The sequence below is a fragment of the Mariniflexile sp. genome, assembly GCF_052728615.1.
On record NZ_JBFVFE010000002.1, the window covers coordinates 57,672 to 115,342 of the forward strand.

57 protein-coding genes and 2 tRNA genes (2 of these 59 cut by a window edge) are annotated in these 57,671 nt (G+C 35.3%); 26 read left to right on the top strand and 33 right to left on the bottom strand.

Annotated elements, in window-relative coordinates:
• Both porZ and gdhA read right to left on the bottom strand, forming a co-directional pair.
• Window positions 1-58 carry the 5' end (the start) of a type IX secretion system anionic LPS delivery protein PorZ gene (porZ, locus tag ACU1LP_RS01460; RefSeq protein WP_445734317.1) on the bottom strand. The gene continues 2,291 nt to the left of window position 1, outside the view, so only the first 58 of its 2,349 coding nucleotides appear in the window; the start codon lies at window positions 56-58; its stop codon lies off the left edge, out of view.
• 123 nt (window positions 59-181) lie between these two features.
• The gene (gene gdhA, locus ACU1LP_RS01465; RefSeq protein WP_445735359.1) at window positions 182-1,525 is read right to left on the bottom strand and encodes an NADP-specific glutamate dehydrogenase; all 1,344 of its coding nucleotides are present in this window, start codon (window positions 1,523-1,525) and stop codon (window positions 182-184) included.
• A 280-nt stretch (window positions 1,526-1,805) separates the two neighbouring features.
• Between gdhA and ACU1LP_RS01470 the strand changes: the two genes are divergently transcribed.
• A complete protein-coding gene (locus ACU1LP_RS01470) occupies window positions 1,806-2,609 on the top strand; it encodes a THC0290_0291 family protein (protein WP_445735360.1) in 804 nt (267 codons plus the stop codon).
• Window positions 2,610-2,692: 83 nt separating this feature from the next.
• A complete protein-coding gene (locus tag ACU1LP_RS01475) occupies window positions 2,693-3,418 on the top strand; it encodes a DUF3298 and DUF4163 domain-containing protein (RefSeq protein WP_445735361.1) in 726 nt (241 codons plus the stop codon).
• On the opposite strand, the gene ACU1LP_RS01480 is transcribed toward ACU1LP_RS01475, so the two are convergent.
• Window positions 3,395-3,859, bottom strand: a complete 465-nt coding sequence (locus ACU1LP_RS01480; RefSeq protein WP_445735362.1) for a DinB family protein — start codon at window positions 3,857-3,859, stop codon at window positions 3,395-3,397. The genes ACU1LP_RS01475 and ACU1LP_RS01480 overlap by 24 nt on opposite strands.
• Before the next feature lie 253 nt (window positions 3,860-4,112).
• On the opposite strand from ACU1LP_RS01480, the gene ACU1LP_RS01485 reads away from it, so the two are divergent.
• Window positions 4,113-4,460: an arsenate reductase family protein gene (locus ACU1LP_RS01485; RefSeq protein ID WP_445735363.1), complete on the top strand. Its 348-nt coding sequence runs from the start codon at window positions 4,113-4,115 to the stop codon at window positions 4,458-4,460.
• 5 nt (window positions 4,461-4,465) lie between these two features.
• On the opposite strand, the gene ACU1LP_RS01490 is transcribed toward ACU1LP_RS01485, so the two are convergent.
• Together ACU1LP_RS01490 and ACU1LP_RS01495 are read right to left on the bottom strand one after the other, a co-directional pair.
• Window positions 4,466-4,537: transfer RNA gene (locus ACU1LP_RS01490), tRNA-Arg, on the bottom strand.
• A 192-nt stretch (window positions 4,538-4,729) separates the two neighbouring features.
• Window positions 4,730-5,164, bottom strand: coding sequence for a helix-turn-helix domain-containing protein (locus ACU1LP_RS01495; RefSeq protein ID WP_445735364.1), 435 nt, complete (start codon window positions 5,162-5,164; stop codon window positions 4,730-4,732).
• A gap of 105 nt (window positions 5,165-5,269) precedes the next feature.
• Between ACU1LP_RS01495 and ACU1LP_RS01500 the strand changes: the two genes are divergently transcribed.
• From ACU1LP_RS01500 to ACU1LP_RS01520, 5 genes are all read left to right on the top strand, one after another.
• Window positions 5,270-5,752: a hypothetical protein gene (locus ACU1LP_RS01500; RefSeq protein ID WP_445735365.1), complete on the top strand. Its 483-nt coding sequence runs from the start codon at window positions 5,270-5,272 to the stop codon at window positions 5,750-5,752.
• A gap of 80 nt (window positions 5,753-5,832) precedes the next feature.
• Window positions 5,833-7,260: a lipopolysaccharide biosynthesis protein gene (locus tag ACU1LP_RS01505; protein ID WP_445731005.1), complete on the top strand. Its 1,428-nt coding sequence runs from the start codon at window positions 5,833-5,835 to the stop codon at window positions 7,258-7,260.
• A gap of 49 nt (window positions 7,261-7,309) precedes the next feature.
• A complete protein-coding gene (gene dut, locus ACU1LP_RS01510; protein ID WP_445731006.1) occupies window positions 7,310-7,744 on the top strand; it encodes a dUTP diphosphatase in 435 nt (144 codons plus the stop codon).
• A gap of 101 nt (window positions 7,745-7,845) precedes the next feature.
• Window positions 7,846-8,187: a GIY-YIG nuclease family protein gene (locus ACU1LP_RS01515; protein WP_445731007.1), complete on the top strand. Its 342-nt coding sequence runs from the start codon at window positions 7,846-7,848 to the stop codon at window positions 8,185-8,187.
• A 208-nt stretch (window positions 8,188-8,395) separates the two neighbouring features.
• Window positions 8,396-9,415 carry a sugar phosphate nucleotidyltransferase gene (locus ACU1LP_RS01520; RefSeq protein WP_445735366.1) on the top strand — a complete coding sequence of 340 codons (1,020 nt, stop codon included), beginning with the start codon at window positions 8,396-8,398 and terminating at the stop codon, window positions 9,413-9,415.
• 195 nt (window positions 9,416-9,610) lie between these two features.
• On the opposite strand, the gene ACU1LP_RS01525 is transcribed toward ACU1LP_RS01520, so the two are convergent.
• From ACU1LP_RS01525 to ACU1LP_RS01540, 4 genes are all read right to left on the bottom strand, one after another.
• Window positions 9,611-10,846 (bottom strand): murein hydrolase activator EnvC family protein, encoded by a 1,236-nt coding sequence (locus tag ACU1LP_RS01525; RefSeq protein WP_445735367.1) that lies wholly within the window; start codon window positions 10,844-10,846, stop codon window positions 9,611-9,613.
• Window positions 10,846-11,613, bottom strand: a complete 768-nt coding sequence (locus tag ACU1LP_RS01530) for a DUF4292 domain-containing protein (RefSeq protein WP_445735368.1) — start codon at window positions 11,611-11,613, stop codon at window positions 10,846-10,848. The genes ACU1LP_RS01525 and ACU1LP_RS01530 overlap by 1 nt, the downstream gene beginning before the upstream one ends.
• A 32-nt stretch (window positions 11,614-11,645) precedes the next feature.
• Entirely contained in the window at window positions 11,646-11,942 is a 297-nt protein-coding gene (locus ACU1LP_RS01535; protein ID WP_445735369.1) for a GxxExxY protein, read from the bottom strand.
• A gap of 207 nt (window positions 11,943-12,149) precedes the next feature.
• Window positions 12,150-13,511: a tetratricopeptide repeat protein gene (locus ACU1LP_RS01540; protein WP_445735370.1), complete on the bottom strand. Its 1,362-nt coding sequence runs from the start codon at window positions 13,509-13,511 to the stop codon at window positions 12,150-12,152.
• Between the two features lie 227 nt (window positions 13,512-13,738).
• On the opposite strand from ACU1LP_RS01540, the gene ACU1LP_RS01545 reads away from it, so the two are divergent.
• From ACU1LP_RS01545 to nadD, 3 genes are all read left to right on the top strand, one after another.
• Window positions 13,739-14,596, top strand: coding sequence for a YicC/YloC family endoribonuclease (locus ACU1LP_RS01545; RefSeq protein ID WP_445731012.1), 858 nt, complete (start codon window positions 13,739-13,741; stop codon window positions 14,594-14,596).
• Between the two features lie 80 nt (window positions 14,597-14,676).
• Window positions 14,677-15,267, top strand: a complete 591-nt coding sequence (gene gmk / locus ACU1LP_RS01550; protein WP_445731013.1) for a guanylate kinase — start codon at window positions 14,677-14,679, stop codon at window positions 15,265-15,267.
• A gap of 10 nt (window positions 15,268-15,277) precedes the next feature.
• Window positions 15,278-15,871, top strand: coding sequence for a nicotinate (nicotinamide) nucleotide adenylyltransferase (gene nadD / locus ACU1LP_RS01555; protein WP_445731014.1), 594 nt, complete (start codon window positions 15,278-15,280; stop codon window positions 15,869-15,871).
• Between the two features lie 310 nt (window positions 15,872-16,181).
• Here nadD and ACU1LP_RS01560 read toward each other — a convergent pair whose 3' ends face one another.
• Window positions 16,182-16,691 (bottom strand): alpha-ketoglutarate decarboxylase, encoded by a 510-nt coding sequence (locus ACU1LP_RS01560; protein ID WP_445735371.1) that lies wholly within the window; start codon window positions 16,689-16,691, stop codon window positions 16,182-16,184.
• Between the two features lie 189 nt (window positions 16,692-16,880).
• On the opposite strand from ACU1LP_RS01560, the gene ACU1LP_RS01565 reads away from it, so the two are divergent.
• From ACU1LP_RS01565 to odhB, 3 genes are read left to right on the top strand one after another with little or no spacing between them, the layout of a single operon-like run.
• A complete protein-coding gene (locus tag ACU1LP_RS01565) occupies window positions 16,881-19,622 on the top strand; it encodes a 2-oxoglutarate dehydrogenase E1 component (protein WP_445735372.1) in 2,742 nt (913 codons plus the stop codon).
• A 21-nt stretch (window positions 19,623-19,643) separates the two neighbouring features.
• On the top strand, window positions 19,644-20,150 hold the full coding sequence (locus ACU1LP_RS01570) for an ORF6N domain-containing protein (protein ID WP_445731017.1): 507 nt from the start codon (window positions 19,644-19,646) through the stop codon (window positions 20,148-20,150).
• Window positions 20,151-20,159: 9 nt separating this feature from the next.
• Window positions 20,160-21,386, top strand: a complete 1,227-nt coding sequence (gene odhB / locus ACU1LP_RS01575; protein ID WP_445731018.1) for a 2-oxoglutarate dehydrogenase complex dihydrolipoyllysine-residue succinyltransferase — start codon at window positions 20,160-20,162, stop codon at window positions 21,384-21,386.
• A gap of 474 nt (window positions 21,387-21,860) precedes the next feature.
• Here the strand turns inward: odhB and ACU1LP_RS01580 are convergent, their stop codons facing one another.
• From ACU1LP_RS01580 to ACU1LP_RS01605, 6 genes are all read right to left on the bottom strand, one after another.
• Window positions 21,861-22,490, bottom strand: coding sequence for a response regulator (locus tag ACU1LP_RS01580; protein ID WP_445731019.1), 630 nt, complete (start codon window positions 22,488-22,490; stop codon window positions 21,861-21,863).
• A 49-nt stretch (window positions 22,491-22,539) separates the two neighbouring features.
• Window positions 22,540-22,983 carry a retropepsin-like aspartic protease gene (locus tag ACU1LP_RS01585; RefSeq protein ID WP_445734527.1) on the bottom strand — a complete coding sequence of 148 codons (444 nt, stop codon included), beginning with the start codon at window positions 22,981-22,983 and terminating at the stop codon, window positions 22,540-22,542.
• Window positions 22,952-25,540 carry a CHAT domain-containing protein gene (locus tag ACU1LP_RS01590; RefSeq protein WP_445735373.1) on the bottom strand — a complete coding sequence of 863 codons (2,589 nt, stop codon included), beginning with the start codon at window positions 25,538-25,540 and terminating at the stop codon, window positions 22,952-22,954. The genes ACU1LP_RS01585 and ACU1LP_RS01590 overlap by 32 nt, the downstream gene beginning before the upstream one ends.
• Before the next feature lie 65 nt (window positions 25,541-25,605).
• Window positions 25,606-27,561 (bottom strand): PKD domain-containing protein, encoded by a 1,956-nt coding sequence (locus ACU1LP_RS01595; protein ID WP_445735374.1) that lies wholly within the window; start codon window positions 27,559-27,561, stop codon window positions 25,606-25,608.
• Window positions 27,562-28,011: 450 nt separating this feature from the next.
• Window positions 28,012-28,983, bottom strand: a complete 972-nt coding sequence (locus tag ACU1LP_RS01600) for a hypothetical protein (protein ID WP_445735375.1) — start codon at window positions 28,981-28,983, stop codon at window positions 28,012-28,014.
• Window positions 28,984-29,062: 79 nt separating this feature from the next.
• Window positions 29,063-29,500 (bottom strand): hypothetical protein, encoded by a 438-nt coding sequence (locus ACU1LP_RS01605; RefSeq protein ID WP_445735376.1) that lies wholly within the window; start codon window positions 29,498-29,500, stop codon window positions 29,063-29,065.
• Window positions 29,501-29,636: 136 nt separating this feature from the next.
• Here ACU1LP_RS01605 and ACU1LP_RS01610 point away from each other — a divergent pair, with 136 nt between their 5' ends.
• The 10 genes from ACU1LP_RS01610 to ACU1LP_RS01655 all read left to right on the top strand — a co-directional run bounded on the left by ACU1LP_RS01610 (window position 29,637) and on the right by ACU1LP_RS01655 (window position 36,873).
• On the top strand, window positions 29,637-30,218 hold the full coding sequence (locus ACU1LP_RS01610; RefSeq protein WP_445735377.1) for an RNA polymerase sigma factor: 582 nt from the start codon (window positions 29,637-29,639) through the stop codon (window positions 30,216-30,218).
• Window positions 30,219-30,223: 5 nt separating this feature from the next.
• A complete protein-coding gene (locus tag ACU1LP_RS01615; RefSeq protein WP_445731026.1) occupies window positions 30,224-30,952 on the top strand; it encodes a tetratricopeptide repeat protein in 729 nt (242 codons plus the stop codon).
• Between the two features lie 646 nt (window positions 30,953-31,598).
• Window positions 31,599-32,366, top strand: coding sequence for a TatD family hydrolase (locus tag ACU1LP_RS01620; protein WP_445731037.1), 768 nt, complete (start codon window positions 31,599-31,601; stop codon window positions 32,364-32,366).
• A gap of 102 nt (window positions 32,367-32,468) precedes the next feature.
• Window positions 32,469-33,500, top strand: a complete 1,032-nt coding sequence (locus tag ACU1LP_RS01625) for an asparaginase (RefSeq protein ID WP_445731027.1) — start codon at window positions 32,469-32,471, stop codon at window positions 33,498-33,500.
• A gap of 76 nt (window positions 33,501-33,576) precedes the next feature.
• A tRNA-Ser gene (locus tag ACU1LP_RS01630) sits at window positions 33,577-33,664 on the top strand.
• Between the two features lie 78 nt (window positions 33,665-33,742).
• Window positions 33,743-34,522 carry a MotA/TolQ/ExbB proton channel family protein gene (locus ACU1LP_RS01635; protein ID WP_445731028.1) on the top strand — a complete coding sequence of 260 codons (780 nt, stop codon included), beginning with the start codon at window positions 33,743-33,745 and terminating at the stop codon, window positions 34,520-34,522.
• 21 nt (window positions 34,523-34,543) lie between these two features.
• The gene (locus tag ACU1LP_RS01640) at window positions 34,544-34,966 is read left to right on the top strand and encodes a hypothetical protein (RefSeq protein ID WP_445731029.1); all 423 of its coding nucleotides are present in this window, start codon (window positions 34,544-34,546) and stop codon (window positions 34,964-34,966) included.
• Window positions 34,967-34,969: 3 nt separating this feature from the next.
• Window positions 34,970-35,557, top strand: a complete 588-nt coding sequence (locus ACU1LP_RS01645; protein WP_445731030.1) for an ExbD/TolR family protein — start codon at window positions 34,970-34,972, stop codon at window positions 35,555-35,557.
• A 16-nt stretch (window positions 35,558-35,573) separates the two neighbouring features.
• The gene (locus ACU1LP_RS01650; protein ID WP_445731031.1) at window positions 35,574-36,050 is read left to right on the top strand and encodes an ExbD/TolR family protein; all 477 of its coding nucleotides are present in this window, start codon (window positions 35,574-35,576) and stop codon (window positions 36,048-36,050) included.
• Between the two features lie 130 nt (window positions 36,051-36,180).
• The gene (locus tag ACU1LP_RS01655) at window positions 36,181-36,873 is read left to right on the top strand and encodes a porin family protein (protein WP_445731032.1); all 693 of its coding nucleotides are present in this window, start codon (window positions 36,181-36,183) and stop codon (window positions 36,871-36,873) included.
• Between the two features lie 10 nt (window positions 36,874-36,883).
• On the opposite strand, the gene ACU1LP_RS01660 is transcribed toward ACU1LP_RS01655, so the two are convergent.
• From ACU1LP_RS01660 to polA, 15 genes are all read right to left on the bottom strand, one after another.
• Window positions 36,884-37,492: a hypothetical protein gene (locus ACU1LP_RS01660; RefSeq protein ID WP_445731033.1), complete on the bottom strand. Its 609-nt coding sequence runs from the start codon at window positions 37,490-37,492 to the stop codon at window positions 36,884-36,886.
• Window positions 37,492-38,952, bottom strand: coding sequence for an RNA polymerase factor sigma-54 (gene rpoN / locus ACU1LP_RS01665; RefSeq protein WP_445735378.1), 1,461 nt, complete (start codon window positions 38,950-38,952; stop codon window positions 37,492-37,494). The genes ACU1LP_RS01660 and rpoN overlap by 1 nt, the downstream gene beginning before the upstream one ends.
• A 265-nt stretch (window positions 38,953-39,217) precedes the next feature.
• The gene (gene asnS / locus ACU1LP_RS01670; RefSeq protein ID WP_445735379.1) at window positions 39,218-40,651 is read right to left on the bottom strand and encodes an asparagine--tRNA ligase; all 1,434 of its coding nucleotides are present in this window, start codon (window positions 40,649-40,651) and stop codon (window positions 39,218-39,220) included.
• Window positions 40,652-40,690: 39 nt separating this feature from the next.
• Window positions 40,691-43,087, bottom strand: coding sequence for an efflux RND transporter permease subunit (locus ACU1LP_RS01675; RefSeq protein WP_445735380.1), 2,397 nt, complete (start codon window positions 43,085-43,087; stop codon window positions 40,691-40,693).
• 47 nt (window positions 43,088-43,134) lie between these two features.
• Window positions 43,135-44,406 carry a hypothetical protein gene (locus ACU1LP_RS01680; RefSeq protein ID WP_445735381.1) on the bottom strand — a complete coding sequence of 424 codons (1,272 nt, stop codon included), beginning with the start codon at window positions 44,404-44,406 and terminating at the stop codon, window positions 43,135-43,137.
• 69 nt (window positions 44,407-44,475) lie between these two features.
• Window positions 44,476-45,033 (bottom strand): ribosome recycling factor, encoded by a 558-nt coding sequence (frr, locus tag ACU1LP_RS01685; RefSeq protein ID WP_445733264.1) that lies wholly within the window; start codon window positions 45,031-45,033, stop codon window positions 44,476-44,478.
• 48 nt (window positions 45,034-45,081) lie between these two features.
• Window positions 45,082-45,789 carry a UMP kinase gene (gene pyrH / locus ACU1LP_RS01690; RefSeq protein ID WP_445734944.1) on the bottom strand — a complete coding sequence of 236 codons (708 nt, stop codon included), beginning with the start codon at window positions 45,787-45,789 and terminating at the stop codon, window positions 45,082-45,084.
• A 151-nt stretch (window positions 45,790-45,940) separates the two neighbouring features.
• Window positions 45,941-46,246, bottom strand: coding sequence for a hypothetical protein (locus ACU1LP_RS01695; RefSeq protein WP_445734943.1), 306 nt, complete (start codon window positions 46,244-46,246; stop codon window positions 45,941-45,943).
• Complete coding sequence (locus ACU1LP_RS01700; RefSeq protein WP_445735382.1) at window positions 46,243-46,452, bottom strand: DUF4160 domain-containing protein; 210 nt, start codon at window positions 46,450-46,452, stop codon at window positions 46,243-46,245. Before ACU1LP_RS01700 ends, ACU1LP_RS01695 begins: the two co-directional genes overlap by 4 nt.
• Window positions 46,453-46,707: 255 nt before the next feature.
• Complete coding sequence (gene tsf / locus ACU1LP_RS01705; protein WP_445735383.1) at window positions 46,708-47,682, bottom strand: translation elongation factor Ts; 975 nt, start codon at window positions 47,680-47,682, stop codon at window positions 46,708-46,710.
• An 84-nt stretch (window positions 47,683-47,766) separates the two neighbouring features.
• On the bottom strand, window positions 47,767-48,546 hold the full coding sequence (gene rpsB, locus ACU1LP_RS01710; RefSeq protein WP_445735384.1) for a 30S ribosomal protein S2: 780 nt from the start codon (window positions 48,544-48,546) through the stop codon (window positions 47,767-47,769).
• 201 nt (window positions 48,547-48,747) lie between these two features.
• The gene (gene rpsI, locus ACU1LP_RS01715) at window positions 48,748-49,134 is read right to left on the bottom strand and encodes a 30S ribosomal protein S9 (protein ID WP_445733164.1); all 387 of its coding nucleotides are present in this window, start codon (window positions 49,132-49,134) and stop codon (window positions 48,748-48,750) included.
• Window positions 49,134-49,589, bottom strand: a complete 456-nt coding sequence (gene rplM / locus ACU1LP_RS01720) for a 50S ribosomal protein L13 (RefSeq protein WP_445733163.1) — start codon at window positions 49,587-49,589, stop codon at window positions 49,134-49,136. The genes rpsI and rplM overlap by 1 nt, the downstream gene beginning before the upstream one ends.
• Before the next feature lie 167 nt (window positions 49,590-49,756).
• The gene (locus tag ACU1LP_RS01725) at window positions 49,757-50,119 is read right to left on the bottom strand and encodes an iron chaperone (protein WP_445735385.1); all 363 of its coding nucleotides are present in this window, start codon (window positions 50,117-50,119) and stop codon (window positions 49,757-49,759) included.
• Between the two features lie 322 nt (window positions 50,120-50,441).
• Entirely contained in the window at window positions 50,442-53,303 is a 2,862-nt protein-coding gene (polA, locus tag ACU1LP_RS01730; RefSeq protein ID WP_445735386.1) for a DNA polymerase I, read from the bottom strand.
• A gap of 306 nt (window positions 53,304-53,609) precedes the next feature.
• Here polA and ACU1LP_RS01735 point away from each other — a divergent pair, with 306 nt between their 5' ends.
• Both ACU1LP_RS01735 and ACU1LP_RS01740 read left to right on the top strand, forming a co-directional pair.
• The gene (locus ACU1LP_RS01735; protein ID WP_445735387.1) at window positions 53,610-54,845 is read left to right on the top strand and encodes a metallophosphoesterase; all 1,236 of its coding nucleotides are present in this window, start codon (window positions 53,610-53,612) and stop codon (window positions 54,843-54,845) included.
• Window positions 54,846-54,975: 130 nt separating this feature from the next.
• Window positions 54,976-55,272: a thioredoxin family protein gene (locus ACU1LP_RS01740; RefSeq protein ID WP_445735388.1), complete on the top strand. Its 297-nt coding sequence runs from the start codon at window positions 54,976-54,978 to the stop codon at window positions 55,270-55,272.
• Between the two features lie 109 nt (window positions 55,273-55,381).
• Here the strand turns inward: ACU1LP_RS01740 and ACU1LP_RS01745 are convergent, their stop codons facing one another.
• Complete coding sequence (locus tag ACU1LP_RS01745; protein WP_445735389.1) at window positions 55,382-56,068, bottom strand: polysaccharide deacetylase family protein; 687 nt, start codon at window positions 56,066-56,068, stop codon at window positions 55,382-55,384.
• Between the two features lie 3 nt (window positions 56,069-56,071).
• On the bottom strand, window positions 56,072-57,671 hold the final stretch of the coding sequence (locus ACU1LP_RS01750; RefSeq protein ID WP_445735390.1) for a protein O-mannosyl-transferase family. Its footprint extends 1,922 nt past the window's final position; the window shows 1,600 of its 3,522 coding nt (coding positions 1,923-3,522); the start codon falls outside the window, past its right edge; it ends in the stop codon at window positions 56,072-56,074.

Genomic DNA, 57,671 nt, shown 5'->3' on the forward strand with positions numbered 1-57,671 from the left:
GGGCCAAGGGGAGCATTGGAAATAGGCAAGTTAAAATTATTACGGCTCTTTTATACATTCCTGTTCTTTGAAAATTCAAATATATTTATAACTAACGAGTTTTGCTTTAAAATAATATACTTTAAAGCAAAAAAGCTTCCCAATAAATTGAAAAGCTTTAAATATTTGTTTACTTATGTTTTTAAACGATGCCTTGTGCCATCATAGCATCGGCTACTTTTACAAACCCTGCAATGTTGGCGCCTTTTACATAATCTATGTATCCATCATCATTTTTCCCATATTTAATGCAAGAATCGTGGATGTTGGACATGATGTCTTTAAGTTTCAAATCCACCTCTTCTCTAGTCCAATTAAACCGCAATGAGTTTTGCGTCATCTCTAAACCGGAAGTTGCTACCCCCCCGGCATTGGAGGCTTTACCTGGAGCATATAAAATTTTTGCTTTTTGGAATGTATGGACCGCCTGTATGGTAGAGGGCATGTTTGCCCCTTCGCTTACGCAAGTACAACCATTTTTCAATAGCATTTTAGCATCGTTTTCATTAAGCTCGTTTTGTGTAGCACATGGTAAGGCTATATCGCATTTTACTTCCCACGGTGTTTTGTCTTTAACAAATTTGGCGTTTGGGTAGGTGTCAAGATACTCGCTGATGCGTGCTCTTTTTACATTTTTAAGGTTCATGATGAGGTCTAATTTTTCGGCATTTATACCCTCAGCATCATAAATATACCCCGATGAATCGGACATGGTCAATACTTTACCGCCTAATTGAATGGTTTTTTCAACCGCATATTGGGCAACGTTTCCAGAGCCCGATACCACCACCTGTTTGCCTTCAAAATCTTGCCCTCTTGTTTCTAGCATTTTTTGAGCGAAATATACCGTACCATATCCTGTAGCTTCGGGCCTAATCAATGAGCCTCCCCAAGACAATCCTTTACCTGTTAAAACACCTGTAAATTCATTTTTAAGTTTCTTGTACATTCCAAAAAGAAACCCAATTTCTCTAGCGCCCACTCCAATATCACCAGCAGGAATGTCGGTATTCGGACCAATATGTCTAAACAATTCGCTCATAAATACATGGCAAAAACGCATGATCTCCGCATCACTTTTACCTTTTGGGTCAAAATCGCTTCCTCCTTTTCCGCCACCCATTGGCAAAGTGGTCAAGCTATTTTTGAACACTTGCTCGAAGGCCAAAAATTTTAAAACACTCATATTAACGGTTGGGTGAAAACGCAATCCGCCCTTATAGGGGCCAATGGCCGAATTCATTTGAATTCTATAGCCTCTGTTTACCTGTATTTCCCCTTCATCATCTACCCAACAAACCCTAAACGTTATAACACGCTCTGGTTCTACCATTCTTAACAGAATGTTCTTGCCAAAATAAATGTCGTGTTCAACAATGTAAGGGATTACAGTTTCTGCAACCTCCTCTACTGCCTGTAAAAATTCGGGTTCATGCCCGTTTCGTTCTTTAACAAGGTCTAAAAAAGCTTTAACATAACTTTTCATAAGTTTCAATTTATTTTTAATAATTAAGTGAATTAGGTATAGATAATAGGATAGGGCTTATTTTCATAGCGATTAAATCAACATCAAAAAACGGCATCAAAATTATTAAATATACAATTTACGGGTACAAAGATACGTTATCTTTAAAAATATCATCATTTTTTTTTGGAATTCGCAATAAATAATTTTACAGTTATGTAGTAAATTTATAATTATTTGTAAGTTAATCCAGTTTTTATATATTTGTTGCTAATATGCCTCAAAAAAACAAAATCCTATTATGCTTAACTTTAAACGTTTAGCTTTTTTTATATGTTTGTTTGCGTTTTGCCAAACGGCATTCTCCCAACGAGGCTTTTCCCATGAAGTAGGCATTGTTGCCGGTCCGGTACAATTCAGGTCAGACTACGGAGTTAGCGAAAATGATCCCACAAATTTTGGTAATTCTGGCTATGGAATAGGCTTCGTCCATTATTTGAATTTCTCATACAAACGAAATTATAATTATATCCATCCCAACACCTATTTCGACGAGCACTTTAAAATACGCAACGAAATTTCTTTTAATAAAAGCAAACTGAACCATTTCGGCAGATGGGTTGACGCCTCAAAAACCTCAGAAGACGCAAAAAGGTTAAGAGGGCAGGAAGGTGAAGCAAATAATTTGGATTTAGGGACCGAACTGGAATTTTTCCCTCTTGAGATACATGATTTTGAAGCCTTCGGCCACAAATTTGCGCCCTTTGTAAGCTTAGGGGTTCATTACACGCTTTATAGCCCCAAGGTTAGTACCAGTTATGCCAATGCAGATCCCACAGCTATTGGAGATGTTACAAATGCAAGTAATTTTTATTCGGGTTGGAACCCAGGCTCTGTAAACGCCTCTCCAGGAAGCACATGGTCTCTAGTCAGTAGTGCTGGTGTAAGGTATAAATTAACTAGATTATCAGATATAATGCTGAATTTAAGATGGCAATACTATTTTGACGATTGGGTGGACGGACTTAACCACCAGTTGCCATCCAATAAAAATAACGATTGGCTCTTATGGCTTAACGTAGGGTATATTTATTATTTGGATTAAAATCATCCTACACAAAAATATCTTTTTTTATTCGGTGTTATCAAATGCAATAAATACCTTTAAGGAAGGTTAACAAATAACGCATGGTCCGCAATACACTATTTTTACTTTTAGGTTCTTTTTTCTTCATTTTCTCTTGTAATAAAGAAGCATCTAAAACAACATTTTCAGAAACGAGCATTACAACCGATAACAATAAGTTGGTGGAGGTTAATATCGTCAAAGCCAATGGCAATAGTTTGGCTTCAAACGAAATAAATTCTGAAATAAAAAAAATCGTCATGGCTGCTTTGCAAATTGGAGAGCCTGAAACCATGACTTCAAAGAGCATAGAAGAAAGCATCCGTGTATTTAACGACGAATACAATGCCTTTAATGCCGATTTCCCTGATACTACTGCGCCTTGGGAAGCCCAAATAGATGGGGAAATTATGTTTCAATCGCCCGAAATAATAAGCATTGCGATTACTTCTTACGTGAATACCGGAGGTGCCCATGGTATCACAAATATTTCTTTTTTGAATTTTAATGCCCTTACAGGAAAGCGTATCCTTAACAACAACCTGTTTACAGATGAAGCCGCTTTTAAGGAAGCCGCAAAACCTTATTTTAAAGCCGCCATTGAAGCAGATGACGTTCTTTTTGAACCCGATAATTTTCAATTGCCGGCCAATATAGGGTATAATGAAGAAGGCATTGTTTTAATTTACAACACCTATGAAATTGCACCTTATTCAACAGGCATTATAGATTTTACAATTCCAATTGATGAAGTGAGCTCGTATTTAGTTTTTGACGGCCCTAAGTAACGCCATCACATAACCCCAATGTATGCCTTCATGAAACAGTATAAATTCAAAAGCTTCATTAATATGGGTTAAGGTATTTCCTGTTGTGGAAACCGTGTAGGCATTATAATCTTTAAACACATCATTACTGTAATCCGCCTTCGTTTTTTCAATGGTAGTAAACAACAAATCCTTTATTTCATTTACTTCTTCTTGCGAAACAGCAGCTTCTGGTTTTGTGTCCTTTCGGTATTTTCCAACCAACCCATCACTTATCATCATGGGCAACCCAGATAATTTATAAGCCAATAATTGTTGCGTAACTACAATGTGGCCAATGTTCCAGATAATGTTGTTATTAAAACCTTTAGGGATCTTATTTAAATCTTCCAAAGAAGTGTTTTCAATAATTTTATGAAATGATTTCCGGGTGTTTGGTAAAACGTCTAATGTAAAATGCATACGGTTGTTTTTATAAATTTATATTTGCGTATTTTGGATATAAATATAAAGATTTCCTTCTTCAAGGAAATGAACTGATTTAAACTTTTTTCAATTGGCTGCAAAATGATATTTTTCACTCACTTTTTGTCTTTTTTTTTGCTCCGTAGCGATGCTATGCAGTTAAAAAAAGCCTTCAATTGATCAAAAAATATACATTTTTCGCTTCAATCAAAAAAGTTTAAACCAGTTCAATGAAAAAATGCCATCTATTATGAAAAAAGTGTACTATTTAAAAACATGTAGCACCTGTATTAGAATTTTAAAAGAATTGAATCTACCGTCCGATGTTGTTTTACAAGATATAAAGACCGAAGAAATAACGGTAAAACAACTTGAAGATATGAAAGAGTTGGCAGGCAGTTATGAGGCTCTTTTTAGTAAACGTTCGAAGCTTTACAAGGAAATGGATTTAAAAAACCAGAACATGGAAGAACGCGATTATAAACACTATATATTAGAACATTATACTTTTTTAAGCAGACCAGTAATTATGATTAACGGTGAAATATTTATCGGGAATTCTAAAAATACCGTTGAAGCTGTCAAAAAAGCATTGTAAAATTGTGACTCCACCAAGATTCGAACTTGGATCTAAAGTTTAGGAAACTTTTGTTCTATCCCTTGAACTATGGAGCCCTTAATTTAAAAAACCAGTTAAATATAATGGTTTTTTTAAACAACCGTTACACAAAATTTGATTTTACAGCTATAGTTTTATTGACAACATTCATTATTTGCAGAACGGTAAATTTTAAATACAATCACATAAAAAAGTCTTCATATAAATATAAAGACTTTCATAAATTTTAGTCAATACTTATTAAATCCTTATTCTAAAGTTTCTTTTTTAGAATCAATAAGATCTTTATATTCCGAAGGAAGACAACCAAAATGTTCTTTAAACGATTTTTTAAAATATTTGTAATCATTGAAACCAACATCCATAGCTACACTACTAAGTTTAGGATTGTTATTGTGTAAAATTATTTTCGCCGCATTTTTAAGCCTAACAGATCTAATAAACCCAGTAAGGGACATGCCTGTAAGTATTTTTATTTTTTTATAAAGAGAGGATTGGCTCATGTGAAACTCATCTATTAGGGAGTTTATCCCAAATTCGCTATTATGAATATTTGCTTCTACTAAAAGTATGGCGTCCTCAATAAATTTACCTTCTAAATTATATTCATCAGTAATCTGGATAGGGATTATCCAGTTTTCGGTCAAAGACAAAAAGACCGCAATGTTTAAAAAGCTATTCAAAATGAAATTATTGAAATATTATATACATCAACCCTCATATTAAAAGGATTTTTTTATGGCATTAATTTTGGGATGGCATCTTCATAAGATTCAAAAAATTTGAAGATGGAATTATTTAAAAGCATATTTTTCACAACGGCCCTGTTATTTGTCTTGGCAACATTTTCGCAATGTGCGGGAGGAAAACAATTTGACAATAAGTTGCCGTTTGAAGTAGGCGGTGTTTACTATCAACAATGGGTGTCTGGTGTTGAAGGTGGTGTTAAGGATATTGTTATTCCAATTACTTCAAATTCTAAAAAGATAAAACTGGACAGCGTTTATTTTCACAAGAAACAAGCAAAATTAGAGTATTTAAACAACGGTTTTTATGTTGGCCGGTTTGAATATGAAACCGATCAAAAAACAGACATTATCATGAGTAATGAACCTTATGCGGAATATGGCAACCAAGTTCCAAAGCTTCCTAAAAAGCCACGTTTTCAACTAAAAGAAGATGAGTGTTTGGTAAGTTATAAAGTAGGCAATAAAACAAAGTACTTTAAAATTTCCGGCATTATCAAAAAGGAATATTTAAATTATCCTTAACAAAACACAAAAGGTCACTAATTTATCTTTGTTTTGCATTGGCTAAAAACGTATTTTTAGCACCACTAAAATAAACCCTTTTGAGCGTTTTAAAAAAGTTTTTTAAAGACACCATTATTTATGGTTTAGCTACCGTTCTGCCGCGTTTGATGAACTTTATATTGGTTCCTCTTCATACGGGTAAATTAGAAACCTCTAGTTATTCAGATAACACCACTTTTTACGTTTATGCAGCTTTTTTTAATGTGTTATTGACTTATGGATTGGAAACCTCTTTTTTTAGATTTTTTAATAAATCTGAAGAGAAAAACAAAGTGTTTTCTACTACATTTATAAGTTTGGCAATAACTACCATTTTGTTTTTAGTTATAGTTATAATCTTTAGTGAGCAGCTTTCAGTTTGGTTGAACATATCTCCAAAATATTTTAACATACTTGTTGGCTTGTTGGTTTTAGACACACTTGTTGTGGCACCCTTTGCTTATTTAAGAGCTACAGGAAGGCCCATTAAGTTTGCCGCTATTAAGATTACCAATATTATAATCTATGTATTACTTAACTATTTTTTCCTGTGGGCAATTCCTAAATATAATATCGCTTTTTCAGGTTATAACGAGTCAGATTTAGTTCAGTATATATTTATAGCTAATTTAATAGCCAGTATCGTCACTTTTTTACTGCTGATCCCTTATTTCTTTAAAACGAAGTTAGAGTTCAGCGTATCTATTTTAAAAAAGCTTTTAAATTATGGCTGGCCTATTATGGTGGCAGGATTAGCTTATGTGATAAATGAAAATTTTGATAAATGGGTGCTTCCTTATTTATTAGGGAAAGACATAAATGGCGCTTACAGTGGTTGTTATAAAATAGCAATGTTCATGACAATCTTTATCCAAGCCTTTCGTTTAGGTGCAGAACCATTTTTCTTTTCACATTCAAAAGAAATAAATGCAAAACAAACCTATGCCTTAATTATGAAGTATTTTGTGATTATAGGCAGTTTTATGTTGGTTTTTATTAATTCTTACTTAGATATATTTAAAATTGCATTGGTTAAAGATGAAAGTTATTGGCAAGCCATTAACATAGTGCCAATAGTATTACTGGCTAATTTATGCTTAGGCATTTATTTTAATTTGGCAATATGGTACAAACTAACGGACAAAACCATATATGGTATGTATTTATCTATTGTTGGAGCTGTAATTACGATAGTTTTTAACCTAGTTTTGATTCCTGTAATTGGGTTTATGGCAGCGGCTTGGGCAACATTGGCTGCTTACGGAATCATGATGGTTTTATCGTATGTATTTGGCCAGAAATATTATAATGTTCCATACAATTTAAAGCAAATATCAGGATATTTGATACTGGCAATTATATTATCAGTCATTAGTTTGAATACAAATGCCAATTATTATATAAACACTTTTTTGGTTTTAGTATTTTTGGGATATGCAACAGTGTTAGAAAAAAATCAAATAAAAAAGCTTTTAAGCTTAAAATAACAATAATCATTAATAGGCGCTTCTCTTTTTGGGAAGACATAAGAAGGGAATGGAAATAAAAATCATCAATAAATCAGCACACGCTTTACCAAATTACGAAACAATAGCTTCGGCAGGAATGGATTTGCGTGCCAACTTATCAGAATCTCGAATTTTAAAACCTTTGGAGCGAAGTATCGTAGGTACTGGTTTATTTATAGAATTACCAATAGGTTACGAAGCACAGGTACGCCCACGCAGTGGTTTGGCGGCTAAAAAAGGTGTTACCGTTTTAAATGCACCAGGCACTATTGATGCAGATTATAGAGGTGAAATCGGTGTCATTCTTGTAAATCTTTCCAATGAAGATTTTGAAATTTTGAACGGTGAGCGCATTGCGCAATTGGTAATTGCCAAACACGAACGAGCCGAATGGATGGATGCCAATGAATTATCGGAAACTTCAAGAGGCGAAGGCGGGTTTGGGAGTACTGGGACAAAATAATTCCTGCGAAGGCAGGAATCTTATTCTAAATAGAAAGAATCATTATCATAGCATAAAATCAAAGCTATTACTGCGAAAGCAGGAATCTCATAAAAAGCATTATGAAATATTGGTATGTGTACATCATGACGAACAAACCAAATGGCGTTTTGTATATTGGGGTAACTGATAATATCGACGAAAGAGCAAAAGAACATAAATTAAAAGTCTATCCAAAATCATTTACTGCAAAATATAATTGCGATAAACTAATTTATTTTGAGGAATGTGACAATGGGGATAAAGCCACTTTAAGAGAAAAGCAATTAAAAAAATGGAAAAGAGATTGGAAAATTGAACTAATTGAAGACATGAATAATAATTGGTCTGATTTAAGTTTGAATTGGAATTTAAATTTTAATAAATTAAGTTTAGTACATGACAAAAATAATCTTACATCATAAAATAACTATTAAAGTTGACCCCTCCGCCTATCGGCACCTCCACTTGAAAAAAGGGGAGGAATTATTTAAGGAGATTTTTTTAATAATTTGATGTTAATAAATTTTTGTCATGTACTTAATAAATTAAGAGAATAATATATTGAGATTCCTGTTTTCACAGGAATTAAGTTTAACCTTTAAAAGATACCCCGTCAAGCGGGGCATTCATATGAAAATAATAGTACCAATGGCAGGGCGAGGGTCTCGTTTGCGCCCACACAGTTTAACAGTACCAAAACCATTAATACCCGTTGCGGGTCAACCCATCGTACACCGTTTGGTAAAGGACATTGCTAAAGTTTTAAAGCAACCCATAGACGAAATCGCTTTTGTTTTAGGCGACCCTGCTTTTTTTGGCGACGATGTTGTTGAAAGCTTACAAAAACTGGCAACCGATTTAGGCGCAAAAGCCTCCATTTACCGTCAGGATTTACCATTAGGGACCGGGCACGCCATTATGTGTGCAAAACCATCTTTATCGGGGCCTGCGGTAATAGCTTATGCCGATACCTTGATAAGAGCGGAATTCGATTTAGACCCTGCAGCAGATAGCGTTATTTGGACCAAACAAGTGAATAATCCAGAGGCTTACGGCGTGGTTAAATTAAATAGTAAACAAGAGATTGTTGAGTTGGTTGAAAAGCCAGAAAACTTTGTAAGTGACCAAGCGGTTATTGGGATTTATTACTTTAAGGATGTCGCTATTTTAAAAGAAAAACTGCAACAAATCTTGGATGAAAATGTTACCAATGGCGGCGAGTACCAAATTAACGATGGTATAAAACGCATGATGGCAGACGGAAAAATTTTTAAAACAGGAACGGTTGATGAGTGGATGGATTGCGGCAATAAAGCCATAACCGTTGAAACCAATACAAGAATGTTAGGCTTTTTAAAAGCGGATGGCGAAGAGCAATTAGTGGCATCCTCGGTTAAATTAACAGATTCAAAAATTATTGAGCCTTGCTTTATTGGCGAAAACGTGGTGCTTAAAAACAGCACTGTTGGACCCAATGTATCTATTGGAAACAAGAGTGTTATCGAAAATTCTACCATTAAAAACAGCTTAATACAAACGAATACCACCATTAAAAACGCCAATTTAGAGGAGGCCATGATTGGTAATCATGTAAAATTTGATGGAAAATTTACAAGCGTAAGTATTGGCGATTATTCTGTTTTAGAATAATTCCTGCGAAATCGAAGATTCACGAATACTAAATTATAAAATGAGAATTGATGAGTAATGCAGGAATCTCATTATAAAATAGGCGAAATAACATTTTTATTTAAAAGTTCCAGCACGTTTTAATTTTTTGGAATTTAGTGCTTTCTTTTTTTTTGAAATTTAAATACCTTTTGGGCTTTAGCCTGAGGTATTTTGTTACATTTTAAAAATCCAAGAGGCGGGATTTTCGGTAGCGGTGCCTTTTGATAATGAAAAACTTAAAATAGTTTCGCCGTTTGATGGGTTGGTAAACACCTCGCCTATTATTTGCTTGGTAGTTACCTTATCACCTTCTTTTACATACACTTCCGAAAGGTTTTTGTATAAGGTAAGGTAGTCACCATGACGGATCATCACAATGGGATTCACGTTTTTCATTTTAAGCACCGCACTTACTTCGCCATCAAAAACGGCACGTACTTTAGAGCCTTTTTCGGTGGCAATTCGTACGCCATTACTTTTTATGGTCAACGAATTATCTATGGGGTGTGGTTGTGTACCATAACCCAAAGTAACATAACCTTTTTCAACAGGCCATGGCAATTTCCCTTTGTTTGATACAAAGTTTGCTGCAAGCACTTTCTCTTCCGCAGTTAGGGCAAAATTTGTTGAACTGGCAACACTAGTATTTCCTGCTTTTTTATTCGATTTTGCAATGGCTTCTTTAATAATGCGGTCTATTTCGGCATCAATTCTATCGGCTTCTTGTTGCTTTTGCTTTATTTGTGCGGAATAAATAGATAGGTTCTTTTTAATGGATGTCATTAATTCCTGATGTTGCTTGCGCTCAGATTCCAATGATTTTTGAACCTCTTTATTCTCAGCAATCAATTGCTTTTTGGTTTCTTGCTGTTTTATTAAATCTAAATTTATTGCCTGTAATTCTGCTGTTTTATCTTTTATGGTTTCGCCCTGTTGCTTTTGGTGGTCGGTATATTGTTTCATATACTGCAAGCGTTTGTAGGCTTGTTTAAAATTGTCCGCCGACAACAAAAACATGATTCTGCTTTGTTCGTTTTTACTTTTATAGGACTTTACCATCATATCGGCATAATCGCCCTTTAAAACCTTTAGTTCGTCTCTTAAGCTCGATATTTTATCTTGGTTGTAGTTAATATCGCGGTTTATTAAATTGGCTTGTTGATTGGTAACTTTAATCAAATTATCCAATACTTTTATTTTATGGTTGAAATCTTGAATGAGCGTTAATTGCGATTTTTCCTTGGATTTGTTTTCAAGTCGCAACTGATTGATTTTTTGAATTTCCAATCGAAGCTCCTGCCTACGCGCTTCCAGTTCTTCCTGTTTGGCGCTTTGTGAAAATAGAAACGTGCTATATAGCAAAAAGCTAAGCAGTAATAATAGGGTATGGGATGGTTTGTGCTGTAACATTAAAGTTTAATTTCTTTAAAACCTGAGGGTATTTTATATGGGAAACTTAAATCTTCATTTAAAGTAACGCTTTTAAATTCTAAATCTATAACGGTTTGATTAGTAGCTTCTACGGCAATTATTTTTATGTTTTCAGGAATGGTTTGTTTTTCTACTTCTTGGTAGGTTAAATAATCGATCTGTAAATGTCTCAACTCTTTTGCTTGCGATATTTGTTGTGATTTTACCTTAAAGCGAACAGGATCCAATAAAAAGAATATCTCGAACAATTCCAACTGTTTTTTAGGTTGAAGCACATAAGCTTCATCGGTAACCGAAAGTTCATAGGTATTGGTATTCAAATCAAATATGGGTTCGCCCAATAATAAATTCTGAACTTTTTTAAAATCCAGTTCGGTGCCCAATAAATCACTCAAATATTTGTAATCGCCTTCAAAATAGGTGTTGTCCAATTTATTGTAAAAACTTACTTTTTCGGGTGTTATCAATGCTTTTACTACCGAAAATGTGGCACTGATCCATAAAATTTCATCTTTTTTCGCTCTAAAGTTAACGGTGTAAGATTGCTCCTTGCCATCTTGATTATAGGTTATTTTAAGTCTGGATTGTAAGGTTTTAAATACAGGTGTCTGCTTCACGTTTTCTTTTAAAAGCTGTTTGGCGCTTAATTTTAAATTGGCTTCACCGCCACCAATGGTTTTGGAAGACTTGCAATTAAACACCAAAAACACCAATAAGGAAAGAATGGGATACTTAAGTTTGTTCATTAATTTAGTAAATTCTTTTTTTGAGGAGCTATTCATAAAATAATCCTTTTTATCTCGTCCCTAAGAGTTGAAACATGAAAATTTAATAATAACCCCAATTTATAATTGCCTAATTTTAAATATGTTAATACTTGTGCAGTATGAACATCTGTAAACGCCTCAACGGTTTTGATTTCTATAACCACTTTATTTTCAACTAATAAATCAATTCTATAACCATGCTCTAGTTTAATATCTTTATAAATAACAGGCATTGGTTTCTCTTTAATAACTTCTAAACCCGTACTTTTTAATTCGTAAAACAAACATTCCTGATAAGCAGATTCCAATAAACCAGGACCTAACTGTTTATGAACTTCAATAGCAGACCCATAAAATTAAATTTGAAATCTCATTTTCTCTTTGTAAACGCATATACCTTTGTGGTTTTTGTGTCTCTTTTGTGAAACTCTGTGACATAGCTATTACACAAAGTTTCACAAAGAAAATTCTAAGCTACACAAAAACAAATAGTACCTTAAAAAAAGAATTAATCATTAATTTGAGCTTTCTAATTGTTTTGCTTTATCACTAAACGTTTTTGCCTTAGCAGTATTGTTCAATGCTTGGTAAGCAATGCTTAACTGCTTGTAAAAATCTTTTTCCATTTTGGTATCGTCTATTATAAAATCCAATCCCGTTTCTAGAACTTCGACCGCTTTTTTGGGGTTGTTCAATTGGTTCAACGCCACCCCATTTATTAAATAAAATAAAGGTTGCGCAGGGAACTTTTCCAGCACTTCAGTACTTTTTTTCTCTGCCAAATTAAACTTTTGCAAATCTATGTAAAGTAACAATACGTTTTTAATCACATTGAAATTATCTGCATCTATTTTTAAAGCGGCTTCAAAATACTCTAAAGCCTTCGCCTTGTTGTTTTTAGCCAAATAGTATTGCCCCAATTCAAGCAGTGTTTTAACGTTGTTGTTATCGCCAACCATGGCGGTGGCTTCTACCAAATCGGTTTCGTATTGCGGATTATCACCAACAAATTGCACAAAATCAGCAAGCACTTTTAACTTGGCTTCTGGTTTTATTTCCGGACTTTTAACCACAATTTTCATCGATTCAATGGCCTTTTCAGCATTATTGTCGTCTAAATAAAACTTATATAATGCTAAATGGACAATTTGCGACGTAGGATTTATTTTAAGTAACTCTTTAGCGGTTTCAAAAGCCTTATCTTTTTCGTTGTTTTCGCTATAGCGGAAAATGAGTTGTAAATAATTGGATTCCTTTTCCGGGTCATTTTCTACGCGCGCTTCCAGATTTTTTATTTGATCCTTTTTACGTCCCGTAGCTTCATAAACCCGATTGCGCATGATGTCGCGCGACACCGAAACACCAAACTCTGCATCCAAAGCATCCAGAATTTTCAACGCCTCATTATAATCTTTTGTTTTTATGTACAACCCAGCTAAATCCTCTTTGTAATCCGGATGGTATTTTACCAACTGTTTCACTGTATTAATGGCTTTATCAGGATCGTTTTGTTCCACATAAAAACCGTAAAGCTCGTCCAAAAACCACTCGTTATAGGGGTCCTTGCTTACCGCTTTTTTTAAAGCATCTTCGGCAGCACCAAAATTTTTAAGCAGCACATAATTTTTTCCCAATTCAAAATATAAAACAGGCACCGAATTATCCAATGCAATGCATTTTAAAAGCGCTTCCACCGATCGGTCGTAATTTTCAATGGCCTTTTGCGTCAAGGCTTCATAAAAAAGTTCCTGGAATTTATCTTCAACATCCCCTAAATCGTCATCTGGTTTTTTATTGAAATCCACTTGCGCATAATGAAGCTGGGGAACCATAAAAAGCCCAAGGAATAAAATGACCATATAGATTTTTTGTTTCATAAAAGATGGATACTTATAATTTTATTTGCCATCAAAAACCCTTCAAATTCGCTAAAGGCAGTTGGTTGGGATTTTGGCTATTTCCTTTAAGCCGTTAATTAGGTGTACAAGTTAAGTAATTCGATAACAAATTTTGTTAAAGTTTTTCTATTTATAAGCCGAAAAAAAATAGGGGTTTTCCAAACCTTTGGTTTTAATTATCTTTGCATAACTAAATACTTCAGTTTATGATATATTCCATGACAGGTTACGGAAAATCTGTATTGCAATTGCCCACCAAAAAAGTAACGATAGAATTAAAATCCTTGAACAGCAAAAGTTTAGATCTAAATGCGAGAATGCCTTCTATTTATAGAGAAAAGGAACTTGCCGTGAGAAAGTTGCTTGCCGACACTTTAGAGCGTGGCAAAATAGATTTTTCCATTTATGTGGAAGCCACTGCCGAAGATACCTCAACACAAATTAACACACCTGTTGTTAAACAATATATGCAGCAATTGCGCCAAGTGGTGGATGGCGACGAGATTGAACTGCTTAAAATGGCGGTTCGTTTTCCGGATGCTTTAAACACGGTTCGTGAGGAAATTGACGAAAATGAGTGGCAACTTATTGAAAAAGAAATTAATATCGCTGTTGAAGATTTATCGAGCCATCGGTTGGATGAAGGCAAAGTGTTGGAACAAGATTTTAACAAACGTGTTGTTATTATTGATGATTTATTGGACCAAGTGATAGCGATGGATCCTGAGCGTATTGTTGGCGTTCGCGAGCGTTTGTTGAAGGGTGTTGAAGAATTAAAGGATAAATACGACGAAAACCGTTTTGAACAAGAATTGGTATATTATATTGAAAAGTTTGATATTACTGAAGAAAAAGTGCGTTTAAAAAACCATTTGGACTATTTTATTGAATCCATCAACTCCAAAGATTCCAACGGAAAAAAATTAGGGTTTATTAGTCAGGAAATGGGACGGGAAATAAACACCATTGGTTCTAAAAGTAATTATGCACCCATGCAACAATTGGTGGTACAGATGAAAGATGAGTTGGAAAAAATCAAGGAACAACTGTTGAATGTGCTTTAATTTAGTCGCAGTTAACAGTATCAGTTTTCAGTAGATTCAAATAAATATTCGTGTATTTTCCGAAAAAAACCGAATTAGTAATGGCAAAACAAGAAACAAATAAAAAAGGTAAACTCATTGTGTTTTCAGCACCGTCCGGTTCTGGTAAAACAACTATTGTTAGGCATTTATTAGGTGTTAAAAAATTAAATTTAGAGTTCTCCATATCGGCAACTTCCAGGGAAATACGTGGCATCGAGGTAGATGGGAAAGACTATTACTACCTATCGTTACAAGAGTTCAAAAATAAAATAAAGAACGACGAATTTTTAGAATGGGAAGAAGTGTATCGCGATAATTTTTACGGCACGTTAAAAACCGAAGTGGAACGTATTTGGGCCATGGGCAAAAACGTTATTTTTGATATTGATGTATCGGGCGGACTGCGTATAAAACGAAAATTCCCAAATGAAACCTTGGCCATTTTTATAAAACCACCGAGTATTGATGCGTTGAAAATACGTTTAAAAAATCGGAAAACAGAATCTGAAGACAAAATAAACATGCGCATAGCCAAAGCATCGGCAGAATTGGCCACCGCACCTCTATTTGATATTGTTGTGGTAAACGACGATTTGGAAAAAGCGCTCATTCAAGCAGAAAAATTGGTAAGCGATTTTGTAAAACAATAAAGCACTTTTAATGAAAATCGGATTGTACTTTGGCTCCTTCAACCCCATACACATTGGGCATTTGGTTATTGCCAACCATATAGCGGAATACAGCGATTTAAGCCAAGTTTGGTTTGTTGTAACCCCCCACAATCCGTTTAAAAAGAAACACACGTTATTGGATAATTACCAACGCTTGGAAATGGTGTATCGCGCCACAAAAGACTACACCAAGCTAAAACCATGCAATATAGAATTTAACTTACCGCAACCCAATTACACCATAAACACGCTTACGTATTTACAGGAAAAATACCCAAATTATGAGTTTTCCTTAATAATGGGTGAAGACAATTTAAAGAGTTTCCATAAGTGGAAAAACTACGAACTGATTTTAGAAAACCACCATATTTATGTGTACCCAAGAGTTTTGAAGGATAATCCCGATAGCTATCGGGAGAAACCCCAATTTGACGGGCATAAAAAAATCCATCACATCGATGCACCTATTATGCAACTCTCTTCAACCTATATACGAAACGCCGTTAAAGATGGCAAAAACGTAAAACCGATGCTGCCTGAATTTGTTTGGGAGTATTTGGATGAGATGAATTTTTACAAATAAATCTGTTTGTTTTTTCAGGTAAATTATCACAGCTATCCGAAAGTTGGAAATTAAAAAAGCTCCAAACAACCCTGTATTTTTGGTTTGCCAACTAAAAATACATGTATAGGGTTCTTCAAGCGAACCAAAATACGAATTGGTTAACAAATTGCATGCTAAGTTGAGAAAAGTGCCCTAAAGAAAAACCATATCCGTTGCATGCCATATTGAGTCCTTCCAGAAATGAAATAGTAGGGCATTTAAAAGATAGATCAATTAAAGATTTGATGTTGGGTACGGAAACCGGGAATTCCTTTTTGCCTCTTTAAAATTAAAAATAAAACCTTACGAAAGGCATCCAAGGGTTGGCGTAAACACTTTTGTTTTCATCGTACAACAAATCATATCTCATACCAAAAGTTACATTGCCACTTCTGTAGCCTGCTCCAACAAATAAGGCGGGCGACCAATAGGTGTCGTTTTCTAAATTCAAATTGCTTTCATAACGCCTGTTTACACGAAGTTCCTCAAATTCGGCAGATAGTTGAATTTCGTTAATAGGGCTAAACAGACCAATGAGGCTTCCGCCTAAAATAGTCGATTTATAAAAATCCTTTTGCTTATTGTAGGTGCCATTTAATCCAACCCCCAAAGCAAATTGATTATTGAATTCATAAATAGCACTGGGCGCCAAAGTGCCACTAAAAAACCCATTACCAAAACTTAAACCAATGCCACCACCATAGCGCAGATGGTTCCAAAAATCACGGTCGTTTTGTTGTGCATTCAAGGTGCTGAAACAACAAAAAACAATGGCTAAAAACAATAAGGCTGTTTTCATTATTAAAGGAGATGTATTCATAAAATTGGAAATCTTAAAAAAATTAACATAAAAAATTCACTTATTGATGAAATGGCAATTGTTAGCTTATAAATATAGTAAAAGAAACATCTAATTTTAGTAAAAGTTGTACTTTTGTCCTCCCGTTAGGTATGGAATTTTACTAAACTATAAGTATATTAAAAAATAATGGATAAATTTTCCTTTTTAAACGCAGCGCATACGACTTATTTTGCTGATTTATACGAGCATTATTTACAAAATCCAGATTCTGTAGAGCCCAGTTGGAGAGCCTTTTTTCAAGGTTACGATTTTGGAAGCGAAAGTTATGGCTTGCAAGGTGAAATTGTTGAAGGTGTGTCCATGCAAATGCCAGAAAACCTTCAAAAAGAGTTTCAAGTTTTAAAACTCATTGATGGTTACAGAATGCGCGGGCATTTGTTTACCAAAACAAATCCTGTTCGAGAAAGAAGAACGTATGAGCCTAATTTGGAAATTGAAAATTTCGGACTTGGTACAAACGATTTGGATACCGTTTTTAACGCAGGAGATATTTTAGGGATAGGGGCGCAAACCTTACGCGAAATAATTAGGCATTTACAACGAATTTATTGCAGTTCCATTGGGGTTGAATATATGTATTTGCGGAATCCTGAGGTTATTGCATGGTGGCAAAGCAAATTAAATGTGAATGATAATCAACCCTCTTTTTCGGTTGAAATAAAAAAATATATTCTTTCAAAGTTAAACCAAGCCGTAACCTTTGAGAACTTTTTACAAACCAAATATGTAGGTCAAAAACGTTTTTCTTTAGAAGGAGGCGAATCTTTAATTCCAGCCATAAGCAATGTGCTTTTTTACGCTGCTGAAAAATACGATGTTAAAGAATGTGTTTTAGGAATGGCACACAGAGGGCGTTTAAGTACCTTGATAAATATTTTTAGAAAACCAATTTATGAGCTTTTTAGCGAGTTTGACGGAAAGGATTTTGAAGATGAGGATATAGATGGGGATGTAAAATACCATTTAGGTTTAACACTTGATAAAACGTATCAAAACGGTAAAACCATTAAGATGAATTTGGTGCCAAACCCGTCACATCTAGAAACCGTTGCTTCGGTGGCAGAAGGCATTACACGTGCTAAGATTGATGCCGACTACAATGGAGACGATTCTAAAATAATACCTATTGTGGTGCATGGCGATGCTGCTATTGCAGGCCAAGGCATTGTTTACGAAGTAGCGCAAATGAGCCAGTTGAATGGCTACAAAACGGGGGGCACTATCCATATTGTGGTAAATAACCAAATAGGTTTTACCACCAATTATCTAGATGCACGTTCCAGTACCTATTGTACCGATGTTGCAAAAGTAACCCTCTCGCCCGTATTGCATATAAATGCAGATGATGCAGAAGCGGTTGTACATGCCGTTGAGTTGGCTTTAGAGTACAGAATGCGTTACAAAAAGGATGTGTACATCGATTTGCTTGGTTACCGCAAATATGGGCATAATGAAGGTGATGAGCCTCGTTTTACACAACCAAAATTGTATAAACAAATTGCAAAACACGAAAACCCGTTCGATATCTATTCCAATAAATTAATTGCCGAAAACACTGTTGACAAAGCATATTCAAAAGCCATTGTTGAAGAATTTAAAGCAGTTTTGGAAGATGGATATGCAAAATCCAAGAAAGAGGAATCTTCAAAGGTAAGAGAGTTTATGCAAGAACGTTGGGTAAATTTTACCCGCAGGGGTTTACCCGATATGTTAAAAACTGCCAACACATCTTACCCAAAAAGTAAGTTGGAAGGCATTGCGAACATAGTATCAACGGTGCCAGAAGGTGTTAAGTTTGTTAGAAAGGCAGAACGTATCTTGGAAGGGAGAGCTTCCATGGTTTTTGAAAACGATACGTTGGATTGGGGAATGGCAGAAACCTTGGCTTACGGCACTTTAATGGAAGAGGGATTTAACGTTCGTATTTCTGGACAGGATGTGGAACGCGGCACCTTTAGCCATCGCCATGCTATTTTGCGTGATGAAATTTCAGAAGAACGCATCAATTTATTGAACACAAATCCGCAGAATAAAGGGAAAATGGATATTTATAATTCCCTTTTATCAGAATATGCTGTTCTTGGTTTTGATTATGGGTATGCCATGGCAAACCCCAATACATTAACCGTTTGGGAAGCCCAGTTTGGCGATTTCAGTAACGGGGCGCAAATTATTTTCGACCAATATTTATCGGCTGCCGAAGATAAGTGGAAATCACAAAACGGTATTGTGGTGTTATTGCCACATGGGTACGAAGGCCAAGGATCTGAGCACTCATCGGCAAGAATGGAACGTTTTCTGCAACTGTGTTCCATCGATAATATGATAGTGGCAGATTGTACTACGCCAGCCAACTTTTTCCATTTATTGCGTCGTCAAATGAAACGCGATTTCAGAAAGCCTTTAGTTGTATTTACCCCCAAAAGTTTGTTACGCCATCCAAAAGCGGTTTCCTCTTTAAGTGAATTAGCAAACGGAGCATTCCAAGAAGTGATAGACGATACCATAAACCCTCAAAATGTAAAAAAACTAGTGTTCTGTACAGGAAAATTCTATTACGATCTATTGGCGCAACGCGACACATTGAATAATGATAGTGTAGCTTTGGTTAGGGTTGAGCAATTGTTCCCGCTGCATGAAGAAAAAATAAAACAAGTGATAGCGAAATATCCAAATGTAAAAAATTATGTTTGGGCACAAGAAGAGCCAAAAAACATGGGCGCTTGGAGTTATATGATGCAACGATTTGATGTCGTTAAGTTAGAAGGCATTTCACGACCATACAGTTCGGTGCCAGCACCAGGATCCAGCACAAGGGACAAGAAAAGACAACAACGCGTTATTGATGCTGTTTTTGAAAAAGTTTGAACGAGCTCATAGCTTAAAAAAGTGAATTTAGAAGAAATTCAAAATAAAATTTATAGCATTAGGCATCAAAATGCGATGTTCGATTTTGATTTGGCGCAAATGTACCAAGTAGAGACGCGTGTTTTAAAGCAAGCGGTTAGACGGAACATGGATCGGTTCCCAAAAGATTTTATGTTTCAGCTTACAAAAGCAGAATGGGACGAGCTTATCACAATTTGTGATAACTTACCGGAAAACATAAAGTTCAGTCCAACAACGCCTTTCGTTTTTACAGAACAAGGAGTAGCCATGTTATCAAGTGTGTTGAAAAGCAAAATAGCCATTGAAATCAATATAACAATTATTAGAGCTTTCGTTTATATAAGGCAATATGCACTTTCACATCGCGATTTAACCGAAAAATTAAATCAGTTGGAAAACAAATACAACCAACAATTTAAAGATGTTTCAGAAGCCATCAATTATTTATTGCAAAAAGACAAAAAAGAAATAAAGCAAACAGAACGCAAACCAATAGGTTTTAAATAAAATTAAAAAATGATTTTAGAAATGAAAGTGCCTTCACCGGGCGAATCCATAAAAGAAGTAGAGATAGCAACTTGGTTGGTTGCCGATGGCGATTATGTTGAAAAAGATCAGGCAATTGCTGAGGTTGATAGTGATAAGGCAACGTTGGAACTTCCTGCGGAGGCAAGTGGCATTATCACGCTTAAAGCTGAAGAAGGCGATGCGATTGCAGTAGGTGCTGTGGTATGTTTAATTGATACCAGTGCAGCAAAACCGGACGGGGCAGCAGCAGCAAAACAAGAAAAGAAAGAAGAAAAGAAAGAGGAAGCTAAACCGAGTCCGAGTTCCCCTCCTTCGGAGGGGTTAGGGGAGGCTACATACGCCACAGGAACCGCTAGTCCTGCAGCAAAAAAGATTTTGGCCGAAAAAGGCATGCAGGCATCCTCTATTTCCGGAACAGGGAAAGACGGTCGCATCACTAAAGAAGATGCTGTAAGCGCCGTAGCATCTATGGGAACGCCAACTGGGGGAGCTCGTGGTACTTCAAGAAGCAAAATGTCTATGTTGCGACGTAAAGTTGCAGAACGTTTGGTGGAAGCCAAAAATACTACGGCTATGTTAACTACTTTTAATGAGGTAGATATGTCGCCTATTTTCGCTTTGCGAGAAGAACATAAAGAAACCTTCAAAACGAAGCACGGAGTTGGTTTAGGGTTTATGAGTTTCTTTACTTTAGCTGTGGTTAGGGCATTAAAAATGTACCCAGCTGTTAATTCCATGATTGATGGAAATGAAATGGTCAGTTACGATTTCTGTGATATCAGTATCGCGGTTTCCGGGCCAAAAGGGTTGATGGTGCCTGTAATTAGAAATGCCGAAAATTTAAGTTTTAGAGGTGTTGAAGCCGATGTAAAGCGTTTAGCGCTTCGCGCAAGAGATGGACAAATTACCATTGATGAAATGACGGGTGGCACATTCACTATTACAAATGGCGGTGTTTTTGGTAGTATGTTATCAACTCCCATTATCAATCCGCCGCAAAGTGCTATTTTAGGCATGCACAATATTGTAGAACGTCCTGTTGCCGTTAATGGTAAGGTCGAAATTCGTCCTATTATGTATGTAGCACTATCTTATGACCATAGAATTATTGATGGCAAGGAAAGTGTTGGGTTTTTGGTAGCGGTTAAAGAGGCTCTGGAAAACCCAACGGAGTTATTAATGGATAATGATGTTAAAAAAGCGCTAGAACTATAGGAAAACATGTTATTCTATATAAAAAGGCACCATGTAATTTAAATTACATGGCGCTTTTTTTTTAAATGAAAGACTAACCCAAACAAACTAAAATATTGATTGCAATAACAATTAACACTAATGTGACCAGACCAGCAATGAAGTATTTTTCCAGATAACTATTGTCTTTTTCCATAAGTTTGTTTTGTGTTTACTTTGGAACTTTAAATAAAAAACACATGTTTTTTAAACGAGGTGTTTTTATATAAATACCTCCCAATTGATTTAATAATAGCTTAACAAAATTACGATTTATTGCTGGCACAAAAAATACGCACTTCTACGTATTTTTGTTGTGAATGGCATAATTATAAATGCGGAAAGCTTTAAACATGACGTTTAAAGCCTTCCATAATTCTCCCTAAGAATTAATTAATAGCACTGTAAAGATACGTTATAGCTAGTATTTAAAAAATACGCACTTCTACGTATTTTTCAAAGGTGTTCTTTATTAAGACCGGCCCAAATGGAAAGCGATGTAGGTTTATTGTCTAAGCCTAATTTAGAAATAATATTGCTTCTGTGTTTGTGCACGGTAAGAACGGATATGGAGAGTTCGTTGGCAATGTCCTGGCTCGTTTTATTTTCAGCAATAAGTTTGACTATTTTTAATTCAGACTTGGTAAGTTGTTCTAAATTGGCAGGTTTAATATTTGTATTGTGATCCAAATAAGAGGTTATTTCCTCACTAAAATAACGTTTGCCATTAATGGCATGACTGATGCAGATTTCAATTTCTTCAACAGCGAATTCTTTTAAAATATAGCCATGCACATTAAATTCCCTAGCTTGGTCATATAACTCTTTCTCTTTATCGAAAGTGATAAGAATCACTTTGGTTGGGATATTGTTTTTTTGGCATGCTTCCGCAATTTCCAAACCTGTTTTATGGGGCATTCTAATATCTAAAATAGCTATTTCAGGTTTTAGTTTTACAATAAGATTATAAGCGGAATTTCCGTCTTCAGCACTGCCAACAATATGAAACCCTTTAGAAGTTAAAAAATCGGTCAGACCACGGAGCATGAGCGGATGGTCATCGGCAATAACAATGGAGGTATTCATTTTTAGGGAGTTAAAATGCTATTGATTGAAAGGATAAAGATACTAAATATTAAAGTTTTAAATACAGGTATTTATTTTCATAATCTATAATGGCATTTGATTTTTTTAAAATATCGGCACCGATAATGCCATCAACAGGTTTTGCTTTATGGTTTGTTAACGCCGTATTTACATGCGTTAAATTGAACAGTACCAAAACAATTTTATCATTTTCCCATGTTCCAATTTGCACCTTGTTTTTTTTTGATATTTTGGTTTCCATATCAATAGCTCCTGCACCGGCAGCCATAATTTTAGAATCTTTAACCTTAAGTTTAAAAGTGTCCACGGCCTCAAAGCCAACACATGAACTCGATGCACCTGTATCTAAAATAAAACGTCCTTTAATACCATTTAAAGTGGCCTTTATTTCAAAATGATTGGTTCTTGTTGGATGCAATTTCACTTTAATGTATTCCCTTTTAAGTAGAAATTCTTCTAGTGTTTCGGTCATGGTTTCTAAATTTCAAGATTAAAAATAACACAATGCCTGCTATAATAATGCCAAAAATTATATAAAATATGGGGTTTTTCGGTTTTGCAGGTTCAAGTGTCCCATAATAAACAAAAGCACTCCAATAATAAGGAGATTTTTTCATATTGCTAATGGCATTGTTTTCTAGATAGTCTATTTTCGAATGGTGGTTCGCTAAAAATGCCGATTGTTGCTTATTATAATTTTCATAAAACGATTTCATAATTTGGGAGGTTGACAAATCGTTTATTTGCCATAAGGAAAACAATAAATTTTCTGCCCCAGCATATTGAAAGCCCCGCGCCATACTCATGGCACCTTCGCCTTTATAGAGTTTGCCAATACCCGTTTCGCAGGCACTTAAAACCACTAGATCCGGATGTAAGCTTAAACTGTACAATTCATTTAAAAACATGCTGTCGTCGTAAAACGAAATATTTGCCGGCATCACAAAATTGCCACTGTTGGCATGTGCAGATAAATGTAAAATACCATAATTGGGCGCATTTTTCAGAAAATTGGTTTTAGATGCGTTTGCATTCATAAAAATTGTACTGGTCATTTCATCTTTAATAGCATCTGCCTCATTTATAGAATAAGTAAGCATATAGTTCGTATTTTCAAACACAGGAAAAAACCCCAATACTTTTTTGTTTTTCTTTTTTTGGGTATCCTTCAAATAAAACAAAGCACTGGAATTGTAGGCTATATTTTGATTTTTAACTACAAAAGGCATGTTGGAAAATGCGGTAGAATTGGTCTTTTCGGATAATAAAGCTTCAAACGGAATAAAATTCAGCAAACCATCTGGAATGATCATCACATTTTTATGGTTTGAAAAGGCATCACATTTTAAAAGCTTGAAAATATTAAAAGCCTGTGAAGTATAATTGCTTATGTCATTATTGATTACTGAAGCATTATCAAACAAATGAATAAAGTTTGTAATATTTTGCTTTGTTTTTTCGGTTAAAACAATGGTATTTGTAACGATGTTATTACTTGAAATTATAAATTGATAAAGAGTGTTTTCTCCAAAAAAGTATTCAACCAAAACCGCCTTGTCTTTTTCCAGTTTCTTTTGAAATGAAATTAATGAAATGTCTGGATTTGACGCTGGATATTTTTTTTCAATCTTAGTTTTCAATGATTTTAATTGCAGGCTTATAGCACTTAGTTTTTTGCTTAAATCATTAATTTCAGAATCTCGATTGGCACCTAATTCTTCTTTTATCAAAAGATTGGTAAAGCGTTCTTGTTCTTTTAAAAGCTTGGATTCCCTAATTAATAACGTGTCGTTTGGGTGTTTTTGCAGGCGTATTTTTTTGTTTGAAAGATCTTTTAATATGGAGACTTTATTGTTCTCGGAATATTGAAACGCTCTAAATAAAAGTGATTTGTTTTTTGTTTGTTGATGGTTGTATAAAAGAAGGTCAATACATTTTTCGCTCCGTATGCGGTTATTGGTTTCGTTTAAAATTTTTGCTTCTTGCGAAGTCCAGTTTTCTTGTAATAACCCCGATGCATAAAAACTTAAATCGTAACTCTTTAATGCCAATTCCGTATTTGTTTGAATAGAAGCATAAAGATCGAAAATATCTATAAAGGTGTTTTCTGCATATAAGTCATTTTTATTGGGTAAACCAATATTTTTAAAATGAGGAAGCAAGATTTTGATGGCTTTTTGCAAACTTTTTAAAGCACGGTTTGGGTTTTTTAGAAGGTAATATAATTGAGCTTCTTCAACATGGAATTTGGCTAAATCCCTTTCTGACAGATTAGTTTCAGAAATATGTTCTTTTGCCTTTTTAAATGAATTTAAAGCTTCGGTATAATTGCCTTTTTGAAGTGCAATCAGGTAATTGTTTTTTAAAATTTCAAATTTTGAAGAAGATTGATTAGCGTTTAAAAGTGATGCTTCTTCATAGTTGTTTAAGGCCAGTAGGCTTGTGGTTTTTATACTTTGGAGCAATGCTTTTTGTTTGGTGGAAATGTTAGGTAATTTGTACGCATCATCGATAATTTTCAAAACACGCTTATTATTTCCAATAGTTTGATACAGTTTTGCCAAATTGATTTTACCACTAATTTGATGCTTTGTGTTCTTGCTTTTTTCAGCTAAAAAAATGTATTGATTGATGGTGCTTAGGGCATTGGTGTAATCGCCCGTTTTGGTGTATAAATTTCCTAAAGGGATCAAGCAACTTTCAACAATGTCAAAATCGGAAATTTTAGAAAGTTCATTATTATTGAATTGTTTTAAGGCATATTCATACGTAACGATGGCTTCTTTTAATTTTGAATGCTCATCTAAATAAAACCCTTTGTTACATTGCAAAAAAACGAGCGCCAAGTGTTCGTCTTTAGATTTCACATGCGTTTTAAATGAAGCTTCTTGTTGATTTAAAAGTTTTAAAGACGCCTCATTTTTATTGCCAATAAAAGTTTCGGCAGCCGTATAAATGGCTTCTTCCAAGTTTTGGGAAAATGAAATTCCGCAGAAAAAAAATATCAGAATAATGATGCTCTTTCTCATATTTATAACCTTGCAGGTTGAATTACTAACCCATCCAGATTGGGGTGCCAAATAAAGCTTAGCTTTCAAAATTTCCAAATGGCGTAAAACTGCCAATAATTAAAATCGTTTTCAAAATTCATAATATACCGTGCGCCTAAACTGGGGCCAATCCTTGCGAAGCCTGCGGTAGCTTCAAACAATAAACCCGTTCTTAAATTGGTAAACGGGGTGGATTGGTTAGTGGTGCTTTCTTTGGAAGATATTACCGGATTGGTGGACACATCGCCTTCAAATTGTTCCACCAAAACCGATTGTTCCTGTTTTTCGCTAAGTGAAATGGTGTTTTGCACGCCGGCACCAAGTCCGATATAATTATTAAGGTTATAGCGCATCAAAACAGGCACATCCCAATCAATATTTTCAAAAGAATTACTGGTTGTAGTGCGTTGTAAAAACCGAAACCCTTGCGCATCTTGAATAAATTCTTCCCTTACATCTGTGTTGGCATCATAATTATGAAAATTATTCATCAATTCCACTTGCCAATACCAGCGATATGATTTGTATGGCGACAGTGTAGCACCAAAAAAATAGCTTTCAGAATTATTTAAATCCGAGAACGAATTAACGCCAACTTTAGCACCAATTGAAATGCCTGGCAAAAAACGTGTGGTGGAATAGTTGGTAATAATCGGGTCGTTTTTGTCAAATATAATAGCGGTTCTGCTTTTGGTTTTTTGCTTGTGGAAATCTTTAGCAAACTTAATGCTGTACTTTACGAAACCTTTTGTGGAATCGTATTCCTTTACGTTTTTTTGTTCACTTCCCGGAAGGTAAATATTTTTAAAAGTGAATATAGCCTGAGTATCAGTAAACGTGGTATCCAAACAACTATAAAGCACTTCTTTTTTAGGGCAGATGTCGCATTTGGGGTACATGTCTAAAACTTTAAGAGTAGACTTGTCTAGCATTTCAGGAATATCGGTTTCCAATCGAATGGTTCGTGCTGGTCCTTCGCCGTTATTTTGAAACTTGATTTTGTATTTTAAGGTTTTAAAACGTACCAACCTGTAATTCATAAACGTGCCGTTTGATGACATTTTATTGGGGTCGTGCGAGGTTACAATTTCCATTTCCATATCCTTAACTTTATGGTTATCGTAATTTGCATCGGGCACATAAATACCTCTCACCGAAATAATGGCACTGGTATCTTTAAGCATTTCGGGAGTGGTTTTTAAGCTGAAAAAAATGTTGCGTTCTTCTTTAGGTTTCATATCAGAGAACTCCAAAAGACTCCAGTTTTTGTAAAAGGCTTTAGAGTTTGCAATGGTTAATGGTAAATTGGTTTTTTCAGTGGAATCTTGTAAAAAAGTCCGCGCTTCAATAAATTCATTATTTGACGATGCTAAATAAGTACCATCATCATCCATATTGTTAGTGAAAGCAAAACCATCTGCCGAAACATTTTTTTCGTTATAATAAGTTCGGGTATCTGTTAATTCAAAGTTATTTGCTTTGTATTGGTGTTCGTTATAAAACAGATAGAGTTTTCCGTTGGTAACATAATCTTTCGGGTTTTTATAACTTACTATAACCACCATGTCTTCATCGGGAACGGGTTCTCGGTTACGTTTTAAAATGAAATCTTCGTCCATACTCGCAATGTCGTTTGGTTCCGTGGTTAATTCATTTATGGCAATTTTTTTAGGTCGGGTTGTGGGTGGTTTTCCGGCGTCGTAATTATTGGTTGCCCAGAGTTTCACTTCGTATTCCCCTGTTTTTTTGTAGGTGTGTTTTGGGTTTTCTTCGGTGCTGTAATGGCCATCGCCAAATTCCCAGTAATGGGTATAAAATGCTTTTGGAGCACCTGCTATTTGGTTTAACTCAGGTGTTTCGGGCGTAAACAAAACTTCATTGCCATTGGTGGTATTTTTAATGTTTGCAACTCTGGTAATTGTGTCGTTCACGTTTGGTTTTTGAGCATAACCGAAAACGCCAATTAAAAATAAACATAGAAAAGAAAACCGTTGGTTCATGATAATGAGGTTTAAATAGATTTTAAATATACAAAAAGTGACCTGTTCCAAATGGGTTTGGTTAAAGTCTATTTTATGATTATTGTAAATTAGATAGTATAATAACAATATTAGCACCGATTATAAATAAAATGATGTATACAATAATAAATATGAAAGCAAATTTTTTCATGTGTCTATATTATTTGTTTTTCAACGGTCATCCCGATAGCTATCGGGACTTCCATTTCATTATTACTCTATGCATCTAGAACTCGTTATGGAAGTTTCATGATGTGTTCTGTATATCTTTATATCAATAAGGTTGTTGTTTTGTTACCTTTTTTTTTGATAAAAGACCTGTCAGGTCTAAAAAAAATCCCAGAAACGAAGGTCTCTGGGATAAGAAAGCAGGTTAAGGATTAATAGCAAACCACAACTTTTAAGTAGGTAATTAAAATAAGCAGATATTTATGGTAAACCATTTATTATGGTTGTAAGTTGTGCTTCGGTAGCTATAGAAGTTTCACCTTCAGTAAATGTGATAACGCCGTTTGCAACAATGGTTACCGCTTTTATAGCGTATTTCCAGTTTCCACCATCTTCGGTTGCGAAAATAACATGACATTCTAAACCGATTGGAATTTGTCCATAATGCTCGCTGAATAAACCAGTTTGTGCATCGTAAGTATCAAGACGGGCTAATGCAGGTGCTTCACCATCGTAAGATAAATATACCGAACTGTTTTCGTTATCGTAACCAGTAGGAACAGCAACTAATATGGTTGTTTTTGGACGTGGATCGCTGTAAAATTTATCTACGTTAGACCATCCGAACGATTGGAAAAAACCATAGTATTGGTTGCCTTCCGCAAACACACCACCTTGTCCGTTCGCACCATCGCGTTTTTCCTCAACCCAGGCAAGTTCTCCGTCAGCATCAATGATACCATTCCAAAGAATCATGGCATTGTCCGCACCACCAGTTAAATCGGCAGGGATTTGCATTTGGAATCCGCAATTAGTTTCTAAAGCAACGCCATTTTGAGTCGCTTTTACAAAAAACTCACCACCAGAAATCAATAAGGCTTTATCGCCATTTGGTAAAATCCCCATAGTCGGTTTGTTGGTTGTAAGCATGTTTCCTTTGTCAAAAAGTTCAACAAATTCCAAATCTACAGCACCAGTTACAGCGACACCGTTTTTGGTTAAACAACCTCCGTTAATGTAAATTTCAACACCTTTTTCAGATGTAAAGTTTACCGAACCGTCTTCAGCATTAAATTGAAATGTTTGGGTTAAATCTTCAAGAGCTTGTTCTCTAATGGCATCAAATTCCGCTGCTGTAGCTGGGATTATAAAATTCTCATTGTCGTTTGTACAGCTTGTAAATACTAAAGCCGTTAATAAAAGTGTTCCTAAAATGTGTTTTAAATTTTTCATGATAAATTGGGTTTTAAATTGTTATTCATAGTTATATAAACAGGGCAACATTTTTGTTACCCTGTTTTGGTAATTATTTTTATTGTTGAGGTTGACTGATGATTATTTTAGAGATTACAGCATCACCAGAAGCAACTAAAGCAATCATTTTATTGGCATAATCTTCAGAAGAAGCATAACCTTTTGCAAAACCTGTAGCTGTTTCAACTTCCCAGAAATAATTTCTTGGAGCGTTAACTTCAGATCTTAGAACCAAGTAACTTTGTATTTCAGTTCCTAAAACAATTTCGCCAGAGCTAGATAAAGCAATCATTTCTTTAGCGCTTTCAAGAGAAAGGGAAGTTCCTGAATACATACCTTTATCGGTTTCTACTTTCCAGTCGAATACTTGTGCAATGTTATCTCTTGTTAGGGTTACAACTTCAGTTGAAGTGTTAAGGGTCGTTTTTTCATTTGTAGCGTTTCCATTTAATATTGATAAAGCTACTGTTGCGATAATTAAAATTGATTTTTTCATGATTTCTAATTTTATGGATTAATTAAATTTTTGTTTAGCCAATTTTTGACTGTTACACCCTTATATCAAAACCATTTAAAAATTGTTACCCATTTATTTTAAAGTTTTTTTAAATTAGCAGTAAATACAAGGGTTAATGAGCGAAAAAAAAATACATGAAGACCAAAAGTATATTGATGGATTGTTGAAAAACAACTCCTTTATTATACAGGCTATTTATGATAAGTTCGTGCCAAAGGTTATTAATTATATAAAACAGAATAGTGGCGATGCAGACAAAGCCCAGGATGTGGTGCAAGACACTTTAATAACCATTTATAATCAGGCAAGTGAAAAGAAATTAGAGCTTACCTGTCCGTTTGATGCCTACTTCTTTTTATTGTGTAAACGGAAATGGTTAAATGAATTGAAAAAAACGTCTTTAAAAGAGGTAACAATTAATGAGGAAGTTTTATATAAAGATGACGACGCTCAAGAACTAGCGTTTGAAACATCTTTGTTTGGCGAAAAACAAGCCTTATTTACCGAAATGTTTCAAAAACTAGGAAATGCTTGTAAAGAATTGTTGACGGCTACTTTTAAAATTAAATCGATGGAAGAAGTAGCATCAAGTTTAGGTGTAACATACGCTTATGCTCGAAAAAAGAAATCTTTATGTATAGGCAAATTAACAGAGCTGGTTCAAGAGTCACCAAAATTTAACCAACTTAATAATTAATTGTCATGGACGAGCAAGATTACATACTATTCGAAAATTATCTTTTAGGAGAACTTTCCAAAGAAGAAATAATTGCTTTTGAAGCCCGCTTGGAAAATGATTCAAAATTCAACGAAAGTTTTAAGACTTATAAAGAACTTTCCTCTTTTTTAGAACATAAATTTGAAAACGAAACAATTTCAACAGCATTTCAAAATAACTTAAAAAATATATCCAAAGCCTATTTTGAAAAACAAGAAGCACCTAAAAAACGTTTTAAACCTTGGCAATACGCTATGGCTGCCACTATAGCATTATTAATAGGTATAACCGTGTTTAACAATTTATCAACGCCTGATTATGGCGATTATGCAAATTACGACAGCATTAGTTTAACCGTAAGAGGCGAACAAGATGCCCTATTAAAAACCGCCGAAAATGCCTTTAATACAAAAGATTATGCTAAAGCGGAAGCAGCTTTTAAAAGTTTAATGGTATTGGAAAAAGACAATGCTGAGTTACAATTTTACAGAGCCATAGCCAATTTAGAATTAAATAAATTTGAAACTGCTGAAAGCTTATTAACGAGTTTAAGCAAAGGGCAATCGGCATATAAATACAAAGCAATCTGGTATTTGGCTTTAAGTAGTTTAAAACAAAAAGAATACGATGCTTGTTTAGAAATTTTAAAAACCATTCCAGAAGATGCCGACGATTATAATAAAGCACAAAAGCTTATAAAAAAGTTGGATTGACACCCCACCTCACAGGTTTTTAAAACACAAGTGTTCGGAAGTTGAAAATTTTTGATAAACCGTTCCCCTCCTTGGAGGGGTTAGGGGTGGGTTTTATATTTTTTATCTCATTTTTAAGTACATGACAAAAATTTATTAACATCAAATTATTAAGTACATGACAAAAAATTAGATTGACCTTCTGTAAATGGTACTAATCCCACTGAAATTGAGACCTGTCAGGTTTTTAAAACCTGACAGGTCTGGAACACATGAGATTATTAAACTGCTGACAATTAGTTATATAACATTTATTTTTCAATTTTTGTCATGTACTTATATCAAATTATTAAAAAAAACTCCTTAAATAATTCCTCCCCTTTTTTCAAGGGGAGGTGCCGATAGGCGGAGGGGTCGACTTAAATAATTTTTTTAATGAAATATCTTTTTTTGTCATGTACTAAAATCTCATTTACAAAAAGGTTGTATTAATTTACCCACCCCTAACCCCTCCCAAGAAGGGAATTAAAACGTGTTTAATTTTAAATTAAAGGTTCTTACCAACTATTTCATCCATTTTTATGGCAATATTTTGTCTTCTGAACACTAAATGTTTTTAAAACCTGTGAGGTCTTTATTTATTAATATTCTTCATTATTTTTACCAAATGATAATTACCGATACCCACACCCATTTATATAGTGAAGCTTTTGATGAGGATAGAAACGACATGATAGCGCGGGCATTAAATGCAGGTGTTTCACGTTTTTTTATTCCAGCTATTGATTCCACTTATACAGAATCTATGCTTCAGATTGAAAAGCATTATCCTGAGAATGTTTTTTTAATGATGGGTTTGCACCCAACGCATGTAAAAGACAATTATAAGGACGAGTTAAAGCACGTAGAAGAGATGCTCGCAAAGCGAAAATTTTATGCAGTAGGTGAAATTGGGATTGACTTGTACTGGGATAAATCGACATTGGGTATTCAACAGGAAGCTTTTAAGTATCAAATTCAACAGGCTAAAAAGTATAAATTACCTATTGTTATTCATTGCAGGGAAGCATTCGATGAAATTTTTGAGGTTTTAGAAACCGAAAAAGATGATGATTTATACGGGATTTTCCATTGTTTTACAGGAACTTTAGAACAAGCACACCAAGCCATATCCTATAATATGAAATTAGGAATAGGAGGTGTTGCCACTTTTAAGAATGGTAAGATCGATCAGTTTTTAAATCAAATGGACTTAAAACATATTGTATTGGAAACCGATTCGCCCTATTTAGCACCTGCCCCATACAGAGGGAAGCGAAACGAAAGTGTATATATAATTAAAGTACTGGAAAAATTATCAGAATTATATGGTGTGTCTTTAAAACAAGTAGCAGAAATAACCACTCAAAATTCTAAAGACGTATTTGGAATATAATCGTAAATTATTATGCAAAGTTCAAGTTTTTAAGTTCAACAATTTAAATTCGTTAATCGTTAATCGTTAATCGTTAATCGTTAATCGTTAATCGTCAATCAAATGAACAGATCAAAACCAAAAATATTACTTATTTATACTGGCGGAACCATTGGGATGGTAAAGGATTTTAAAACGGGCGCTTTAAAAACCTTCGATTTTAAAAACCTTTTGGATAAAATACCCGAATTACAATTACTGGATTGCCATATTGAAACGGAATCTTTTAAAGACCCCATAGATTCTAGCAATATGAGTCCGGAATATTGGGTTCAAATTGCCGAAATAATAGAAACAAATTACAATATATTTGATGGGTTTGTGGTGTTGCACGGCAGCGATACCATGAGCTATACAGCATCGGCATTAAGTTTTATGTTGGAGGATCTAGCAAAACCCATAGTATTTACCGGGTCTCAATTGCCAATTGGCGATTTAAGAACCGATGCCAAAGAAAATTTGATAACGGCGGTTCAAATGGCATCGTTGCAAGAAAACGGCAAGCCTTTGGTTAAAGAAGTGTGTTTGTATTTTGAATATAAATTGTACCGGGCCAACAGAACGACAAAAATAAATGCTGAAAATTTTAAGGCTTTTGCATCTTTAAATTACCCCGAATTGGCAGAATCGGGGGTGCATTTAAAAATCAATCACGACTATTTATTGAAGATAGGTACCACAAAACCGCTGAAAGTCCATAAAAATTTAGATACTAATATTGCCCTCATCAAACTGTTTCCTGGCATTTCCCAGACATTTTTGCAGAATATTTTAAGCACATCAAACCTAAAAGCGGTAATTTTGGAAACTTACGGTGCCGGAAATTGCACCAATGCACCTTGGTTTATTAAACTTTTACAAGAAACAATTAAAAAAGGCATTCACATTATTAATGTCACCCAATGTTCGGGCGGCAGTGTTATGATGGGGCATTACGAAACCAGTAACCAATTGAAAACCATAGGGGTTATTTCTGGAAAAGACATAACTACCGAGGCGGCCATAAGTAAATTAATGTATATGTTAGGTAAAAATGTCCCTAAAAAAAAGTTCAAAACCACCTATGAAACCGCATTGCGAGGGGAAATGTTTTAAAATTAACCTTTAAAATTTTAGCATTCAAAGTTTTTTTTGTTATTTGAACCCCCGTAATTAAATACAATTGAAATACAGAGAGGTGGCCGAGTGGTCGAAGGCGCACGCCTGGAAAGTGTGTATACCCCAAAAGGGTATCGAGGGTTCGAATCCCTTCCTCTCTGCTGTAATTTTTATTTTTTTATTGTATTTTTTTTATATCTTTAGCACATTAATTAACTAATAAAATTAAGATTTAGAACATGAAAAGATTATTTTCTATCCTTGCCATTACAGGAATGATGGCTTTTGGAACTGTTAATGCAACTACAAATGCAAACACAAGTACAGTTGCAACAACTGTAGCAAGTATTACTCAAGAACCGGAAGAAACTGCTGCACCAGCGGAAGACCTTGGGTTTCATCAAGAATTAAAAAAGAGATTTATTGAAGGAGGTCCTGGATTTATGGGGATTGTATTATTATGTTTAATTCTCGGATTAGCCATCGCTATAGAAAGAATTATCTTTTTAAACCTTTCAACAACCAACACCAAAAAACTAACCCAAGAGATAGAGGATGCTCTTGCATCTGGAGGTGTTGAAGCTGCTAAAGAAGTATGCAGGAATACAAAAGGACCCATCGCATCTATTTACTACCAAGGCTTAGACAGAACAGACGAAGGTCTGGAGGCTGTTGAAAAAGCCGTTGTTGCCTATGGAGGTGTTCAAATGGGACAATTAGAGAAAAATGTATCTTGGGTTTCATTATTTATCGCATTGGCACCCATGTTAGGGTTCTTGGGAACTGTAATCGGGATGATTCAAGCGTTCGATAAAATTGAAGCAGCTGGAGATATGCAACCCTCACTTGTTGCGGGAGGTATTAAAGTAGCATTGTTAACAACCGTATTTGGTCTTGTTGTGGCAATGATCCTTCAAGTTTTTTATAACTATATTATTGCTAAGATTGATAGTATTGTTAACGATATGGAAGATGCTTCTATCACGTTAATGGACTTATTGATTAGAAACAGAAAGTAATAATTTAAACAAAATAAAATCATGAATTTACATAAAATACTCAAGTATTTGGCTTACGCCCTTGGTATTATTGGAACTATTTTTGCGTTAATGATAATGATGACGGATTCAGATAGTATAATTGACTATATGTTGATAGTTACCTATGTAGTGCTTTTTATAGTAATATTTTTAATCCTTGTATATGTTATCAAAGGCCTATTTGCAGGTAACATCAAAAAAACGTTAACAACTGTGGGATTGTTTTTAGCGATTATTATAATTTCTTATCTGATATCCTCTGGAACAGATTTAGATTTAAAACAATTTAACGATAAAGGATTGGGCATCACAGAAAGCATTTCTAAGAATGTTGGGGCTGGTTTATACGCTTTTTATATTCTTATAACCATTGCGATCATAACCACCTTTCTATCAAGCGCAAAAAAACTATTTAATAAATAAATTATGGCAAAAAGAGCAGCACCAGAAGTAAATGCAGGCTCCATGGCCGACATCGCATTCTTACTATTGATATTTTTCTTAGTAACAACTACTATTGAAACAGACTCGGGTATTAACCGTAAACTTCCACCCATGGAAGAGTCTGATGAAGATGTTATTATCAAGCAAAAAAATATTTTTACTGTGCTATTAAATGGTAAAGATCAATTGCTTGTTGAAGATCAATTAATGGAAATAAAGGATATTAGAAAAGCAGCCATTGAATTTCTTGATAATGGAGGCGATGGTACGTGCTCCTATTGTAATGGAAAGAAAGACCCATCTTCTTCTGATAATCCGGACAAGGCCATCATATCATTAAAGAATGAACGCGAAACTACTTACAAAACGTATATTGCGGTCCAAAATGAACTTGTGGCAGCATACAACGAATTAAGGAACAGGAGGGCTCAATCACTGTACGGTAAATCTTTTACGGAAATGGAAGCAAACCTTAACGATGTCAATTGGCCAGGGAATAAAGCGAAGTTAAAGGAACAACTTGAAAAAATAAAAGTTGAGTATCCACAAAAACTTTCAGAAGTACAATAATTTAACATTTACAAATATGTCTAAATTTAAAAAGAAACAAGGAGGCGATATGCCAGCTATATCTACGGCATCGTTACCGGATATTATATTTATATTGTTGTTTTTCTTTATGGTAGCCACAGTAATGAGGCAAAATACCTTATTGATAGAGAATAATTTGCCATTTGCAGATCAAGTTGAAAAGTTAGACAAGAAAGATTTGGTAATGTATATATATGCTGGTAAACCAAGTGCTAATTATAAACAATACGGTACAGAGGCGAAAATTCAACTGAATGATAAGTTTGCTGATGTTAATGAAATTGCGGCTTTTATTGCATCAGAGCGCGCATCTAAAAGAGAAGAATTAGTTCCGTTTTTAACCACTGCTTTGAAAGTGGATAAAGATGCCAATATGGGATTGATTGGGGATATAAAGCAGGAATTGCGAAAAGTTAATGCACTTAAAATAAATTACACCACTAAAAAAGGTAGTGTATTTAATAATAATTAATTAAAAAATTCTTAATTTTATTTAAAAGGCGTTTTGAAATTTCAAAACGCCTTTTAATTTTTAATATCTTCATAGTTATTATAAAAGCATGTTATATTTGTGAATATCAGTTTGAATTACCCTGGCAATAATGAAGTATATATTTAAAATCCTAATTGTTTTATTAAGTTTTCAATGTGCCTTTTCACAAGAGAGTACCATTAAAGAAATAGATTCCTTGTATAAAGAAGATCAATTTTACTTAGGGGTAACCTATAATTTGCTTGGTCAAAAACCGGATAAATTATCACAAAATGGTTTTTCAACGGGGCTTCATTTCGGGTTTATCAATGATATGCCCTTAAACGAAAATAGAAATGTGGCTCTTGGGGTGGGGCTTGGTGTTTCAATAAATTCATTTAACCAAAACTTACTGATCGATAAAGACAATCCGGGTGCTTTTACCTATAGCTTATTGGATGGTAATTCCACCTATTCCAAAAACAAGTTTTACCGAAATTTAATTGAATTGCCCATAGAGTTTCGCTGGAGAACCTCTACACCAACGGAATATAAATTTTGGCGAATTTATACGGGGTTTAAACTCGGTTATATTATTACTAGTGATTCTAAATTTAAAGGACAGCCCGAATCAATCAAATACCATAACATTAATGATTTCAATAAACTCCAATATGGTTTGACATTGAGCGCTGGTTACAATACATGGAATTTGTATCTGTATTATGGGCTAAATCCCATTTTTTCAAAGGATGCTGTGTTAAATGGAAATGCTATTGATATCAATGCCATCAAAGTAGGATTGATGTTTTATGTGCTGTAAATAGAAAGCATTAGTTAAACCAATAATTGATTAAAATCAGCTGAGGAATGGCCCCTATAAAAACGCCCACAATCAATTCGCTATAAGTATGTGCTTTTAAATGTAGTCTTGAGGTGGCAACTGCCCCCGTTATAATGCTCATTAAAGCCAGGGTACCATTTATATTTATATTAAAATGGATGCTTAAAGCTATAAAAAACATGAAAAGTCCAGATACAGATATCATATGTAAACTAGCTTTGAATTTTATGATTGCCAGCATTAAACAGGTTATTGTTGATATCAAAATACCGACAAAAAAGTAATAAAGTTCTAAAATTTGGTTTGGAGTTATAATGCGTTGCAGCACAATAAGGATGATAATGCAGTTTAAAACCAAAGGAAAAACACGTTCATTGGTTGTTTTTAAATAAATGGACTGCACCTTGCCCAAGGTTTTTAATAAAAAGTAGATTAAAATGGGCAAGATTACTGTAAGAATGAATAATGAAATGATTTTTGCCTGAATAATTTCATTTGGGATAAAACGTGGCGATTTTGAAAAATAAAACACAACCCCAAGCAAAGGCATAATCAATGGATGGAAAATAAACGAGATACTTTTTAAAATACGGTCCATTATATCTTTTTACGCAATCGAGCCACCGGTATATCCAATTGCTCTCTGTATTTAGCTACCGTACGTCGTGCTATGGGATAGCCCTTTTCCTTTAAAATCAAGGCTAAAGCTTCATCGGTTAAAGGCTTTCTTTTTTTCTCTTCTTCAATAACCGTTTCGAGTATTTTTTTAATCTCTCTGGTAGAAACGTCTTCACCTTGGTCATTTTTCATGGATTCTGAAAAGAATTCCTTTATCAATTTTGTTCCGTAAGGCGTATCAACGTATTTGCTGTTTGCAACCCTAGACACGGTTGATACATCCATGGATATTTCATCTGCGATGTCTTTTAAGATCATCGGTCTTAAATTACGCTCATCGCCCGTTAAAAAATAGTCTTCTTGGTAGTGCATAATGGCGCTCATGGTAATAAACAAGGTTTGCTGGCGCTGTTTAATGGCTTCAATAAACCATTTGGCGGCATCCAATTTTTGCTTTATAAAAATAACGGCATCTTTTTGGGACTTCGATTTGTCTGTAGCATCTTTGTACCCTTTCAACATATCGTTATATTCCCTGGATACATGAAGCTCCGGTGCGTTGCGTCCGTTTAGTGTAAGTTCCAACTCGCCATCAACAATTTTAATGGCGAAATCCGGCACTACATGCTCAACTATTCTATTGTTTCCTGAAAATGAACCCCCTGGTTTAGGGTTTAAATGCTCTATTTCGCGAATGGCATCTTTAAGCTGCATTTCGGTAATATCAAATTTTTGAAGCAATTTATCATAATGCTTCTTTGTAAATTGATCGAAAGCTTCATCAATGATAGCTATTGCCAGTTCGCTATCGGGCGATTTTTCTCTTCTATGTAATTGGATACTTAAACATTCCTGCAAATTTCTGGCACCAACACCAGCAGGATCCAATTGATGCACAATTCTTAAAACTTTAGCTATTTTTTCCTCGGAAGTATAAACGCTTTGGGTAAATGCCAAATCGTCCATAATATCTGATAAAGTTCTACGGATATATCCACTTTCGTCCACGCTTCCCACTAAAAATTCGGCTATTTCACGCTCTTCATCATCTAATCTATACGTATTTAACTGACTTATTAAATGCTGCGTAAATGAAGTTCCCGCAGCATAAGGCATCGTTTTTTCTTCGTCATCACTACTGTAGTTATTTGCCTGGGTGCGGTAATCGGGAATTTCGTCATCACTTAAATATTCGTCAACGTTGATATCATCATTACCTATGGATTCACTATCGTCAAAATCATCGTTGGTATTATCAAAATCAGAATCAAACTCGCCTTCAATCTCTTCGGCGCCACCCTCCAGTGCTGGGTTTTCTTCCAACTCTTGTTTTAATCGTTGCTCAAAAGCCTGTGTTGGCAGCTGGATCAATTTCATCAATTGAATTTGCTGCGGCGACAGTTTTTGCGATAATTTGAATTGTAAATGTTGTTTGAGCATATTTCGATTTGGTTTCTGTAAAAATAAGAAACTATTTTTAGTACATGACAAAAATAATCTTACATCATAAAAATAACTATTAAAGTTGACCCCTCCGCCTATCGGCACCTCCCCTTGAAAAAAGGGGAGGAATTATTTAAGGAGATTTTTTTAATAATTTGATGTTAATAAATTTTTGTCATGTACTTAAGAAACTATTTATAATAAAGACCTGTCAGGTTTTTAATCCCGATAACTATCGGGGCTGACAGGTCTAAATAGGGAATTAAAATTCCGCATTCTGTGGTGTTCTTGGAAACGGAATAACGTCCCTAATATTACCCATACCCGTTGCAAACATAACCAAACGTTCGAAACCTAAGCCAAAACCCGCATGTACAGCAGTGCCAAACTTGCGTAAATCCAAATACCACCAAAGATCCTCTTCAGGAATATGGATGGCGGCCATACGTTTTTTTAAGACATCCAAACGCTCTTCACGTTGTGCACCACCCACAATTTCGCCAATGCCTGGGAATAAAATATCCATGGCACGAACGGTTTTTCCATCGTCATTCAAACGCATGTAAAAGGCTTTGATGTTGGCTGGATAATCAAATAGGATAACAGGGCATTTAAAGTGTTTTTCAACAAGAAAACGCTCATGTTCACTTTGTAAATCGGTACCCCATTCGTTAATGATATATTTGAATTTCTTTTTCTTGTTCGGGGTGCTATCACGCAATATATCTATAGCTTCGGTATAACTTACGCGTTTAAAATGATTGTCGGTTACAAAGTTTAATTTTTCAATTAAACCCATATCGTTGCGTTCATTTTGGGGTTTTGTTTTGTCTTCGTCCTTTAATCGGGAATCCAAAAATTCCAAATCTTCACGATTATTTTTAAGAATATATTTTAAAACAAATTTCATAAAATCCTCTGCTAAATCCATATTACCGGCCAAATCCATAAAAGCAACTTCCGGCTCAATCATCCAAAATTCTGCCAAATGGCGCGAGGTATTTGAGTTTTCGGCTCTAAAAGTAGGGCCGAATGTATATACTTTTCCTAACGACATGGCATACGTTTCAGCTTCTAATTGACCAGAAACAGTCAGATTGGTTTCTTTACCAAAAAAATCTTTAGAATAATCGACGTTACCTTCTTCATTTAAAGGCGGTTTTTTAGCATCCAAGTTGGTCACTCTAAACATTTCACCTGCACCTTCGGCATCACTTCCTGTAATGATGGGTGTGTGTACATAATAAAATCCGTTGTCATTAAAATATTTATGGATGGCGAAGGATAATGCGGAACGCAAGCGCATCACGGCACTAAACGTATTGGTCCGGGTGCGCAAGTGCGCATTTTCCCTTAAAAACTCAAAGGAATGCTTTTTAGGTTGAATGGGGTAGGTTTCTGGGTCTGAATCTCCTAAAATTTTAATTTCCTTAACTTGTATTTCCACCTTTTGCCCTTTGCCTTGGCTTTCGACCAATTCCCCTTTAATATGAACAGCAGCGCCTGTTGTAATACGTTTTAAAAGGGCTTCGTTAAAGGCTTCAAAATTTACTACGCATTGAATGTTGTTTAAAGTGGAACCGTCATTTAAGGCAACAAAACGATTGGCTCTAAAGGTTCTAACCCATCCTTTAATTTCTACTTCAGGGATGATGATTTCTTGCGTTAATAATTCTGAAACAGTGCGTGTCTTCATAAATGCTGATTTATAATGTAAATATATCAAATTCTGAATTCAGAATTCTGGATTGGTTTCGTCTTCTTCTGGAATAATATTAATGGTAGGTTCTCTTAAAACTTCTTTATTGGCGATGCTACGTTCTAAAGATAATAGTAGCGAGGGTAGCAATAAAAGGTTTGAAAGCATGGCGAATAACAAGGTTATTGAAACCAAAGCTCCTAGTGCCACGGTGCCGCCAAAGCTGGAAATGGTAAATACCGAAAACCCAAAGAACAATACAATGGACGTGTAAAACATACTGACCCCCGTTTCGCGTAAAGCACCATATACCGATACTTTAATTTTCCAGTTATTGGCTTGAAGCTCTTGCCTGTATTTTGCTAAAAAGTGAATGGTATCATCCACCGAAATACCAAATGCAATACTAAACACCAAAATGGTTGATGGTTTAATGGGAACCCCCAAATAGCCCATTAACCCTGCGGTAACCAAAAGCGGAATAAGATTAGGTATTAGCGAAATGATGATCATACGCGCAGACCTAAACATGTATGCCATAAAAAGCGCTATTAAAAAGATGGCAAGCGATAAGGAAATAGCCAGGTTTTTAACCAAATATTTGGTGCCTTTTTGAAATACAAAGGCTTTTCCCGTTATGGTTACGTTGTATTGTTCTTTCGGGAAAAGTTTGTCTATTTTGGTTTGGAGGTTTTCTTCGATGCGTTCCATTTTATCGGTGCCTACATCTTTCATAAACGTTGTGATGCGAGCGTATTGACCGGTACTGTCCACAAAATTTTTAAGCAAATCGACGCTCGATGTCGAGTTTTTTGCATACGATAGTATGAAACTGTTTTCTTGTGAAGTAGGCAATTGATAAAATTTGGTGTTTCCGTTATAATAGGCTTGTTTGGAATATTTAACTAAATCGACTACCGAAATGGGTTTCGATAATTCGGGGATTTCCACAATTAATTCTTGCAATTCGTCCATACGCTTTAAGGTAGAAAGTTTCATAACCCCTTGTTTTCGTTTGGTGTCAATCATAAATTCCAGTGGCATGATGCCATTAAACTCTTTTTCAAAAAAAAGGATATCTTCAAAAAACTCGGTTTTTTTGGGCATGTCCTCAATTAAACTGCCCGTAATTCTAATTTGATAAATACCAATGATGCTCACTAACAATAATAGCAAGGCGACGGAATAAATGGCGATGCGCTGATGCTTAACCATGCGTTCCATCCAAGTTACAAACCCACCTATCCAACGTTTATTAAGATGCTCTAAATGCCGGTCTTTTGGGTAAGGCAAAAAGCTGTAAAGAATTGGGATGATAAGCAAGCACAAAATAAAAATGGCCAATATGCTTAAAGAAGCTACAATGCCAAACTCTTTTAGCAACGTACTTTCTGTAAGGATAAAAGTGGCAAAACCCGAAGCGGTGGTAATGTTGGTCATTAAAGTGGCATTGCCAATTTTTGTAATAACGCGCTGTAACGATTTTACTTTATTGCCATGTAATTTTACTTCGTGTTGGTACTTGTTAATTAAAAAGATGCAGTTTGGAATACCAATAACGATAATCAAGGGGGGGATAAGCGCCGTTAAAACCGTTATTTCGTAGTTCAATGCTCCCAAAATCCCTAAGGTCCACATGACCCCAATGGAAACCACCACAAGCGAAATGAGTGTGGCCCTAAACGACCTGAAAAAGAAAAAGAATATAATTGAAGTGACCAACAAAGCCGCTAGTACGAACCAAACAATTTCATCAACTATTAATTGGGCGTTCAGTGTTCTAACATAAGGCATGCCCGAAATGTGGACTTTTAAATTGGAAGTCTCTTCAAAGGCCTTCACTTTTGGTTCCAACACATTGATTATAAAATCTTTCCTCGCGGAAGTATTAACAATGCCCTTATCAAGATAAATAATGGTTCGTATCGTTTTTGTTTTTTTGTTGAACAAAAAATTATCGTAAAACGGATATTGGTTAAAAAGTTCGTCTTCAAGCTCATTTATTTGTGCCAAGGAAGCTATAGAGTCCTTAATAAACGGTTTTAGCGTGAACTTTTGCTGCAGCGTATCTTTTACAAGTTTTTGAAGGTCCTTAACAGATATAACTGTTTCAACTTCATCGTATTTTTTAAAACTATCCGAAAGTTTGTTCCAAGCATTCAGTTTATCAACCGATAACAGACTGCTGTCCTTTACGCCAATAACAATGAGGTTGCCTTCTTCGCCAAAGGTTTTTAAAAAGTTGTTATAAATTATATTTACTTCATGGTCGTCTGGTAAAAGATTCGCTTCCGTGTAGGTAAAACGCATGTTTTTCCATTGCGTACCAAATAAAACGGTAATGATTAGAATACTGATAAGTATACCAATTTTATTACGTAAAATCAATCCAGCGATAACGTCCCAAAAATCTTTGGTAAAAAGTTTTAACATGCCTTAAATAAAAGTTGGGCAAAGGTAGAAAAAAGGAGGGTATTACCTCATAAAGAGACGTTAAATGTAAACTTAAACGCAACATTATCACCAAATTCCGGCAAGTGGTAAGCACCATAGCGATATGTAAAGCTTAAACCAAAACCAAAGAGTAGCTTATTAATTTCGAAGCCAGATTCTGTATAGCCTTTTTTTAACGAGCCAAAAGTTATATTTAGGTGTCGTTCGGGGTTTTTAATATCGCCAATGGCATAACGGGTAATCAATACAAGTTGGGGTTTATAGCGTTTGGAAATGTTGAAGGGTTTTATGAAGTGCTTAAATTGAAATGTGGTGAATTTATCAGAAAAGAATTCATTGAAAAACATGGTTTCAAAACTGTTGATTCCTGCAACCGAAAACCGTTGCATAATGGTTTCTTTGTTAATGTTATTGGGGTAGGCATGGTACAAATGCGTTAAGGGAACGTCTCCATTTGCAATACCCCCTACCAAGGTTATTTCAGAAATGTTTTTATTTTTGTGAAAAATTTGATGAATGGTCCTAAAGTCCACTTTTGAAAAACTTAAATCGCTTTTAAAAACATCGGCAAAGCTTTTGGTGTATTGAAGGGTAATTATCGGGTATTCATTTTTCTTTTTCTGGATCTCATTTTCAGGAACTTCCGAACTTTTAAAAGGATTCCATTGCATGGCGAATTTAGCGGTACTCAAATCGAAAGCATTAAGGATGCCTTGATTGGTTACATAACCATAGCTATAAGTGGGTTCAATGGCACTTACGGCAAATTCAGATTGTACGGCTAAACCAGAAGCTATTTCATGTTCAAAAGCAATGGATTTTGTAATGTGTTTATGGAACAGATCAATGTTTAACAACCTCGGTTCAAAAAACTGAAAAAATCGCTTGTCGGTTAAAAACTTGGTGCTGCCGGTTTCCTGTAAATCGTCCGTATATGAAAAGGTTATCCAGGTGTCGCTTTTTTCAGCTAACCGAAAACTACCGCCTACACTGTATTTAAAACGATGGTCCCTAAACCCGTAAACCCCGTAGCTGTTTATGCGAACTTTTTCAGAAAAATCTTCATTGGTAATGCCGCCAATTCCGGTTCTAACTCCTTCGTATTGATTGTATTTTATCAGGTATCTTAAATCGAAATTAAAGTATTTGGTTGGAATAAACCCGTTACCAAGTGCTTTTACAAATTCCTTTTTTTTTATGGAATCCTGTTCGGGTTCTAGCGGAGTTTCTAAAATGGATTGGGTATGGGCTATGGTAGCACTTAAAAAACATACAAGAAGAATACCATATCTAAACATGTGCAGAACTAAAGCTAAAGGGTTATAAAAAAAGCGTCCCGATTGTTATCGGGATTAGTCGCTTTAAAATTATACAGTCATGATTTCCTTTTCTTTAACATCGAATAGATCATCAATTTTCTTAACGTATTTATCAGTCAATTGTTGCACATCAACTTCGGCATTCTTTATTAGGTCTTCAGAAACGTCCTCTAATTTTTTAATGTCGTTATTGGCATCTTTCCTTGCAGATCTTACGCCAATTTTAGCGTCTTCAGCTTCAGCTTTCGCTTGTTTTGCCAAATCACGACGACGTTCTTCAGTAAGTGGTGGCACATTTATAATAATGGTGTCGCCGTTGTTCATGGGATTAAAACCTAGGTTTGCAATTTGAATGCCTTTTTCAATTTCCTGGATCATTTTCTTTTCCCAAGGTTGAACTGTAATGGTTCGTCCATCGGGCGTATTCACATTGGCCACTTGGTTTAAAGGTGTTTGTGCACCGTAATAGTTTACCATAACACTACCAAGCATGGCAGGACTGGCTTTACCGGCGCGAATATTAACAAATTGTTTTTCCAGATGCTTAATGGCACTGTCCATAGCTTCCTTCGTGGTGTCTAATATAAATTGTATGTCTTCGTTCATGGTATTAAACTTTTTTGTCGATCCAATTCTCAAATATTAAGCCAAAATTTAGATATTGACTTCAGTACCCACTTTTTCACCGGAAACTACTTTCAGTAAGTTTCCTTTTTTGTTCATATCGAACACAATGATGGGAAGTTGGTTTTCCTGACTTAGGGTAAATGCCGTGGTATCCATGACTTTCAACCCTTTTCGTAATACATCCTCAAAAGATATGAAATTAAATTTAACCGCTTTGGCATCTTTTTCCGGATCTGCATTGTAAATTCCGTCCACACGTGTTCCTTTTAAAATAACATCGGCTTCAATTTCTATGGCACGTAAAACGGCCGCAGAATCTGTAGTAAAATAAGGGTTTCCAGTACCGCCGCCAAAAATAACCACGCGCCCTTTTTCTAAATGGCGCATCGCTTTACGGCGAATAAAAGGCTCAGCAACCTGATTTATATGAACGGCAGATTGTAAACGGGTTGGCAATCCAGCATCTTCCAAGGCACTTTGCAACGCTAATCCGTTTATTACGGTGGCTAGCATGCCCATATGATCGCCTTGTACACGATCCATACCGTTGCTAGCACCTGCAACACCTCTAAAAATATTCCCGCCGCCAATAACTATGGCAACTTCCACGCCTAAACTGGTAATGGCTTTAATATCTTGGGCATATTCAGATAAACGTTCTGGATCTATACCATATTGGCGATTTCCCATTAGGGCTTCACCAGATAATTTTAGGAGTATTCTTTTGTATTTCATTCTTTAAAGCTGGGTTTTTTCGCTTTCGCGGAAAATAAAGTTGTGCAAATATAAACAATATAATAAATTGCTTAAGCGGATTTTTTGCATAAAAAAACCACTATCCTTTAAAAGGTAGTGGTTTGTTTATGAGGTTTTGCGATGAGTAAGATTAATCAAACTGGGCATTTACTTTTGAGGATATAGATTTTAAGTACGCAAAATCTGGAGAAATATCATAGTTGCAAGGTATGGTAATACCGTTTAAATCCTTCATTTGGGCAACACCTTCCCAGTATATTTCTCCAAAAGACCCAATTTTCGCTTGGTTAAACACTTTTTTATTTAAAATACTTTTCATGTACTTTTGTTCTGGATTCAATACTTGTTGTAAATCAAGTATTTTTTGTTCTCCATTTTCAAAAAAGCATAAAATTTTAAATGGCTCTTGAATGTATATGTTTATTATTTTATTCATTTTAAAGGTTCTATTTTGTGAAATTCTTTAGAATTCCACATTTCCAATAATTCTTCCTTATGTATTTCTGCCCGAGCTTTAACAAGTTTTAATTTGCTAATGGTTAAATCTCCATCTAAAATTGCGCCGTTACTAATTCTTATATTTGCTTCAAATTCGCCATATTTAACTTTAAAATGAGGTGGATTATGGTCATTGAAGAACATTTAAACTATTATTCCGTAAAACCTACTTATTTCATGTGATTATATTGCTTGTTTTTTAACGGTCACATGGTTCTTCCATCTAATAATACCAATGGATATCGAGAGTTCGTTGTGGAAGTTTCAGGCATATACAAAGTTATTAAAAATTGTGTTACTAAATTTTTTTTGCATAAAAAAACCACTACGGTTTCAAAGAGTAGTGGTTTTGATATGTGGGATTCCTTCCCGATAGCTATCGGGATTCGCAGGAATTGGTTATCCTAAAGTAACACGTTTAAATCCTGTAATGGCAACATCTCCGTAAGATGCAACATATTTGGCAACGTTTATTTTATCGTCTTTAATAAAATTTTGATCCAATAAACACTGTTCTTGGTCTAAAGTCGTATTATCTGAAATAAAACGCTCTATTTTACCTGGTAAAATACGATCCCAAATTTGTTCTGGTTTGCCTTCTGCTTTTAATTCGGCCTTTGCAGTTTCTTCCGCTTTAGCCAACACTTCTGGTGTTAATTGAGCCATAGAAATGTATTGAGGTACATTTTTAAGTGTTTTTCCTAAACGAGCAAATTCTTCATTGTCTTTTTCAATCACAGCAATTCTTGCTTCCAATTCTGACGCAATATAAGCAGGATCGAAATCTTTATAAGATAATGTAGTGGCGCCCATAGAAGCTACTTGCATAGCCACATCTTTAGATAAAGTTTCTGCATTTTTTACGTTTGCAGATAACCCAACTAAAGCAGCAATTTTATTTATGTGAACGTAAGAACCAACATAAGGTGCTTCCAATTTTTCAAAAGCATTGATTTCCAATTTTTCACCAATAACACCGGTTTGCTCAATTAATTTTTCAGCAACAGTCATCCCACCAAAATCGGCAGCCAAAAGTTCTTCTTTGGTGTTATAGTTAAAAGCTAAATCGGCAAATTGGTTTGCCAATGCAATAAAGTTTTCGTTTTTACCAACAAAGTCGGTTTCGCAACCTAAAACAATTGCAACACCTACGGTATTATCGGCATTTACTTTTGCAATGGCAGCACCTTCAGAAGACTCACGGTCTGCTCTGTTAGCTGCTACTTTTTGGCCTTTTTTACGTAAAACGTCAATAGCCTTGTCAAAATCTCCTTCGGCTTCAACCAAAGCTTTTTTACAATCCATCATGCCTGCACCAGTTGCTTGTCTTAATTTATTAACCTCTGCTGCTGTAATTTTTACTGTAGATTCCATATATTTTTAAATTTAAAAAAGTCGTTCAATAAATTCTGTAAAGAAAATAATTAAACGACTTTATTTGTATTATATAATTGTTAATTATTCTTCTTCGTCGGCTACAACTTTTTTAGATGCACGTTTTTTAGTTGGTGCAACTTTTTGGTCGTCATCCTCTTGGTCTGTATCTTTATCTGATTTTCTTTCAGCTAAACCATCAGCAATAGCTGCTGTAACATACGATAACACTTTATCGATAGATTTGGAAGCATCATCATTTGCAGGGATTACATAATCAACTTGACGTGGATCGGAGTTGGTATCAACCATGGCAAAAATTGGAATGTTTAATTTTTGAGCTTCTTTAATAGCGATGTGCTCACGTTTAATATCCACCACAAATAAGGCGCCTGGTAAACGTGTCATATCTACAATAGATCCTAAGTTTTTTTCCAACTTAGCTCTTAAACGATCTACTTGTAAACGTTCTTTTTTAGAAAGGGTCATGAAGGTGCCGTCTTTTTTCATTCTATCAATAGAAGCCATTTTTTTAACCGCTTTTCTAATAGTAACAAAGTTAGTTAGCATACCACCTGGCCATCTTTCTGTAATGAAAGGCATGTTGATAGCGGCCGATTTTTCAGCGACGATATCTTTTGCTTGTTTTTTTGTTGCAACGAATAAAATCTTGCGACCTGATGCTGCAATTTTAGCTAGTGCTGCACCTGCTTCATCAATTTTTGCCGCTGTTTTATAAAGGTTGATAATATGGATGCCGTTGCGCTCCATATATACGTAAGGGGCCATGTTTGGATCCCACTTACGTGTAAGGTGACCGAAGTGTACACCTGCTTCAAGTAATTCTTTTACTTCTACTGCCATTTTGTAATAGTTTACGTTCTGTTGATTAGCAATGTTCCATTTGGCTTTTAGCTTTTAGCTTTTGGCTCTTGGCTTCATTTAGATGCTTAACTAAATCCTCACTTTTGGGTGATGGACAACAATAACTGGTTTAAATTTTTTTTGTTTTCAACAAGATAGAGATAACTGATAAATAGATACCCAATCAAGTTGACGATGGTATTAACGTTTAGAGAACTGGAATTTTTTACGCGCTTTTTTCTGACCGAATTTTTTACGCTCCACCATTCTTGGATCTCTTGTTAATAAGCCTTCTGGTTTAAGTGTTAATCTGTTTTCTGCATCCAGTTCGCACATTGCGCGAGAGATGGCTAAACGAACAGCTTCTGCTTGACCAGTAATACCGCCACCTAATACACTTACTTTAATATCAAAGTTACCTTCATTATTAGTCAAGGCCAATGGTTGGTTTACTTTGTATTGCAACGTAGATGTAGTAAAGTAAGCGTTCAATTCTTTTTTGTTTACTGTGATATTTCCGCTTCCTTGAGCAACATATACACGAGCAACCGCCGTTTTTCTGCGGCCAATTTTGTGAATTACTTCCATTACTTGAATTCGTTTAAGTTAATTGCTTTTGGTTTTTGTGCAGCATGTGTGTGCGCAGTTCCAACAACAACATTTAAATTACGGAATAAATCGGCACCTAATTTGTTTTTAGGCAACATTCCTTTTACTGATTTTTCTACTACTCTTGCAGGATCTTTTCCAAACAATTCGGTAGCAGTTAAACTTCTTTGACCACCTGGATACCCTGTGTGACGAATGTACGTTTTATCGTTCCACTTGTTTCCGGTTAAGTTGATTTTTTCTGAGTTGATAACAATTACGTTATCGCCGCAATCAACGTGTGGTGTGAAGCTAGGTTTGTGTTTGCCTCTTAAAAGTTTTGCAACTTTTGAAGCTAAACGACCCAAAGATTGACCTTCAGCGTCCACTAAAACCCACTGCTTATCTACAGTAGCTTTATTGGCTGAAATGGTTTTGTAGCTTAATGTGTCCACGTTATTAATTATTTTTTATTAAACATTCCTCTCTCAAAAAGAGTTTGCAAATGTACGATAATCTGATTGATTACCAAACAGTAAACAAGAAATTTTATTTACCAGATATTAGGTTAGGAATCGGGATGTTTAATATTTGGATTTGATCAATTAAATGAAGGCTTTCATTATTTTGAAAATGATTCGTTTTCCTTGACCCTAAATTTCACAATACGGGTAATCAAGTCGATAGGTAGCGGTGCATTTATTGGAAATTGAACAGAGCCTTTACCTTGTTTATACACACTTAATTCCTTGGCAAAAACTTCATGCCCTGTTGGAGTGGCATAAAAACCGATATGTTTTGCATAACCTGCAAAATAAACCAATGGTTTTTTATGTGTTTTATACGCGGGCATTCCATACGAAATGGTTTCAATAGCTTCAGGCGCATTCTCTGTAATAATTTTTCGGATGGCGCTGAGTTTTTCTTGAACTTCCATTGGAAAGGTGCTTATATAAGCATCAACTGTTTTGAGTTCTGTTTTCATTTGATGTTTTTTATAAAAATATAAATTTTTTGGTTTGGGTTGTCCTCTGAAAGGGCTTCTGGATGTTTTTTTAATAGGTGTGCGAAATACGTCTTGTACACCCCTATGAGCTTCGCTCGGTACCTTCAAAACAAAATATATTTTGTTTCTCGCTAATCCTCAAGGGGATAATCTAACGGCATATCTTTGCGCTCGTCTACCTGGATGGACTTTTTTGCTTTGATTGATATTTAATCTTTATTGTTTTTGGTTACTGTTTTTTGATGTATATGAAAAGCTGCTGGGTTTGGATTGTCCCCTCGAGGGGACTTTAGGGGTGTTTTTAATGCGCCTCCAACCAATCATTCCCAACGCCCAAATCAACATCTAAAGGCACTTCCATTTTATAAGCATGTTCCATTTCGGTTTTTACCAATGTTTTTATGGTTTCCAGTTCGGGTTTATACACATCAAAAACCAACTCATCATGTACTTGCAAGAGCATTTTGGTTTTAAAACTGCCGGATTGAAGTTTCTCATAAATTCTAATCATGGCAATTTTGATAATATCGGCAGCACTTCCCTGAATAGGGGCATTTACGGCATTACGTTCGGCAGCCCCCCGAACCACGGCGTTTCTGGAATTGATGTCGTTTAAATAACGGCGTCTGCCCAAAACGGTTTGCACATAACCGTTTTCGCGTGCAAAATCGATTTGTTCGCCTATATATTTTCTTAATTTCGGATAGGTTTCATAATAGGTATCAATCAATTCTTTGGATTCGCTTCTGCTTAAATCGGTTTGATTGCTCAATCCAAAAGCGGAAACACCATAAATAATACCAAAATTGACCGTTTTCGCATTGCTTCGTTGTTCACGGGTCACTTCATTTAAAGGCACATTAAAAACTTTGGAAGCGGTGGAAGCATGAATATCCTCCCCGTTTTTAAAAGCCGAAATCATGGTTTCCTCTTTACTTAAAGCGGCGATGATGCGGAGTTCTATTTGCGAATAATCGGCAGCTAACAACACATAATCTTCGCTTCGCGGAATAAATGCTTTTCGAACCTGACGACCACGTTCGGTACGGATGGGTATATTTTGGAGGTTCGGATTGTTGCTTGAAAGTCGCCCCGTAGCAGCAACCGTTTGCATGTAATCGGTGTGCACACGTCCCGTTGATGGTTCCACTTGCGTTGGCAACGCATCTACATAGGTGCTTTTAAGTTTTGCGAATCCGCGATAATCCAAAATATGCTGGATAATGGCGTGGTCTTTTGCCAGATAACTTAAAATATCTTCGCCTGTGGCATATTGCCCGGTTTTGGTCTTTTTAGGTTTATCAACCAGTTTTAATTTATCAAACAGAATATCGCCCAATTGTTTTGGAGATGCAATGTTAAATTCCTCGCCAGCTTCGGCATATATCTTGGTTTCTAAACTTTTAATATCGTTATCAAGTGCTTCCGATAAGGAATTCAAGAATTTTTCATTCAAATTAATACCTTCCAATTCCATGGCAGCCAACACGCGAAGCAGCGGAACTTCTATATCATCAAACAGTTTTTTGGTATTGGCTTCACCCAATTCTTTTTCAAAATGTTCTTTAAGTTGAATGGTTATATCCGCATCTTCAACCGCATATTCGGTCTGTTTTTCCAGCGGAACATCGCGCATGGTCAATTGGTTTTTGCCTTTCTTTCCAATTAATTCTTCAATTGAAATGGGTGTATAGTTCAAATACGTTTCTGCCAACACATCCATGTTGTGGCGCATATCAGGATTTATAAGGTAATGGGCCAACATGGTATCGAACAGTTTTCCTTTAACTTCAATGTTATATTTGGCTAAAACCTTGATATCATATTTTAAATTCTGACCGATTTTTTGAATCTGTTCACTTTCAAAAAACGGACGTAATTGCTCAATAAGTTCCTGCGCTTCATTCCTGTTTTCCGGAAACGGTACATAAAAGCCTTTGCCCACTTCCCAAGAAAAAGCAATACCGACCAATTCGGCAGTTATGGGGTTCAGTCCTGTAGTTTCTGTATCAAAACAAACGGAGGTTTGGTTCATTAAATTTTTAATGAAGAGTTTGGTCGCCATGCCAGAAGCCACACTTTGATAGAAATGCGACGTGGTTTCGGCTGTTTTCCTAGTGTGTTGGGAAACAGTTTCAGTTTTTGTTGAAGTAGCAATATCGCCTCCAAACAACGAAAATTGTCCAGCGCCCGCCGAAGCAGTTTCTTTCCCCTTTTGTCCTTCGGACATTTTTCCCGAAGGGGAAACAGTTGCGTTTTCAGTTGGAACTGAAGTAACCTCAACAGAAAATGTTTTTTCAAAGTTTGCAAGCAATTGTCGGAATTCCAATTCCTGAAAAATTTCGGTCACTTTTACAAAATCGGGTTGGTCCAGTTCAAAATCCTTCGCATGGAAAACAACAGGAACATCCAACATAATGGTCGCCAGTTTTTTTGAAAGCACCCCCAGTTCTTTATTGGCTTCAATGTTTTCTTTCATTTTGCCCTTTAATTCGTGGGTGTTATCCAACAGATTTTCCATGCTTCCGTATTGGGCTAACAGTTTTTTGGCGGTTTTTTCGCCAACTCCAGGAAGTCCGGGAATGTTATCACTAGAATCGCCCATCATTCCCAAAAAGTCTATGACCTGTAACGGATTTTCAACCTCAAATTTCTTTTTAACCTCAGGAATGCCCCAAGTTTCATAACCCCCGCCAAAAACCGGGCGGTACATAAAAATATTTTCAGAAACCAATTGCGCAAAATCTTTATCGGGTGTTACCATAAAGGTTTTATAACCCTCTTTTTCGGCTTGTTTTGACAGCGTTCCTATCACATCATCGGCTTCATAACCCTCCTTTACCATGATGGGAATATGCATGGCTTTTAATATATCGTGAATATAAGGAACGGCAATTTTTATAGCTTCGGGCGTTTCATCTCTATTGGCTTTGTAAGCTTCAAACATTTCAACACGGTCGGTACTTCCGCCTTTATCAAAACACACCGCTAAATGGTCAGGGCGTTCGCGCTTAATAACGTCTAAAAGCGAATTCATAAAGCCCATAATGGCAGAAGTATCGGTGCCTTTGGAATTAATCCTCGGGTTCTTTATAAAGGCATAATAGCCACGGAAAATCAATGCATAAGCATCTACTAAGAAAAGGCGTTTTTGATCGGACATGTTGTTTGTTTTAAAGTGAAATGGTCAAGTCAAATGGAACGCAATCGAAAGTTTTTTTACAGTTTGGTTGCTATAAATTAGTTTTTGACTGCGCTCGAACGGACAGGAGAACCAAAACTACGAAAACTATTTTTGATTTACGTTTTACAAATTCAGAATTCAGAATTATGAATGTGTGTGTCCAAACTTGAAACTCGAAACCTTGAACCTTGAATTTTTAACCTTGAATTTTGAATGAAACGTTTAACAATTTCATAAGAAAATCAAAATGTGAAATGAGTAACTTTACAAACTAATTTGAATTTTATGCTTCGTTGGATTATTTTCCTCATCCTTTTTGCCATCATCGATTTATATGCATTTCAAGCATTTAAAACAGTTTCCAAAAACAATTGGTTCCATATACCATATTGGGTTATCTCCATAGTAGTGGTCGGTAATTTTATTTTTAATTATTACGGGTTTAATAGAAGGGACGGATTTTCGCATGCCCATGCGTATGCATTTGGGTTTCTTGTAGCGATTTTGCTCCCAAAAATAGTGCTTTTAATAGGCATGTTTGCCGAAGATGTATTTAGAGTGCCACAAGCTATTTACCGTTATTTTACCGAAGGGGACTCTGCTAAAGGAAATTATTTCCCATCACGCAGGCAGTTTGTTAGCCAAATAGCCTTGGGTATAGCGGCTATTCCATTAGCCTCCGTAATTTATGGTATTTATAAAGGAAAATACAATTATAAAGTTTTAAAATACACCTTGAATTTTGAAGATTTGCCCGCAGCTTTTGATGGGTATAAAATTACCCAAATCAGTGATATCCATTCCGGGAGTTTTGATAATATGGATAAGGTAAATTATGCGATAGATTTAGTAAACGACCAACAAAGCGATGTGATCTTGTTTACCGGCGATATGGTAAACAATAAATCAGATGAGCTTTTGCCGTATATGAACGTTTTCAATAAATTAAAAGCGAAGGATGGATTGTTTTCTATATTAGGGAACCATGATTATGGTGATTATGTTACTTGGGAATCTGAAGAAGCCAAACACCAAAATTTGGAGGATTTAAAAACGCTTCAAAAAGAATTGGGGTTTGATTTGCTGTTGAACGAAAGTAGATTTTTGGAAAGAAACGGCGAACGCATAGCTTTGGTAGGTGTAGAAAATTGGGGCATAGGCGGCTTTAAACAGGCGGGCGATTTAAAAAAAGCATCCCAAAATATTAACGAAAACGATTTTAAAATTTTAATGAGCCACGACCCAACCCATTGGGAAAAAGTAGTGATTAACGATCCTTACAGGTATCATTTAACATTAAGCGGGCATACCCACGGCATGCAATTCGGTATTGAAATACCCGGTTGGTTTAAATGGAGCCCCATTAAATGGCGTTATAAATATTGGGCAGGTATTTATAAAGAAATGGACCAATATATTAATGTAAATAGAGGCTTTGGGTATTTAGCATTCCCCGGGCGCGTGGGGATATGGCCAGAAATAACCGTTATTGAGCTTAAAAAAGGAACGAGTATGACTTAATGGTTTCTGTTTTTATATAGAAACCAATGGCTTGTTTTTATGCGTATGCATTATAAACACTGCATTTATTGATATTTTAGAAAAATTGCGTAGGTTTGTATAAGTACATTTGACTAATAAACAAAAAAGTATGTCAAAATTTGGGGAACTTATTGATGTGGAAATTCCTGTTTTGTTAGATTTTTTTACAGAATGGAATGATGATTCTACAGCCATGCATGCTGTTCTAAGAGATGTAGCTGCTGCACTTGGCGATAAGGCTAAAGTCATTAAAATCGATGTTGAAAAAAATGAAGAGCTAGCCGAAGCATTACGCGTAAAAGCATTGCCCACTTTGATTATCTACAAAGATGGCGAAATGAAATGGCGCCAAAGCGGGGAGCAAGATGCCAATACGCTTATTAGTATCATCCAAAAATATGTCTAATATTCCTGCGAAGGCAGGAATCTCATAAATTTTAACTAGAATTTTCAACTTTTTTCTACGTTTAATACCACCATTTCATCTTATTTCTAAAGAAGGGAATAAATCTTTTTCAACTTATTGATTCAAAAGCAAATCCTTTTTCACTAAAATATTCCAATACTTTAGGCAAAGCAAATTGCATGTTTTTTGAAGCTTTGATGCTGTCATGAAACACTACAATACTTCCGCTTGTGGCTTTTGAAGTCACATTTTTTAAACAGGTTTCTTTTGATGTTTCTTGTTCCCAATCAAACGATAGCACATCCCACATGATTATTTTGTAGCCCAGTTCAATAAGTTTTTTTCCTTGTTTGGGGGTTATTTGTCCGTAGGGAGGACGGAAGAGATTGATGATTGACGAATTACGATTAACGATTAACGATTTTTGATTAACGAATTTTGATTTTGGAATTTGAATTTTGAAAACGTTTTCACATGATTGGATATTAGCCAAATAATCTTTTGCTTTTGTTTTCCAACCTTTAATATGGTTTTGGGTGTGGTTGCCAACGGCATGCCCTTCCTCTAAAATATTTTGGAAAATATCGGGATGTTTTTCCACATTGTTTCCAATACAAAAAAAAGTTGCTTTTGCGTTGTATGTTTTTAAGACATTTAATGTCCAATGGGTGATTTCTGGCGTTGGGCCATCATCAAACGTAAGATAGATCACTTTTTCCTTGGTCTCAATGTCCCAAATGTAATTTGCGAACATCTTCTTTACAGCCAAGGGTGTTTTTACAGGTGTTAAGGTCATGCCTTACTCGGTTGTTATATCTGTACTATCTTGAACAGGGATATCTACATCCCGTTTTTTGCTAGGTTTGTCTTCTTCCCCATTGTCTCCATAAAAATGCTTGAACAATTTTAAATACGAATTGAACACATCGCCTTCTTTTTCAGCAAAATTGATATCGTATTTTACCAAAACATCCACCAATCCTTTGTAGCGTTGTATGTCGGTATAGATTTCTTCAAACAAACGCTCTTGGTCGCTGGGTTTTAAACTGCTGTAATAGGTTAAATTTTCCTGGTATTTTTTGGCGACGTCTTTATATAGTTTTTGGGCTTTTTCCTTGTTTCCAACTTCATAGTAAGCACTGATGTAAGGTTCTAAAAGCGTATAATATCCAAAATACTCTACGGGCATGTTGGTCATGGCAATGTCTGCCACTTTTTCGGCTTTGTCCAATTTCTTTTCGGTAAGCAACTGTTCTATGAGTCGCGCCAAATTACCACGGTAGGTTATGGAATTTTTACGGGTTTCCGGATCGTGGTAAATGTTTGGACTGCCACTATTGCCCCAATCCCATTTTTTGACTTTTTCATACATTAACTCGCTATCAACACGTCCCATATCAAACGGGTTCGCTCTATCCACCGGTGTTTTTATAGGCACCAGTTTGTAGCACATGCCATCTAATTGCAGGTAGTCTTTCATCCAAATATAATCATCATCGCCAAAGCTTCCACCAGTGAAATAAATTGGTCGCTTCCATTCATTATTGGCAACAATATCCAACATTAAAAGTCTGTTTTTGTACAACGCACCGCCTTTAACATGAATCACAATGTCCGACACTATTTTATCGGCATCCTTGGGCTTCACGATGCCGGATTTTAAGGCATTTTCTTTATTTACGGGAATTCGTAAAAATTCAGTCGGCATATAACTGGCGTTTAAATCCTGACTTCTAACTTGCGAAATATCGATGCCTTTTTGTTCTAAAATATACTTGTACTTGGTTTTAGGATTATCACTCGCAATAAAGTCTAAAAACTGCTTTACATACAAGGTGTCCTTAATTACAGGTTCAATAATAATATAATCGTTAGTACCGTATTTGTATAAATCGTGTGTTAATTGCGAAGGAATCGGCTCACTTTCATAGGCTTTACGTTTCATTTGGTCGATATACCAATCCGTTTGAAACAAGCTCGTATTAACAACACGTACATCTGTTCTATAGCCTTCAATTTCTTGGGCGTACCAAAGTGCAAACGTATCGTTGTCACCAATAGTGAACAAAATGCCATTTTCGTCACAGGAATCCAAATACATCTTAGCCATCGCTCTGGCGGTGTATTTATCCGATCGATCGTGGTCATCCCAATTGTTTGCTACCATAATTAATGGAACAAATAGTGAAATAGTTATTATTGATAAAACCCTATTTTTATTAGACTTCAATATCTTTTGAATAATAAAAGTAATTACATCTATTGCAAGAACTATTATTGAAATTAAAAAAAGAAAGTATATTAAGTTATTTATTATAGACATGAAATATCTAAAATTATTATCAGGTAAATTGTTTAATAATAAATTCAATAGAAAACTTAAAATAACAAGAACACAT

What these genes read in the sequence shown, in the direction of transcription:
- polA (WP_445735386.1), bottom strand. Translation starts at nt 53,303, where the DNA reads ATGTCCGATCAAAAACGCCTTTTCTTAGTAGATGCTTATGCATTGATT.
- ACU1LP_RS01585 (WP_445734527.1), bottom strand. Translation starts at nt 22,983, where the DNA reads ATGACCGAAACACTAGAAGAATTTCTACTTAAAAGGGAATACATTAAA.
- ACU1LP_RS01545 (WP_445731012.1), top strand. Translation starts at nt 13,739, where the DNA reads ATGATATATTCCATGACAGGTTACGGAAAATCTGTATTGCAATTGCCC.
- ACU1LP_RS01485 (WP_445735363.1), top strand. Translation starts at nt 4,113, where the DNA reads ATGAAAAAAGTGTACTATTTAAAAACATGTAGCACCTGTATTAGAATT.
- ACU1LP_RS01500 (WP_445735365.1), top strand. Translation starts at nt 5,270, where the DNA reads ATGGAATTATTTAAAAGCATATTTTTCACAACGGCCCTGTTATTTGTC.
- ACU1LP_RS01610 (WP_445735377.1), top strand. Translation starts at nt 29,637, where the DNA reads ATGAGCGAAAAAAAAATACATGAAGACCAAAAGTATATTGATGGATTG.
- gmk (WP_445731013.1), top strand. Translation starts at nt 14,677, where the DNA reads ATGGCAAAACAAGAAACAAATAAAAAAGGTAAACTCATTGTGTTTTCA.
- ACU1LP_RS01700 (WP_445735382.1), bottom strand. Translation starts at nt 46,452, where the DNA reads ATGTTCTTCAATGACCATAATCCACCTCATTTTAAAGTTAAATATGGC.
- ACU1LP_RS01525 (WP_445735367.1), bottom strand. Translation starts at nt 10,846, where the DNA reads ATGTTACAGCACAAACCATCCCATACCCTATTATTACTGCTTAGCTTT.
- ACU1LP_RS01640 (WP_445731029.1), top strand. Translation starts at nt 34,544, where the DNA reads ATGAATTTACATAAAATACTCAAGTATTTGGCTTACGCCCTTGGTATT.
- ACU1LP_RS01480 (WP_445735362.1), bottom strand. Translation starts at nt 3,859, where the DNA reads ATGCATTTTACATTAGACGTTTTACCAAACACCCGGAAATCATTTCAT.
- ACU1LP_RS01655 (WP_445731032.1), top strand. Translation starts at nt 36,181, where the DNA reads ATGAAGTATATATTTAAAATCCTAATTGTTTTATTAAGTTTTCAATGT.
- rpsI (WP_445733164.1), bottom strand. Translation starts at nt 49,134, where the DNA reads ATGGAAGTAATTCACAAAATTGGCCGCAGAAAAACGGCGGTTGCTCGT.
- ACU1LP_RS01540 (WP_445735370.1), bottom strand. Translation starts at nt 13,511, where the DNA reads ATGAAACAAAAAATCTATATGGTCATTTTATTCCTTGGGCTTTTTATG.
- rpsB (WP_445735384.1), bottom strand. Translation starts at nt 48,546, where the DNA reads ATGGCAGTAGAAGTAAAAGAATTACTTGAAGCAGGTGTACACTTCGGT.
- ACU1LP_RS01635 (WP_445731028.1), top strand. Translation starts at nt 33,743, where the DNA reads ATGAAAAGATTATTTTCTATCCTTGCCATTACAGGAATGATGGCTTTT.
- frr (WP_445733264.1), bottom strand. Translation starts at nt 45,033, where the DNA reads ATGAACGAAGACATACAATTTATATTAGACACCACGAAGGAAGCTATG.
- dut (WP_445731006.1), top strand. Translation starts at nt 7,310, where the DNA reads ATGGAAATAAAAATCATCAATAAATCAGCACACGCTTTACCAAATTAC.
- ACU1LP_RS01590 (WP_445735373.1), bottom strand. Translation starts at nt 25,540, where the DNA reads ATGAGAAAGAGCATCATTATTCTGATATTTTTTTTCTGCGGAATTTCA.
- ACU1LP_RS01620 (WP_445731037.1), top strand. Translation starts at nt 31,599, where the DNA reads ATGATAATTACCGATACCCACACCCATTTATATAGTGAAGCTTTTGAT.
- ACU1LP_RS01595 (WP_445735374.1), bottom strand. Translation starts at nt 27,561, where the DNA reads ATGAACCAACGGTTTTCTTTTCTATGTTTATTTTTAATTGGCGTTTTC.
- ACU1LP_RS01530 (WP_445735368.1), bottom strand. Translation starts at nt 11,613, where the DNA reads ATGAACAAACTTAAGTATCCCATTCTTTCCTTATTGGTGTTTTTGGTG.
- ACU1LP_RS01650 (WP_445731031.1), top strand. Translation starts at nt 35,574, where the DNA reads ATGTCTAAATTTAAAAAGAAACAAGGAGGCGATATGCCAGCTATATCT.
- rpoN (WP_445735378.1), bottom strand. Translation starts at nt 38,952, where the DNA reads ATGCTCAAACAACATTTACAATTCAAATTATCGCAAAAACTGTCGCCG.
- ACU1LP_RS01475 (WP_445735361.1), top strand. Translation starts at nt 2,693, where the DNA reads ATGGTCCGCAATACACTATTTTTACTTTTAGGTTCTTTTTTCTTCATT.
- gdhA (WP_445735359.1), bottom strand. Translation starts at nt 1,525, where the DNA reads ATGAAAAGTTATGTTAAAGCTTTTTTAGACCTTGTTAAAGAACGAAAC.
- odhB (WP_445731018.1), top strand. Translation starts at nt 20,160, where the DNA reads ATGATTTTAGAAATGAAAGTGCCTTCACCGGGCGAATCCATAAAAGAA.
- ACU1LP_RS01600 (WP_445735375.1), bottom strand. Translation starts at nt 28,983, where the DNA reads ATGAAAAATTTAAAACACATTTTAGGAACACTTTTATTAACGGCTTTA.
- ACU1LP_RS01680 (WP_445735381.1), bottom strand. Translation starts at nt 44,406, where the DNA reads ATGTTTAGATATGGTATTCTTCTTGTATGTTTTTTAAGTGCTACCATA.
- ACU1LP_RS01735 (WP_445735387.1), top strand. Translation starts at nt 53,610, where the DNA reads ATGCTTCGTTGGATTATTTTCCTCATCCTTTTTGCCATCATCGATTTA.
- ACU1LP_RS01625 (WP_445731027.1), top strand. Translation starts at nt 32,469, where the DNA reads ATGAACAGATCAAAACCAAAAATATTACTTATTTATACTGGCGGAACC.
- ACU1LP_RS01675 (WP_445735380.1), bottom strand. Translation starts at nt 43,087, where the DNA reads ATGTTAAAACTTTTTACCAAAGATTTTTGGGACGTTATCGCTGGATTG.
- asnS (WP_445735379.1), bottom strand. Translation starts at nt 40,651, where the DNA reads ATGAAGACACGCACTGTTTCAGAATTATTAACGCAAGAAATCATCATC.
- ACU1LP_RS01695 (WP_445734943.1), bottom strand. Translation starts at nt 46,246, where the DNA reads ATGAATAAAATAATAAACATATACATTCAAGAGCCATTTAAAATTTTA.
- ACU1LP_RS01560 (WP_445735371.1), bottom strand. Translation starts at nt 16,691, where the DNA reads ATGAAAACAGCCTTATTGTTTTTAGCCATTGTTTTTTGTTGTTTCAGC.
- ACU1LP_RS01565 (WP_445735372.1), top strand. Translation starts at nt 16,881, where the DNA reads ATGGATAAATTTTCCTTTTTAAACGCAGCGCATACGACTTATTTTGCT.
- ACU1LP_RS01520 (WP_445735366.1), top strand. Translation starts at nt 8,396, where the DNA reads ATGAAAATAATAGTACCAATGGCAGGGCGAGGGTCTCGTTTGCGCCCA.
- ACU1LP_RS01580 (WP_445731019.1), bottom strand. Translation starts at nt 22,490, where the DNA reads ATGAATACCTCCATTGTTATTGCCGATGACCATCCGCTCATGCTCCGT.
- tsf (WP_445735383.1), bottom strand. Translation starts at nt 47,682, where the DNA reads ATGGAATCTACAGTAAAAATTACAGCAGCAGAGGTTAATAAATTAAGA.
- ACU1LP_RS01660 (WP_445731033.1), bottom strand. Translation starts at nt 37,492, where the DNA reads ATGGACCGTATTTTAAAAAGTATCTCGTTTATTTTCCATCCATTGATT.
- ACU1LP_RS01470 (WP_445735360.1), top strand. Translation starts at nt 1,806, where the DNA reads ATGCTTAACTTTAAACGTTTAGCTTTTTTTATATGTTTGTTTGCGTTT.
- ACU1LP_RS01605 (WP_445735376.1), bottom strand. Translation starts at nt 29,500, where the DNA reads ATGAAAAAATCAATTTTAATTATCGCAACAGTAGCTTTATCAATATTA.
- nadD (WP_445731014.1), top strand. Translation starts at nt 15,278, where the DNA reads ATGAAAATCGGATTGTACTTTGGCTCCTTCAACCCCATACACATTGGG.
- ACU1LP_RS01515 (WP_445731007.1), top strand. Translation starts at nt 7,846, where the DNA reads ATGAAATATTGGTATGTGTACATCATGACGAACAAACCAAATGGCGTT.
- ACU1LP_RS01740 (WP_445735388.1), top strand. Translation starts at nt 54,976, where the DNA reads ATGTCAAAATTTGGGGAACTTATTGATGTGGAAATTCCTGTTTTGTTA.
- ACU1LP_RS01725 (WP_445735385.1), bottom strand. Translation starts at nt 50,119, where the DNA reads ATGAAAACAGAACTCAAAACAGTTGATGCTTATATAAGCACCTTTCCA.
- ACU1LP_RS01645 (WP_445731030.1), top strand. Translation starts at nt 34,970, where the DNA reads ATGGCAAAAAGAGCAGCACCAGAAGTAAATGCAGGCTCCATGGCCGAC.
- ACU1LP_RS01745 (WP_445735389.1), bottom strand. Translation starts at nt 56,068, where the DNA reads ATGACCTTAACACCTGTAAAAACACCCTTGGCTGTAAAGAAGATGTTC.
- pyrH (WP_445734944.1), bottom strand. Translation starts at nt 45,789, where the DNA reads ATGAAATACAAAAGAATACTCCTAAAATTATCTGGTGAAGCCCTAATG.
- ACU1LP_RS01615 (WP_445731026.1), top strand. Translation starts at nt 30,224, where the DNA reads ATGGACGAGCAAGATTACATACTATTCGAAAATTATCTTTTAGGAGAA.